49 protein-coding genes are annotated in these 50,636 nt (G+C 67.8%); 30 read left to right on the top strand and 19 right to left on the bottom strand.

Translation table 11 applies throughout. The features are described 5' to 3' along the window. Nucleotides 1–2,705, top strand: a 2,705-nt coding sequence (locus Q0326_RS13290) for a TonB-dependent receptor (RefSeq protein ID WP_298691246.1), incomplete at its 5' end; no start/stop codon positions are given. Between the two features lie 82 nt (nucleotides 2,706–2,787). On the opposite strand, the gene Q0326_RS13285 is transcribed toward Q0326_RS13290, so the two are convergent. Then, nucleotides 2,788–3,813: a hypothetical protein gene (locus Q0326_RS13285; RefSeq protein WP_298691244.1), complete on the bottom strand. Its 1,026-nt coding sequence runs from the start codon at nucleotides 3,811–3,813 to the stop codon at nucleotides 2,788–2,790. Nucleotides 3,814–3,954: 141 nt separating this feature from the next. Here Q0326_RS13285 and Q0326_RS13280 point away from each other — a divergent pair, with 141 nt between their 5' ends. From Q0326_RS13280 to Q0326_RS13270, 3 genes are all read left to right on the top strand, one after another. Then, nucleotides 3,955–5,238, top strand: a complete 1,284-nt coding sequence (locus Q0326_RS13280) for an aspartyl/asparaginyl beta-hydroxylase domain-containing protein (RefSeq protein WP_298691242.1) — start codon at nucleotides 3,955–3,957, stop codon at nucleotides 5,236–5,238. Nucleotides 5,239–5,311: 73 nt separating this feature from the next. Beyond that, nucleotides 5,312–5,557, top strand: coding sequence for a hypothetical protein (locus Q0326_RS13275; protein WP_298691240.1), 246 nt, complete (start codon nucleotides 5,312–5,314; stop codon nucleotides 5,555–5,557). A 493-nt stretch (nucleotides 5,558–6,050) separates the two neighbouring features. Further along, on the top strand, nucleotides 6,051–8,999 hold the full coding sequence (locus Q0326_RS13270) for a TonB-dependent receptor (protein WP_298691238.1): 2,949 nt from the start codon (nucleotides 6,051–6,053) through the stop codon (nucleotides 8,997–8,999). 58 nt (nucleotides 9,000–9,057) lie between these two features. Here Q0326_RS13270 and clpB read toward each other — a convergent pair whose 3' ends face one another. Together clpB and Q0326_RS13260 are read right to left on the bottom strand one after the other, a co-directional pair. Beyond that, a complete protein-coding gene (gene clpB / locus Q0326_RS13265; RefSeq protein WP_298691236.1) occupies nucleotides 9,058–11,637 on the bottom strand; it encodes an ATP-dependent chaperone ClpB in 2,580 nt (859 codons plus the stop codon). 78 nt (nucleotides 11,638–11,715) lie between these two features. After that, on the bottom strand, nucleotides 11,716–12,765 hold the full coding sequence (locus Q0326_RS13260) for a hypothetical protein (protein ID WP_298691234.1): 1,050 nt from the start codon (nucleotides 12,763–12,765) through the stop codon (nucleotides 11,716–11,718). A gap of 103 nt (nucleotides 12,766–12,868) precedes the next feature. Between Q0326_RS13260 and Q0326_RS13255 the strand changes: the two genes are divergently transcribed. Continuing rightward, nucleotides 12,869–13,837, top strand: coding sequence for a TauD/TfdA family dioxygenase (locus Q0326_RS13255; protein WP_298691232.1), 969 nt, complete (start codon nucleotides 12,869–12,871; stop codon nucleotides 13,835–13,837). A 6-nt stretch (nucleotides 13,838–13,843) separates the two neighbouring features. On the opposite strand, the gene Q0326_RS13250 is transcribed toward Q0326_RS13255, so the two are convergent. Further along, on the bottom strand, nucleotides 13,844–14,386 hold the full coding sequence (locus Q0326_RS13250) for a DUF1003 domain-containing protein (protein ID WP_298691230.1): 543 nt from the start codon (nucleotides 14,384–14,386) through the stop codon (nucleotides 13,844–13,846). Nucleotides 14,387–14,688: 302 nt separating this feature from the next. On the opposite strand from Q0326_RS13250, the gene Q0326_RS13245 reads away from it, so the two are divergent. Continuing rightward, a complete protein-coding gene (locus Q0326_RS13245; protein WP_298691228.1) occupies nucleotides 14,689–17,517 on the top strand; it encodes a pitrilysin family protein in 2,829 nt (942 codons plus the stop codon). A gap of 37 nt (nucleotides 17,518–17,554) precedes the next feature. Beyond that, nucleotides 17,555–17,860: a hypothetical protein gene (locus tag Q0326_RS13240; RefSeq protein ID WP_298691226.1), complete on the top strand. Its 306-nt coding sequence runs from the start codon at nucleotides 17,555–17,557 to the stop codon at nucleotides 17,858–17,860. Between the two features lie 153 nt (nucleotides 17,861–18,013). Here the strand turns inward: Q0326_RS13240 and Q0326_RS13235 are convergent, their stop codons facing one another. The 5 genes from Q0326_RS13235 to Q0326_RS13215 form a co-directional block, all read right to left on the bottom strand. After that, nucleotides 18,014–19,078: a 5-(carboxyamino)imidazole ribonucleotide synthase gene (locus Q0326_RS13235; RefSeq protein ID WP_298691224.1), complete on the bottom strand. Its 1,065-nt coding sequence runs from the start codon at nucleotides 19,076–19,078 to the stop codon at nucleotides 18,014–18,016. Beyond that, nucleotides 19,075–19,560, bottom strand: coding sequence for a 5-(carboxyamino)imidazole ribonucleotide mutase (gene purE, locus Q0326_RS13230; protein WP_298691221.1), 486 nt, complete (start codon nucleotides 19,558–19,560; stop codon nucleotides 19,075–19,077). Before purE ends, Q0326_RS13235 begins: the two co-directional genes overlap by 4 nt. A 225-nt stretch (nucleotides 19,561–19,785) precedes the next feature. After that, nucleotides 19,786–20,472, bottom strand: coding sequence for a 2,3-diphosphoglycerate-dependent phosphoglycerate mutase (gene gpmA, locus Q0326_RS13225; protein ID WP_298691219.1), 687 nt, complete (start codon nucleotides 20,470–20,472; stop codon nucleotides 19,786–19,788). 145 nt (nucleotides 20,473–20,617) lie between these two features. Then, entirely contained in the window at nucleotides 20,618–21,739 is a 1,122-nt protein-coding gene (locus Q0326_RS13220) for a M14-type cytosolic carboxypeptidase (RefSeq protein ID WP_298691217.1), read from the bottom strand. Continuing rightward, nucleotides 21,736–22,377 (bottom strand): DUF4136 domain-containing protein, encoded by a 642-nt coding sequence (locus tag Q0326_RS13215; RefSeq protein WP_298691215.1) that lies wholly within the window; start codon nucleotides 22,375–22,377, stop codon nucleotides 21,736–21,738. The genes Q0326_RS13220 and Q0326_RS13215 overlap by 4 nt, the downstream gene beginning before the upstream one ends. Nucleotides 22,378–22,597: 220 nt before the next feature. Here Q0326_RS13215 and ykgO point away from each other — a divergent pair, with 220 nt between their 5' ends. After that, nucleotides 22,598–22,723: a type B 50S ribosomal protein L36 gene (gene ykgO / locus Q0326_RS13210; protein WP_004210176.1), complete on the top strand. Its 126-nt coding sequence runs from the start codon at nucleotides 22,598–22,600 to the stop codon at nucleotides 22,721–22,723. Nucleotides 22,724–22,758: 35 nt separating this feature from the next. After that, nucleotides 22,759–23,388 (top strand): HAD family phosphatase, encoded by a 630-nt coding sequence (locus tag Q0326_RS13205; RefSeq protein WP_363304130.1) that lies wholly within the window; start codon nucleotides 22,759–22,761, stop codon nucleotides 23,386–23,388. A 168-nt stretch (nucleotides 23,389–23,556) separates the two neighbouring features. On the opposite strand, the gene pyk is transcribed toward Q0326_RS13205, so the two are convergent. Then, entirely contained in the window at nucleotides 23,557–25,032 is a 1,476-nt protein-coding gene (pyk, locus tag Q0326_RS13200) for a pyruvate kinase (RefSeq protein WP_298691256.1), read from the bottom strand. Between the two features lie 79 nt (nucleotides 25,033–25,111). Here pyk and Q0326_RS13195 point away from each other — a divergent pair, with 79 nt between their 5' ends. The 7 genes from Q0326_RS13195 (at nucleotide 25,112) to ruvB (ending at nucleotide 29,861) form a co-directional block, all read left to right on the top strand. After that, a complete protein-coding gene (locus Q0326_RS13195) occupies nucleotides 25,112–25,408 on the top strand; it encodes a DUF1244 domain-containing protein (protein WP_298691213.1) in 297 nt (98 codons plus the stop codon). A gap of 185 nt (nucleotides 25,409–25,593) precedes the next feature. Further along, nucleotides 25,594–25,836, top strand: coding sequence for a DUF2312 domain-containing protein (locus tag Q0326_RS13190; protein WP_298691211.1), 243 nt, complete (start codon nucleotides 25,594–25,596; stop codon nucleotides 25,834–25,836). 216 nt (nucleotides 25,837–26,052) lie between these two features. Further along, nucleotides 26,053–26,799, top strand: coding sequence for a YebC/PmpR family DNA-binding transcriptional regulator (locus tag Q0326_RS13185; RefSeq protein ID WP_298691209.1), 747 nt, complete (start codon nucleotides 26,053–26,055; stop codon nucleotides 26,797–26,799). Between the two features lie 124 nt (nucleotides 26,800–26,923). Next, on the top strand, nucleotides 26,924–27,421 hold the full coding sequence (ruvC, locus tag Q0326_RS13180) for a crossover junction endodeoxyribonuclease RuvC (protein WP_298691207.1): 498 nt from the start codon (nucleotides 26,924–26,926) through the stop codon (nucleotides 27,419–27,421). Continuing rightward, nucleotides 27,421–28,017 (top strand): Holliday junction branch migration protein RuvA, encoded by a 597-nt coding sequence (ruvA, locus tag Q0326_RS13175; protein ID WP_298691254.1) that lies wholly within the window; start codon nucleotides 27,421–27,423, stop codon nucleotides 28,015–28,017. The genes ruvC and ruvA overlap by 1 nt, the downstream gene beginning before the upstream one ends. 88 nt (nucleotides 28,018–28,105) lie before the next feature. Next, nucleotides 28,106–28,636 carry a homogentisate 1,2-dioxygenase gene (locus tag Q0326_RS13170; protein WP_298691205.1) on the top strand — a complete coding sequence of 177 codons (531 nt, stop codon included), beginning with the start codon at nucleotides 28,106–28,108 and terminating at the stop codon, nucleotides 28,634–28,636. 187 nt (nucleotides 28,637–28,823) lie between these two features. After that, nucleotides 28,824–29,861 carry a Holliday junction branch migration DNA helicase RuvB gene (ruvB, locus tag Q0326_RS13165; protein ID WP_298691202.1) on the top strand — a complete coding sequence of 346 codons (1,038 nt, stop codon included), beginning with the start codon at nucleotides 28,824–28,826 and terminating at the stop codon, nucleotides 29,859–29,861. A gap of 123 nt (nucleotides 29,862–29,984) precedes the next feature. On the opposite strand, the gene Q0326_RS13160 is transcribed toward ruvB, so the two are convergent. Together Q0326_RS13160 and Q0326_RS13155 are read right to left on the bottom strand one after the other, a co-directional pair. Next, nucleotides 29,985–30,197: a hypothetical protein gene (locus tag Q0326_RS13160; RefSeq protein ID WP_298691200.1), complete on the bottom strand. Its 213-nt coding sequence runs from the start codon at nucleotides 30,195–30,197 to the stop codon at nucleotides 29,985–29,987. 31 nt (nucleotides 30,198–30,228) lie between these two features. Continuing rightward, nucleotides 30,229–30,462 (bottom strand): hypothetical protein, encoded by a 234-nt coding sequence (locus Q0326_RS13155; RefSeq protein WP_298691198.1) that lies wholly within the window; start codon nucleotides 30,460–30,462, stop codon nucleotides 30,229–30,231. Nucleotides 30,463–30,600: 138 nt separating this feature from the next. Here Q0326_RS13155 and Q0326_RS13150 point away from each other — a divergent pair, with 138 nt between their 5' ends. The 6 genes from Q0326_RS13150 to pal all read left to right on the top strand — a co-directional run bounded on the left by Q0326_RS13150 (nucleotide 30,601) and on the right by pal (nucleotide 35,353). After that, nucleotides 30,601–31,077 carry a YbgC/FadM family acyl-CoA thioesterase gene (locus Q0326_RS13150; RefSeq protein ID WP_298691252.1) on the top strand — a complete coding sequence of 159 codons (477 nt, stop codon included), beginning with the start codon at nucleotides 30,601–30,603 and terminating at the stop codon, nucleotides 31,075–31,077. Further along, nucleotides 31,074–31,775, top strand: a complete 702-nt coding sequence (gene tolQ, locus Q0326_RS13145; protein ID WP_298691196.1) for a protein TolQ — start codon at nucleotides 31,074–31,076, stop codon at nucleotides 31,773–31,775. The genes Q0326_RS13150 and tolQ overlap by 4 nt, the downstream gene beginning before the upstream one ends. 124 nt (nucleotides 31,776–31,899) lie before the next feature. After that, a complete protein-coding gene (locus Q0326_RS13140; protein ID WP_298691194.1) occupies nucleotides 31,900–32,346 on the top strand; it encodes an ExbD/TolR family protein in 447 nt (148 codons plus the stop codon). A gap of 3 nt (nucleotides 32,347–32,349) precedes the next feature. After that, entirely contained in the window at nucleotides 32,350–33,342 is a 993-nt protein-coding gene (locus Q0326_RS13135; RefSeq protein WP_298691192.1) for a cell envelope biogenesis protein TolA, read from the top strand. Nucleotides 33,343–33,353: 11 nt separating this feature from the next. Beyond that, entirely contained in the window at nucleotides 33,354–34,715 is a 1,362-nt protein-coding gene (tolB, locus tag Q0326_RS13130) for a Tol-Pal system beta propeller repeat protein TolB (RefSeq protein ID WP_298691190.1), read from the top strand. A 113-nt stretch (nucleotides 34,716–34,828) separates the two neighbouring features. Then, on the top strand, nucleotides 34,829–35,353 hold the full coding sequence (gene pal, locus Q0326_RS13125) for a peptidoglycan-associated lipoprotein Pal (protein WP_298691188.1): 525 nt from the start codon (nucleotides 34,829–34,831) through the stop codon (nucleotides 35,351–35,353). 42 nt (nucleotides 35,354–35,395) lie between these two features. On the opposite strand, the gene Q0326_RS13120 is transcribed toward pal, so the two are convergent. Continuing rightward, nucleotides 35,396–36,286 carry a S1/P1 nuclease gene (locus Q0326_RS13120; RefSeq protein WP_298691186.1) on the bottom strand — a complete coding sequence of 297 codons (891 nt, stop codon included), beginning with the start codon at nucleotides 36,284–36,286 and terminating at the stop codon, nucleotides 35,396–35,398. Nucleotides 36,287–36,411: 125 nt separating this feature from the next. After that, nucleotides 36,412–37,332 carry an isoaspartyl peptidase/L-asparaginase gene (locus Q0326_RS13115; RefSeq protein WP_298691184.1) on the bottom strand — a complete coding sequence of 307 codons (921 nt, stop codon included), beginning with the start codon at nucleotides 37,330–37,332 and terminating at the stop codon, nucleotides 36,412–36,414. Between the two features lie 198 nt (nucleotides 37,333–37,530). Here Q0326_RS13115 and ispG point away from each other — a divergent pair, with 198 nt between their 5' ends. The 3 genes from ispG to Q0326_RS13100 all read left to right on the top strand — a co-directional run bounded on the left by ispG (nucleotide 37,531) and on the right by Q0326_RS13100 (nucleotide 40,000). After that, nucleotides 37,531–38,658: a flavodoxin-dependent (E)-4-hydroxy-3-methylbut-2-enyl-diphosphate synthase gene (ispG, locus tag Q0326_RS13110; RefSeq protein ID WP_298691182.1), complete on the top strand. Its 1,128-nt coding sequence runs from the start codon at nucleotides 37,531–37,533 to the stop codon at nucleotides 38,656–38,658. Beyond that, nucleotides 38,655–38,993: a hypothetical protein gene (locus tag Q0326_RS13105; RefSeq protein ID WP_298691180.1), complete on the top strand. Its 339-nt coding sequence runs from the start codon at nucleotides 38,655–38,657 to the stop codon at nucleotides 38,991–38,993. The genes ispG and Q0326_RS13105 overlap by 4 nt, the downstream gene beginning before the upstream one ends. A gap of 512 nt (nucleotides 38,994–39,505) precedes the next feature. Then, nucleotides 39,506–40,000, top strand: coding sequence for a GNAT family N-acetyltransferase (locus Q0326_RS13100; RefSeq protein ID WP_298691178.1), 495 nt, complete (start codon nucleotides 39,506–39,508; stop codon nucleotides 39,998–40,000). Here the strand turns inward: Q0326_RS13100 and Q0326_RS13095 are convergent. The 3 genes from Q0326_RS13095 to ppa all read right to left on the bottom strand — a co-directional run bounded on the left by Q0326_RS13095 (nucleotide 39,997) and on the right by ppa (nucleotide 43,387). Next, nucleotides 39,997–40,659, bottom strand: a complete 663-nt coding sequence (locus tag Q0326_RS13095; protein ID WP_298691176.1) for a DUF1345 domain-containing protein — start codon at nucleotides 40,657–40,659, stop codon at nucleotides 39,997–39,999. The genes Q0326_RS13100 and Q0326_RS13095 overlap by 4 nt on opposite strands. Nucleotides 40,660–40,780: 121 nt before the next feature. Next, nucleotides 40,781–42,727 carry a peptidase M61 gene (locus Q0326_RS13090; RefSeq protein ID WP_298691174.1) on the bottom strand — a complete coding sequence of 649 codons (1,947 nt, stop codon included), beginning with the start codon at nucleotides 42,725–42,727 and terminating at the stop codon, nucleotides 40,781–40,783. A gap of 90 nt (nucleotides 42,728–42,817) precedes the next feature. Continuing rightward, nucleotides 42,818–43,387: an inorganic diphosphatase gene (gene ppa, locus Q0326_RS13085; protein WP_298691172.1), complete on the bottom strand. Its 570-nt coding sequence runs from the start codon at nucleotides 43,385–43,387 to the stop codon at nucleotides 42,818–42,820. Nucleotides 43,388–43,489: 102 nt separating this feature from the next. Here ppa and hisS point away from each other — a divergent pair, with 102 nt between their 5' ends. From hisS to Q0326_RS13065, 4 genes are all read left to right on the top strand, one after another. Then, nucleotides 43,490–44,746, top strand: a complete 1,257-nt coding sequence (hisS, locus tag Q0326_RS13080; RefSeq protein ID WP_298691170.1) for a histidine--tRNA ligase — start codon at nucleotides 43,490–43,492, stop codon at nucleotides 44,744–44,746. Then, a complete protein-coding gene (gene prfA / locus Q0326_RS13075) occupies nucleotides 44,743–45,822 on the top strand; it encodes a peptide chain release factor 1 (RefSeq protein WP_298691168.1) in 1,080 nt (359 codons plus the stop codon). Before hisS ends, prfA begins: the two co-directional genes overlap by 4 nt. Then, complete coding sequence (gene prmC / locus Q0326_RS13070; RefSeq protein WP_298691167.1) at nucleotides 45,812–46,735, top strand: peptide chain release factor N(5)-glutamine methyltransferase; 924 nt, start codon at nucleotides 45,812–45,814, stop codon at nucleotides 46,733–46,735. The genes prfA and prmC overlap by 11 nt, the downstream gene beginning before the upstream one ends. A 175-nt stretch (nucleotides 46,736–46,910) precedes the next feature. Next, nucleotides 46,911–47,960, top strand: a complete 1,050-nt coding sequence (locus Q0326_RS13065) for a DUF4167 domain-containing protein (protein ID WP_363304117.1) — start codon at nucleotides 46,911–46,913, stop codon at nucleotides 47,958–47,960. Nucleotides 47,961–48,031: 71 nt separating this feature from the next. On the opposite strand, the gene Q0326_RS13060 is transcribed toward Q0326_RS13065, so the two are convergent. After that, nucleotides 48,032–48,322 carry a hypothetical protein gene (locus Q0326_RS13060; RefSeq protein ID WP_298691165.1) on the bottom strand — a complete coding sequence of 97 codons (291 nt, stop codon included), beginning with the start codon at nucleotides 48,320–48,322 and terminating at the stop codon, nucleotides 48,032–48,034. Nucleotides 48,323–48,399: 77 nt separating this feature from the next. Between Q0326_RS13060 and Q0326_RS13055 the strand changes: the two genes are divergently transcribed. After that, nucleotides 48,400–48,828, top strand: coding sequence for a CBS domain-containing protein (locus Q0326_RS13055; RefSeq protein ID WP_298691162.1), 429 nt, complete (start codon nucleotides 48,400–48,402; stop codon nucleotides 48,826–48,828). A gap of 4 nt (nucleotides 48,829–48,832) precedes the next feature. On the opposite strand, the gene Q0326_RS13050 is transcribed toward Q0326_RS13055, so the two are convergent. Then, nucleotides 48,833–50,251 carry a lipopolysaccharide biosynthesis protein gene (locus tag Q0326_RS13050; protein ID WP_298691248.1) on the bottom strand — a complete coding sequence of 473 codons (1,419 nt, stop codon included), beginning with the start codon at nucleotides 50,249–50,251 and terminating at the stop codon, nucleotides 48,833–48,835. Nucleotides 50,252–50,636: the final 385 nt, after the last annotated feature.

Raw genomic sequence — 50,636 nt, 5'->3', positions numbered from 1 at the left:
ACCTCCGCAACCTCGGTGAGCAGCGCAACCTCGTCCTGCTCGACGGCCAGCGGATCACCCCCGCCGACATCACCGGCGTCGTCGATCTGAACAACATCCCGCTCGCCCTGATCGAGCGCGTCGACGTACTGACCGGCGGTGCCGCGACCACCTACGGCGCCGATGCCGTGTCGGGCGTCGTCAACTTCGTCACGCGCACCGACTTCTCGGGCATCGAGATGAACAGCTCGGAGCAGATCAACCAGCAGGGTGATGGCAACACCTTCCGCACCGACATCACGATCGGCGGCAATTTCGACGAGGGCAAGGGCAACGCCGTGCTTAGCGTCGGCTACCAGAAGTCCGATCCGGTCACGCAGGGCGATCGCAGCTATTCGGCGGTCCAGCTAGAGTCGTTCACGGGCGGCGCCAGTGGGTCGAACACCACCGTCCCCGGCCGTTTCACCCGTCCTGGCCAGCCCGTGCAGCAGATCAACCCGACCACGGGCGCGCTGGTGCCGACGTTCCAGAAGTTCAACTTCAACCCGTACAACCTGTTCCAGACGCCGTTCAAGCGCTTCAACATCTTCGGCGAAGCGCATTACGACGCCAGCGATCATGTCACCTTCTACACGCGTGGCATGTTCTCGAAGAACACGGTCGACACGGTGCTCGCGCCGGGCGGCGCGTTCGGGGTGCCGATCGCGATCAACTACAACAATCCCTATCTACCGCTTGCCGCTGCTGTTCAGTTTGCCCAGGCAAATGGCCTGATCAACGCTGATGGGACGGACAATGGTTTCGCGGCCGCTCGCGCTGCCACGGGCCCAACGATCGTGAATGCAGCTGGTCAAACCGTCACCAACCCTGCCTACAAGACTTTCACGACGACGGTCAGCCGACGCACGCCGGAACTCGGCAATCGCGCCGCGACCAACACGACGACGCTTTTCGACTACAAGGCCGGCGCGAAGTTCAACATCTTCAACTCGATGACGCTCGATGTCGGCGGCAACTACGGCCAGAGCGAGAACAACTCGGTCACGACGGGCAATCTGCGCGCCTCGCGCCTCGTGAACGCGGCGCTTGCCAGCAGCACCACGGCCTGCGACGGCACCGATACGAGCTGCGTTCCCGTTGATCTTTTCGGGCCTAACGGCAGCATCACGGCCGCTCAGGCTGCCTATCTCGCCGGTCCTACCGAGGTCACCGAAAAGACCTCGCTGGTTCAGGCGCATGCGCTGCTTACCGGCGACTTCGGCGTCTCCTCGCCGCTCGCCAGCAACCCGATTAGCTTCGCGGTCGGCGGCGAGTATCGCAAGTACACGGCGTCGCAGGTCTCTGACGTTCTCTCGCAGACCCCCGGCGAAATCAGCGGCAGCGGCGGCGCAGCGCCGAACATCCACGGTGCCTATGAGGTGACCGAAGGGTACGGCGAATTGTCCGTCCCGCTTGTCAACGATAAGCCCTTCGCGCACAGCCTCAGCGCCGAAGGCGGCGTCCGCTATTCACACTACAAGATCGATACCGCGGGATCGCCGACGTTCAACACGACGACCTACAAGGGTGCAGGCACCTGGGAGCCCGTGCAAGGGGTCACGTTGCGCGGCAACTACCAGCACGCCGTCCGTGCGCCCAGCATCGCCGAGCTGTTCTCACCGGTCGTAACGTCGCTCACCAACCTCGGTGCCGATCCCTGCGCGACGCTCACTTCGGCGGGCGCGACTATCCCCGGCGCCACGGCCCCGACCGGCGCGCTCCGGGATGTGTGTATCGCTCAGGGTGCCACCGCGGCGACGGTTAACCTGATCCAGTTCGATCCGCAGATTAACTCGACCGGCGGCGGCAACATCAACCTGAAGCCTGAAAAGTCGAACTCGTTCACCGCGGGTGTTGTGCTGACCCCGGCAATGTACGTGCCGGGCCTGTCGTTCACGGTCGATTACTTCAAAATCAAGATCACCGATGCGATCACCAGCCCGACGCCGGGCGATGCGATCGCGGCCTGCTTCAACGGCGCCAGCACCACCAACGGCGGTGCCGGACTTCCCGCAGGCGCGGCAACGTCGGCAGCCTGTACGGGTATTCGCCGCGACCCCGTCACCGGTGCTCTCTTCGGTGATAGCGCCACCGTTCCGGGCATTCCGCTGACGCTTTCGAACCTCGGTACGCTCAAGACCGACGGTATCGACGTGACCGCCAACTACCGCCATGATTTCGGGTTGGCGAAGCTCAACCTGAGCTTCAACGGCACTTGGACCAACACGAACAAGTTCCAGGCGACGCCTGGTGGCTTGAACCGCGAGTGCGTGGGCTACTTCTCGGTGAACTGCGCCTCGCCGCAACCCGAGTTTGTGTGGAACACGCGAGCGACGGTGACGGTCAAACAGGTCGACTTCTCGGTCCTGTGGCGCCATCTGTCGAAGCTCAAGCAGGAGCCGGCCGATATCGCTATCGATGGCCCCGCCTTCAGCGGCACCGACGGGTTGGGCGACAATGTCAACTTCGGCAAGATCAAGGCCTTCAACTACTTCGATCTGTCGATGCGCACGATTGTCGGCGACAATCTGGAGCTGACCTTCACCGTGGCGAACCTCGCCAACAAGAAGCCGCCGATCGTTGGCACGGACATCGGTTCGACGCTTTACAACAGCGGCAACACCTATCCGTCGCTGTACGACGCCGAGGGCCGTCGCTTCCTCGTCGGGGCGCAGGTCAAGTTCTGATCGAACGGCGCGCGGACCCTGTCCGCATCAATCGGGGCGGCCTTCGGGCCGCCCCTTTTTTTGTCCGCAGCAGATGCGGGAGTCAGATCAGCGGATGCGCCAGCGTGAACGCGATGCCGACGCGCTGCGCGACGGTCTCCGCCCAGATCGCCACTTTCTCAATCTCGTCGGCATGCGCGTCGGCCGCCGCGATCTGCGCGTCTCGGCGATCTGCGGCGGCGAACGGCACGGCGTCCTTTGAATGTCGAGCGAAGGCGCCGTCGGCGATGATCCGCGACACAAGATCCAGCCGACCTCCCCAGCCGAACAGCGCGAACACCGCGCGGAGCGCCTCCTCGGGCGACGCGAGCATGGTCTCGCTGTCCAGCGAGCGGACTCGGGTCCCGCCGTGGCGCGCCAACATGCGGGCGAACAGCGCATGCTGCGCAAGCCAGCCGACCGCGGCGATCTGCAGATCGGTGAGCTTGATGTGGTCGGCCGCCGCGATGCCGAGATCGATCAGCCGATCCTGCAGCAGCCCGACGAACAGGTCGCGGACCCAAAGCCGTCCCCACAGGCCCTTCTTCGCAATCGAGCCGAGATAGGCGCGAAGCGGGGTGTACATCAGCACCGCGCGCGAGTCGGGACGCATCGCGAGCATCGCGTTGCTGATTCCGGCGACGATGTTCGATGGTTTGATGACGACCGCTTCGTCCGCAGCGAACGGACGCGCCAGCAGGGTGAGCGCGCTATCCAACACGGCGGCGACATCGCCGTCCTTGCCACCCCGGCGTCGCCAGCCGACGAGGTCGTTGAGCACCACCGGTTCCTTGAGCGCGATCGCGAGCCCTGGCCGATCGAGCGCCCGGGCCAGCAACGTCGAGCAACAGAAAGCGGAATGGAAGATATAGTGGATTGGCGCCGTGTGCGGCGCGGCGGCGATCACCTGCGCGCGGGTTGCAACATGAAGCGGGGGCGTGTCGGGCAGGAACTCGTCGGTGAGGAACGTCGCGCCGGATTGCGCGGCACGTGGCACCTCGACGAAATGAAAGCTGTCCAGAACCGGATCGTAACGGTGGGCGAGCCAGCCGGAGCCTTGCAGGACCGACGATGAATCGATCGCGCTCATCGGGCGATCCGCGCGGGGACATAGTGCATGGCTGCAGCTTTACGACGGAACCGAGCGACAAGGAAACCGCGCCGAGGCCCTGACGAGGGCCGATTGTTCGGCGACCCCGCGCTCGATATAGCGGCGGCGTGAGGGAGCATGATGACGAAAAGCGAAGCCGAACAGATGTTTCATGCCGGCGCGGTCGCGCAACGCGGCGGGCGGCTGACCGACGCGCAGGCGGCGTTTGAGCGCGTGATCGCCGCGCTTCCCGATCATGCGGGCGCGCTCAACGCGCTGGGCATGGTCGCGCTCGCGCAAAGCCGTCACGCCGATGCCGAGACCTTCTTCGTCCGCGCCGCCGTCGCTGATCCGAACGCGCCCGATCTCCATCTGAACGTCGCAAAGGCCCGCCGTCTGCAGGGCGACGATCCGGGCGAGCGGCAGAGCCTTGAGGCAGCCCTGACCATCGACCAGCGCCATTTTATGGCACTGCTGCGGCTTGCCGAGCTGCACGAGCGCCGCGAAGAGCATATCGCGGCCGCGCAGCGCTGGAACGGGGTCGTCGCGCTGGTCGAGATGGCGTCACCGCCGATGCCCGAGCTCGATGCGATCGCCGCGCGCGGCCGGGCCTATCTTGCCCGACGCCAGGCGGCGTTGAGCGATGCGCTTGATGCGGGATTGGCGTCCGCGCGCGCGGCGACCTCGGCCGATGATCGGCGCCGGTTCGAAGCCTGCATGGACCATGTCGTCGGGCGGCGCCGGCGGATCTATGTCAACGAGTGCGAGGGCCTGCACTATCCCTTCCTCCCCGCCGACGAGTTCTTCGAGCGCAAACATTTTCCCTGGATAGCCGAGTTCGAGGCTCAGACGGATATCATCACCGCCGAGCTGCAATCGTTGCTCGCAGCCGGAGATGACGGATTCGAGCCGTATGTCCGGATGGATCCGGGCACGCCCGAGAACAAGTGGACGCCGCTCGATCATTCCCTGGCATGGGGGTCGATGCATCTGTGGCGGCACGGCGAACGCGACGAGCAAGCCTGTGCGCGCGCACCGCGCACCGCGGAGATCGTGTCGCGGTTGCCCCTCGCCGACATCCCCGGGCGGACGCCGACGGTGTTCTTCTCGCTGCTCAAGCCCCGCACGCATCTGCCTGCGCATAGCGGGGTGAGCAATATGCGGGCGACGGTGCACCTACCGCTGATCGTGCCCGAAGGCTGCCGCTTCCGGGTCGGCGGAGAAACGCGACCGTGGCGCGTGGGCGAGGCGTGGGCGTTCGACGACACGATCGAGCATGAGGCGTGGAACGACAGCGACGCCCTGCGCGCGATCCTGATCGTCGATGTCTGGAACCCGCATTTGACCGCGACGGAGCGGTCCTTGCTCCGCGCCTTCTTTGCGACCGTCGGCTCGGACAGTCCTCTCGCCATCGTCGGCGATTGACGAATGCGCGCGCGTATGCGGAAATGCGGACCAGGCGCCCTGTTGGGCTGAAACCGTGCCCGGGAGTTTCCAGATGATACGTATCTTGTCCGCCATTGCCCTGCTTTCGATAGCGACCCCCGCATTGGCCGATAGCGCGGTCAAGGCGCCTGCCGATCCCAATAAGGTGCGCTGCAAGCGGGAGACCGTCACCGGCTCGCTCGTTGCGTCCGCCAAGGTCTGCCACACCGAAGCCGAATGGCATGAAATGGCAGTACGCGCGCGCGAAGACACGATTCGGATGCAGGGCGTCCAGAATAGCAACAAGGGCGGAAACTAAGCCTCTACAGCGCCGACCGCCGGCCGGCGCACCGCCTGTTTCATGCTAAAGAGGTCGCCGTTCGGGATCGGACGGCGGCCTTCGCTTGATTGTGGTTTGCGGCCGGGGCGCGTGGTGCGCCTGCGGAAGTGACCGGCAACTCACGTCCCGGATCAGCGACCAGCGCCGTGGCGGACCCATGCGCATTTCCGGTCTGCAACACTACATCCGCTTGTTGCTGCGGCCGTCACGCACCGCGCAAAGATATTGCCGGTCTGTCGTAAAAGACGGCGTGTCGGACATGTTTGTGACTTACAGCCGCAAGTGTTGCTTAGAAGAAATGAATATGTTGCCGACATGTGACAATAGAGACCGCAAAAGCCTTGGTCATCGGGTCGGAGTTGCGGTCATACCATAGCTCGCCCTATCATTACCCCATCGAGCGAACTCGCCGAATACGGCAGTTTGCAAGGCAAACAGTCGATCAGCTGAATTGCGTAGGGGTTTTGAACATATGAAGCGTATCAAGCGGAGCCTGCTCGGCTCGACGATCGTCGCCGGCATGGCCGTCCTTGCGATGCCAGCGGTTGCGCAGACCGCCAACCCGGGCAAGCTGGAGCCAACATCGGGCAGCACGGATTCACCCGCGGTCGCCGACACCGCCGCCCAGCCTGCCAAGGACAATGGCGAGATCGTCGTCACCGGCTCGCTGTTCCGCCGCAAGGATCTCGAGACCCCGTCGCCGGTCACGCAGCTGACCGCGCAGGACCTCAGCCGTCGTGGCATCACGACGGTTACCGACGCGCTGCAGACGCTGGCCGCCAACAACGGCAGCAACCTGCCAACGGCCTTTTCCGCCAACGGCGCCTTTGCATCGGGCGCGTCGGGCGTGTCGCTGCGCGGTCTCAGCACCAATTCGACGCTGGTGCTGTTCGACGGTCTGCGCGCCGCCGATTATCCGCTCGCCGATGACGGCGTGCGCAGCTTCGTCGACATCAACACCATCCCAGACGCGATCGTCGATCGCATCGAAGTGCTCAAGGACGGCGCCTCGTCGACCTACGGCGCCGATGCCGTCGCGGGCGTGGTCAACGTCATCGTCAAGAAGCAGATCCAGGGCGTCTCGGGTTCGGCCGAGGGCGGCATCTCCCAGCGCGGCGATGCGGGCCATCAGCGTGTCACGCTCACCGCCGGCTATGGCGACCTCGCCTCGCAGGGCTTCAACGTCTACGTCAGCGGCGAGTATCAGCATGACTCGATGCTCTACAACCACGATCGGGGCTATCCGTACAACACGCTCGATCTGAGCCGGCAGAACTTCAACGGCGTGCCCGGCGCGGACAATAATCCGGGTGCCAATGGCGTCATCGCCTCGGCACCGACCACCAGCGCGGTGGTGACCCCGGCGACCGAGACGACGGCGGGCAACATCTTCACCGGCCAGGCGATCAACGGCTCGCTGCCGCAGGTGCTCAGCCCGGCCGGTTGCGGCACCGGCACGATCGAGCATTCGAGCGCGGCCGGCGGCAGCTATTGCGAGCAGAACACCGTCAATCAATATGGTGTGCTCCAGCCGCAGCAGACCCGCGCCGGCGTGACCGCGCGCGGCACGGTGCAGCTCAGCGACACGGTCCAGGCCTATCTGATGGGCACCTATTATCAGGATCGCGTCTATTTCACCTCCGGCCCGAACGGCACCGGCTCGAGCCAGCCGACCACCGTCCGCGGCATTGTGCTGCCCGCGACGCTCGCCAATGGCGCGACCAATCCGCAGGATCCGTTCGCCAACATCATCGATGCCGCGACCGGCCAGCGCGAGTCGGCGCTGCTCAACTATAATTTCGGCGACATCCCCAGCAGCACGACCGACATGTCGCGCACCTACCGCGTCGCGGGCGGCATCAACGGAACCCTCGGCAGCAGCTGGAAGTGGAGCGTCGAGGGCACCTACATGCGCACGGTGCTCGACCAGAAGTTCACCGGGCTGCTCAACTATGACGCGCTGCAGAGCGCGATCGTCAACGGCACCTATAACTTCATCGATCCGACGCAGAACAGCGCGGCCGAGCGTAGCGCGCTATCGCCCGAGCTCGATGCGCGCTCGACCTCGACTCTCTGGCAGGTCCAGGGCACGCTCTCGCGCGATCTGTTCGAGCTGCCCGGCGGTATGGTCCAGCTCGGCGTCAGCGGCCAGGTCCGCTACGAGGGGATCGACGATCCCGTCCAGGATCCGACCGGCGCTGCAGGCGACTATTCGCCCTATACGACGGTCGGCGTGAACCTCTTCTCGGCGGTCGGCCATCGCTATAATGAATCGGGTGCGTTCGAGCTCTCGGCGCCGATCCTCAAGCAGCTCGAGGTCGACGCGTCGGGCCGCTACGATCATTATTCGGAAGGCTTCAGCCACTTCTCGCCCAAGGTCGGCGTCAAGTTCACGCCCATCGACCAGCTGATCTTGCGCGGCACCTTCTCGAAGGGCTTCCGCGCGCCGAGCATCCCCGAATCGTCGGGCCAGGTGATCGGCTACGTCAATACCACGCCGACCGACGCTGCCGACAGCGGCATCGTCACCGCGCACGGCAACGACGCCTATGTGAAGCAATATTCGCTCGGCGAGTTCAACACGGGCAATCCCAACCTCAAGCCCGAACTCTCGACCAGCTTCACCGGCGGCGCGATCATCAAGCCGACGCATTGGCTGTCGCTGTCGGCCGATTATTATCACATCAAGAAGAGCCACGTCATCGTCGAGGGCAGCGAGACGGCGACGGCAATCGAGAATTATTATGCGGGCACGGCGCTGCCGGCCGGTTACTCGATCGTCGCCAACCCGATCGATCCGGCGCATCCCGATGCGCTGCCCACGATCGAGACGGTCAATGCGAGCTTCGTCAACGCCGCCTCGGAAGTGACCAGCGGCATCGATTTCAACGCCAATGCCGTCTTCCACGTGAACGACGATCTGACGCTGTCGACCAATGTCGACGTCACCAAGGTGTTCAAGCTCAACCTGCGCAACACCGACGGCACCGTCGAGCATTTCGTCGGGACCGAAGGGCCCTATGCCAACACCTCGGACTCGGGCACGCCGCGCTGGCGCGGGACGTGGTCGACCACGGCGGCCTACAAGAAGTGGACCGTCACCGGCACGATGTATTACACCAGCGGCTATGCCGGCTATGCCGACGACTATGCGGGTCTCGGCTGCGAGAACGCGATCGCGGTCGCATCCGACGGGTCGACGCCGGAGCAGTGCCACGTCAAGAAGTTCATCGATGTCGATGCGACGGTCAATTATCAGGTCACCGACAAGTTCAGCATCTACACCAACGTGATCAACCTGTTCGACGCACGCGCGCCGTTCGATCCGAACACCTATGGTGGCGTGAACTACAACCCCGCCTTCGCAGAAGCGGGTGTTGTCGGCCGCTTCTTCAAGGTCGGCGTCAACTTCAAGCTCTGACGCGAGAAAATCCGGTACAGACTGCAGGGCGGCTCCCACCGGAGCCGCCCTTTCTTTGTCACGCGACGCCGAGCTTCAGCGCGCCGTCGCCCTCGTCGACAGCAACGGTGGCACCGTCGGGCACCTCGCCGCGCAGCAGCATGTCGGCGAGCGGATCCTGCAGATAGCGCTGCACTGCCCGTTTCAGGGGCCGCGCACCGTAGACCGGATCATAGCCGACCCGCCCCAGCCACGCGCGCGCCGCATCGGTCAGATCGAGCACGATCTTGCGATCCGCCAGCAGCTTGCCGATCCGCGCCACCTGGATGTCGACGATCGGCGCCATGTGGCCCGCGCCGAGCCGGTGGAACAGGATGATCTCGTCCAGCCGGTTGAGAAATTCGGGCCGGAAATGCGCGCGCACGATCTCCATCACCTGGGGCTCGACGCTCGCCACCGGCTGGTCCTCGCCGAGCGAGGTGAGGAACTGCGAGCCCAAGTTGGAGGTCAGCACGATGATCGTGTTGGTGAAGTCGACCGTGCGGCCCTGGCTGTCGGTCAGCCGCCCGTCGTCGAGCACCTGCAACAGGATGTTGAACACATCGGGATGCGCCTTCTCGACCTCGTCGAACAGCACCACCTGATACGGTCGCCGCCGCACCGCCTCGGTCAGCGTGCCGCCCTCCTCATAGCCGACATAGCCCGGGGGGGCGCCGACCAGCCGCGCGACCGAATGCTTCTCCATATATTCGGACATGTCGATGCGGACCATCGCGCTGTCGTCGTCGAACAGATAGCCGGCGAGCGCGCGGGTCAGCTCGGTCTTGCCGACCCCCGTCGGCCCGAGGAACAGGAAGGAGCCGAGCGGCCGGTTGGGATCCTGCAGGCCGGCGCGCGACCGGCGCACCGCGCGTGACACCGCCTCGACCGCCTGCGCCTGGCCGATCACGCGCTTGCCGATCGTCTCTTCCATCCGGAGCAGCTTCTCGCGCTCGCCCGCCAGCATCCGCTCCATCGGTATGCCGGTCCAGCGCGCGACGATCCCGGCGATGTCCTCGCTGGTCACCTCCTCGCGCAGCATCGCGGATTGCGACGCGTCGGCGGCCTCGGCGAGCCGGCGCTCGAGCCCGGGGATGACGCCGTAGGAGAGCTCGCCCGCCCTGGCGAGATCGCCCGCGCGCTGCGCCTGCTCAAGCTGGAGCCGCGCCGCGTCGAGCTGTTCGGTGAGCTTGGCGCCGGCCTGGATCTTTTCCTTCTCGCTTTGCCAGCGGGTGGTGAGCGCGTCGGACTCCTCCTCGAGCCGGGCAAGCTCGCCTTCGAGCGTCGTGAGCCGATCGCGCGACGGCTGGTCCTGCTCGCGCTTGAGCGCCTCGCGTTCGATCTTGAGCTGGATGATCCGCCGGTCGAGGGTCTCGATCTCCTCGGGCTTGGACTCGACCTCCATGCGCAGCCGCGACGCGGCCTCGTCCATCAGGTCGATCGCCTTGTCGGGGAGGAAGCGGTCGGTGATGTAGCGATTGGAGAGCGTCGCCGCGGCCACGATCGCGCCGTCGGTGATCCGCACGCCGTGGTGCAGCTCGTACTTCTCCTTCAGGCCGCGCAGGATCGAGATCGTGTCCTCGACCGTCGGCTCGCCAACGAAGACGGGCTGGAAGCGCCGCTGCAGCGCGGGGTCCTTCTCGACATATTTGCGATATTCGTCGAGCGTGGTGGCACCGATGCAGTGCAGCTCGCCGCGAGCGAGCGCGGGCTTCAAAAGATTGCCCGCGTCCATCGCACCCTCGGACTTGCCCGCGCCGATCAGCGTGTGCATCTCGTCGATGAACAGCACGATCTGGCCGTCGGCGCCCTTGACCTCGTCGAGCACGCCCTTGAGCCGCTCCTCGAACTCGCCGCGATATTTGGCGCCGGCGATGAGCGAGCCCATGTCGAGCGCCATCAGCTTGCGGTCCTTGAGCGTGTCGGGGACGTCGCCATTGGCGATGCGCAGGGCGAGCCCTTCGGCGATCGCGGTCTTGCCGACGCCGGGGTCGCCGATCAGCACCGGGTTGTTCTTGGTGCGTCGCGCCAGAATCTGGATGGTGCGGCGGATCTCCTCGTCGCGACCGATCACCGGGTCGAGTTTTCCGCTGCGCGCCGCCTCGGTCAGGTCGCGCGCGAATTTTTTGAGCGCGTCGTAGCGGTCTTCGGCCGACGCGGTGTCGGCGGTGCGGCCGCCGCGCAGATCGACGATCGCGGCGTTGATCCCCTCGGGCGTGACCCCGGCGGCGGCGAGCGCCTTGCCCGCGATGGTCCTCGTCGACAGCGCACAGGCGAGCAGCAGCCGCTCGACGGTGACGTAGGAATCGCCCGCCTTCTTGGCGACCTGCTCGGCGGTATCGAGCAGGCGGACGAGATCATTGTCGAGCTGGGGCGTCTGCTGCGCACCGCCGCCCGACACCTGCGGGATTTTCCCGAGCGCGGCATCTGTGTCCCGCAAGGCGATCCTGGCGTCGCCGCCGGCCTTGGCGATCAGGCCAGATGCCATGCCTTCGCTGTCTTCGAGCAGGGCCTTGAGCAGATGCTCGGGGGCGATGCGCTGGTGGTTCATGCGGATCGCAACAGTCTGCGCGGACTGGAGAAAGCCTTTCGCGCGATCGGTGAATTTTTCGAGGTCCATCAAATGCTCCCCTTGGAAACGGTCCGCCGCGATATGGTGTGGCTTATATGCAACACAAGAGCCAGGCGAGCGGTCGGCTCACCCGATCAACATCGTGCCCGCGCCGAGCAAAGGCCGCGCCAGCCGCTCCGGGAACGGAAAATCCTGGCGCCGCTCGTCGATCCACCGTCGCGCGCGATCGAGGTCGGGCCGCAGGATCCGGGCGAGCTGCGTCTCGCGGTCGCGGCGGACATTGTTATCGAACGCTTGGCCGGGCTGTTTGGCGTGTGACGCGAATAGGGGCCCAGACACGGTCTCATCGATCGCATCGGCTGCCATCGTGACACCCAGATGATCGGCCGCCGCCTCCAACACCGGTGGCGGCGTCTCGAACAGGGTGATCGCCGCCAGCGAGCGGAGCGAGGGATGACGCGCCAGCGCCGCGTCGTAGATGCGCATCTGCGCAAGCCACAGAGCCGCCGCGCGCTCGACCACGTCGGCCCCTGCGATCGGGCCCGCCCAAGCCGTGATTGCCGGCGCGATCTCGTGGGTGACGCGCATCACCCAGTCGCGATGCGCATCGCTGCGCAGGATCGCCAGCAGATAGGGTTCGAGCGGATGATGAAGCAGAATGCCCGGCGCGGCCGGATCGAGCGCCATGAGCGGAAGGAGGATCATGTTCACCGGCACATTGGCCTTAACGAGCGTCGGCGCGTCCGAGCGATAGCGCCGCCCCGCCAGCGCAACCGCCAACCGCAGGCGCTCCCGCCAGGACGCGGACTCGACCGCCTGCGGGATCACGGCAGCCTCGACGCCCAATTGGCGCAGCGGCAATGGCTCGCGCAGCACCAACGAACTGTCGCGCCGGTCCAAGGCGCGCGCCAGCAAGGTCGACCCGCAGTGCGCGATATGAAAGATCCAGCCGATACGGGGCAGAGGATCGCCGCTCGCGGCCCGGTGGGCGGCGAGCGCCTGCGTGGGCATCGACCGTATCTCGGCCGCCTCCAGCGCGATGCGATCGTCGAGAAATAACGAGCGGTGATAGACGTCGCGGTCGACCGGAAGGAACAGCGCCTCCTCCGCCTCGAAGGCGAAGAAATACTGGTCGGGTGTGGCGAACAGCGCGTCGGCGGTCAGCGGCACGGTCACGCAGCGGAGCGGTCGGAAAGAGCCATCGGCTCGGTATAGGCGCGGGTTTCGCCTTCGGCTATGAGCAGAAGGCGATGCCGAACGACGCGAACCGAGCGGCCTGATGGCTGATATATCCCTGCCCGGCGCGGGCCGTCCCTATGTGCTCGTAACCGCGCGGGGCGAGGCCGATGTGCTCGATCTCGATCCCGCTACAGTCGCCGCCTTGTACCGGCGCCACGGCGCGCTGCTTCTGCGTGGGTTCACCACCGATTTCGCGGCTTTCCGCGGTTTCGCGGACCAGTTCTGCGCGAGTTCGGTACTCAACGAAAGCCCGGACCGCCAATTGCTCGACGAGGCCGCCAACATCCAGTCGGTCAATGGCGGCAGCGCCGCCTTTCCGCTTCATCCCGAACTCTCGCGCGAGCCATGGAAGCCCGACGTCTGTTTCTTCGCCTGCTTCCAGGCGCCGCGCACGCAGGGGGCGACGACGATCTGCGACGGTATCGAGCTGGTTCGTCACCTGCCCGAGGCGGTGCGGGCGGGGCTGACCCGGCGGCGGCTGCTTTACATCCAACGCGCAGCGCCCGAAGTGCTGCTCTATTGGCTGGGCACGGCCACTCCCGACGACGCCTTGCTCGCATCCCCGCCGCCGCCATGCCCCTATGTCTTCCGGCGCACGTCCGACGGCATCGTCCGCGCCTTCTCCCGGCCCGCGCTGCATAAGCCGATGTTCGCGGATGCGGCGGCGTTCGGCAATTTCCTGCTGTTCTCGACCTTCTTCAACGGCATCCCGACCTATCCGCTGCTCGACGACGGGCAACCCGTGCCCGAACCCTGGCTGTGGGCAATCAAGGATGTCGGCGATCGGCTGAGCGCGGGGATCGTGTGGCAGACGGGCGACCTGCTGATGCTCGACAACAGCCGCTTCATGCACGGCCGCACCGCGATCCTCGATCCCGACGAACGCCGGATTGCCTCCTTCTTCGGCTATCTCCGCTTTGCGGTCCCCGATGCGGAGGAGGTGCCCGACGCGCCGTGGCGCAAGGCCGCCTTCCGGCCGCCACAGCCGGCCCGCCGTACGGACGCCTGATCCAGGCTAGACGATATCGTCGATCGGCCCACGGATCGCGATCCCCGTCGCTTCCTCGCGCGCCAGGCGGGCGACGAGCAGGTCGATCTTCTCGTGCAGCCGCATGATCTCGAGTTCGGCGCGCAGATTGACCTCATAATCATGGCTGGCCGCCACCCGATCGCGATCGCCCGCGCGATTCTGGCTCATCATGATGATGGGTGCCTGCAGCGCCGCGATCATCGACAGCATCAGGTTGAGGAAGATGTAGGGATAGGGATCGAACGCCTTGTTCCAATGCGACAGCACATCCGAATTGAGCACCATCCAGGCGACCAGGATGGTCAGCGAGGTGAAGATGAAACCCCACGAGCCGCCGACCGCCGCGACCTTGTCGGCGAGCCGGTCCCAGAAGGTCGAGGTCGCCTCCTCGATGTCGGCGGCGTCGCGGCTGATCGGGCGACGCGCCTCGAAGCTCGCAAGGACGTTGCGCTCCTCGGGATCGAGCGTGTGCGGTTCCTTGGCGAGATAGCGGCGGGCGAGATCGGGCAGCGAGGGGCGCTTGGCCATCGGGAGTCTCCGTCAAGGGTTTGGGTGCAGGAGTGGCGCAATGCGGCGGCGTCGCCAAGCCGTCGCGGGCCCGCCTCGGCTATCCTTTCTGCTTCTTCATCCCGGACCCTTCGACAGGCTCAGGACAGGCTTGATCCAAAATCCATGGACGCAGCACCCGATGGTCAAACGCAGCGTTTATGGATTCCCGCCTTCGCGGGAATGACGGTTCGAGCTTAGAGCTGCGTCACTCCTAATCGTTGCCGTCGCGCGCCGCGGCCCTATGCTGGCGCATCTGCCGTTCCCCACAAGGTGCGATCTCGATGCGTTTCTCTCTGCCTATTCTGTTGCTCGCCTCCGTCGCGCTCGCACCGCTCTCCGCCGCCCCGAAGCTGAGCGCCAAGCCGGCGCCGCTCGCCGAACTCGCCGCCCAGGTGAAGCTACCTTACCAAGAATTCACGCTCGCCAATGGCCTCCGCGTGATCGTTTCGACCGATCGCAAGGCGCCCGTCGTCGCGGTGTCGGTCTGGTATCATGCCGGCTCGAAGGACGAGCCCGCCGGCAAGACCGGCTTCGCCCACCTGTTCGAGCATCTGATGTTCAACGGATCGGAGAATGCGCCGGGCGACTATTTCAAGCCGCTCGAGAGCGTGGGGGCGACCGATTATAACGGTACCACCAGCTTCGATCGCACCAACTTCTTCGAGACCGTTCCGACCCCGGCGTTGCCGCTCGCGCTGTTCATGGAGAGCGACCGCATGGGTCATCTGCTCGGCGCGGTCGGCCAGCCGACGCTCGACCGCCAGCGCGGCGTCGTCCAGAACGAGAAGCGCCAGGACGACAACCAGCCCTACGGCCTCGTCCAATATGCCGAGCAACAGGCTCTGTTTCCCGAGGGCAATCCCTATCATCACACCACGATCGGCTCGATGGCCGATCTCGACGCCGCCAGCCTCGGCGACGTCCGCGCCTGGTTCCGGGGTCATTATGGCCCCAACAATGCGGTGCTGGTGCTTGCCGGCGACATCGACGTCGCGACCGCGCGGCTCTTGGTGGACAAATATTTCGGCGACATCGCGCGCGGCCCGCAGCCCGCGCCGACGCTTGCCGCGGTGCCGACGCTGGCGGCGCGCAAGGACGAGCTGCTCCACGACCAGGTCGCGACGACGCGGCTGTACCGCGAATGGGCGATCCCGGGCTGGAGCGATCCGGCGAGCGTGCCGCTCGACATCGCCGCGAGCATCCTCGGCGGCCTCGCCAGCTCGCGGCTCGACAATGTCCTGGTGCGCAAGGAGGGCGTCGCGGTCTCGGTCAGCGCGGGCGTCGGCCCGCTCGAGCGCGTCGGCGAGTTCGAGGTGACCGTCGACGTCAAGCCGGGGGTCGATCCGGCGCTGGTCGGCCGGCAGCTCGACGCGCTGATCGCCGACTTCGTCGCGCACGGCCCGACCGCCGACGAGATCCACCGCGCGGTGACGCAGGAGATTGCCGGCCGGCTGTTCGGGCTCGAGAGGGTCGGCGGTTTTTCGGGCCGCGCGGCGCTGCTCGCGCAGGGGGCGGTGTTCGCGAACGATCCCGGCTTCTACGAGAAGCAGCTCGCCCAATATGCCGCGGCGACCCCGGCCTCGGTCAAGGCGGCGCTGCAGATTTGGCTGACGCGGCCGGTCTATGCGCTCACCGTCGCGCCGGGCAAGCGCGCGCCCTATGAGGAGGCCAAGGCGCACCAGGCCGATCTCAAGCCGGTGCCGGCGGCTGAGGCGGTCGCCGCCAGCGGTGCCGCGCCGGTAGCCGGCCCGAAGCGCGTGCCGCCCGCGGTCGGCCAGATCGTCGACCTGACCTATCCGGCCATCACCCGCGACCGGCTGTCGAACGGCATCACGCTCGTCTATGCGCAGCGCCCCGGCCTGCCGCTCAGCCGCTTCGCGCTGACCTTCGACGCGGGCTTCTCTGCCGATCCCAAGACCGCGCTCGGCACCGAATCGCTGGTGCTCAACCTGCTCGACGAGGGCACGACGACGCGCTCGTCCGCCGACATCGCCGCCGCGCAGGAGGAGCTCGGCTCGAAGATCGCAGCGGGCGGGTCGATGGACCGCGCCGAGGTCGACCTCGCGACGCTGACCGCCAACCTCTCGCCGGCGCTCGATCTGCTCGCCGACGTGATGCTTCACCCCACTTTCGCCGAGATCGCGCGCGTCAAAACCGAGCAGTTGACGGCGATCCAGGCCGAGATCAGCGATCCGCAGGGGCTTGCGGCGCGCAGCTTGCCCCCGCTGATCTACGGACGCGGCCACCCCTATGCGGTGCCGGGCAGCGGCAATGGCGATCCCGCCGCGGTCGCGAAACTGACCAGGGCCGATCTGGTCGCGTTCAAGGATCGCTGGCTGCAGCCTGCCGATACCGCGATCTTCATCGTCTCCGATCAGCCGCTTGCCGTGCTCAAGCCGATGCTCGAACAGCGTTTCGGCAGCTGGAAGCCGGCCGCGCCCGTCGGGGTCAAGCCGGCCGAGCCGACCGTGCCCGCACCGCGTCCGCGGATCGTGCTGCTCGATCGCGGCGCCTCGCCGCAGTCGGTGGTGCAGGCGGGCGAGGTGCTCGACGCGCGTGGCACCGACGAGCTGCTGCCGCTGATCGCCGCCAATGACGCGCTCGGCGGCAGCTTCCTGTCGCGGATCAACATGGACATCCGCGAGACCAAGGCGTGGTCCTACGGCGTCCAGTCGGGGATTGCGCGCTATGCCGGCCGCATCCCCTATCAGGTCGCGGCGCCCGTGCAGACCGACAAGACCGGCCCCGCGATCCAGGCGATGCTCGCCGACATGACGGCATTCCTGACCACCCAGCCGCTGACCCAGGACGAACGCGACCGCACCGTCCAGCGCAGCATCCGCCAGCTTCCCGGCCAGTTCGAGGATGGCGCGGCGCTGCTCGACGCGATGCAGCGCAACGATCTGCTCAAGCGGCCCGACGATTATTATGCGCACATCGCGGACAAGTATCGGGCGCTCACCGTCGACCAGCTCAACGCCGCGGCGCGGGCCAATATCCGGCCGAACCAGCTTGTGTGGGTGGTGGTCGGCGATGCCGCGAGCGTGAAGCCGCAGCTCGATACGCTCGGGCTGCCTGTCGAGGTGGTCAAGGCGCCGGCGGGCCAGTAAGGCACGACGAACCAACGACTAAGGAAAGGATCGCGTCATGGCAGCAATCGATGGGCAGTGGGACAGCGTGGCGCAGTCGCCGATGGGCGAGCAGGTCTCGGTGCTGACGCTGACCAGCAGGCCCGACGGCAGTTTCGCGGGCACCAACAGCGGTGCGCTGGGCTCGCTCGACATCAGTGACGGCCAGCAGGTCGGCGATCAGGTCAGCTTCAAGATGGAGCTCAAAGTGCCTTTCCCGATGACGCTCACGGTCGAGGCGCAACTCGCCGGCGACGTCATGGAAGGCACGATCGACACCGGCGCGTTCGGCAAATTCCCGGTCAAGGCGACGCGCAAGGCGTAAGGATCCGACAAAGCTCCCTCTCCCCGGCGGGGAGAGGGTGGGGTGAGGGAGAGCGACGCGTCAGCGTCGCGTCCCACCCCCGAGGTCGGTCACCCTCACCCAACCCTCTCCCTCAAGGGAGAGGGCTGTGCGGCATCGCTAATCGTCGCGCGGCTATCGCCGCACTCGCGTCACATGCCCCATCTTGCGCCCCGGGCGCACGGTCTTGCCGTAGAGGTGGAGATGCGCGTCGGGCTCGGCGAGGATCGCGGGCCAGCGGTCGGCGGCATCGCCGATCAGATTGTCCATCGCCACCGCCGCGCCGGTCAGCCCGGTCGCGCCGAGCGGCAGCCCGCAGATCGCGCGAATATGGTTCTCGAACTGCGAGGTGACCGCGCCCTCGATTGTCCAATGCCCCGAATTGTGCACGCGCGGCGCCATTTCGTTGAAGATCGGGCCGTCGGCGCCGGCGAACCATTCGACCGCGAGCACCCCGACATAATCGAGCGCATCGGCCAGTCGCCGCGTGTGGGCGATCGCGTCCGCCGCCTGCGCCGCAACGAGGCCCGACGGCGGCACCGTCGAGTTCGCCAATATGCCGTCGTGATGAATGTTGGTGACCGGATCCCAGGCGATGCAGCGGCCGTCGGCGGCGCGCGCGAGCAGCACCGAATATTCGACGTCGAACGGAACGAACCCCTCGAGCACCGCGGGCTGGCCGCCGATCGCCTCCCAGGCGCCGGCCGCATCATCGATGCTGTGCAGGCGCGCCTGGCCCTTGCCGTCATAGCCGAAGCGCCGCGTCTTGAGGATCGCGGGGGTGCCGATGCCGTCCAGCGCGTCCTGCAGCGCCTCCAGCGACGACACCGCGCTCCAGCGCGCGGTCGGCAGGCCGTGGCGGCCCGCAAAGCCCTTTTCGAGCGCGCGATCCTGCGCGATGCGCAGCGCTTCCAGCGAGGGATGGAAGGGCCGCACGCCCTCGCTCGCGGCGAGCGCGGCGACGGGCAGATTCTCGAACTCGTAGGTGACGACGTCGCAGGCGGCGGCGAAGCGCGCCAGCGCCGCGGCATCGTCATAGCCGCCCTGCGTCGCGGCGGCGGCGACTTCGGTCGCGGGGCCGGCCGCCTCGGGCGCGTAGATATGGCAGCGGTAGCCGAGATTGGCGGCGGCGATCGCGAGCATTCGGCCAAGCTGGCCGCCACCGATGATGCCGATCGTCGAGCCGGGCGGAAGCGTCATTCGGGCGCTTCGTCCACGCTTTGCGTCTGGGCGGCGCGCCAGTCGGCGAGGCGTTCGGCGAGCGCCGGATCGGACGTGGCGAGGATGGCGGCGGCGAGCAACGCGGCGTTGACCGCCCCCGCCTTGCCGATCGCGAGCGTGCCGACCGGGATGCCGGCGGGCATCTGGACGATCGACAACAGGCTGTCCATGCCGGAAAGCGCCTTCGATTCGACGGGGACGCCGAGCACCGGCAGCGCGGTCATCGCGGCGCACATCCCGGGCAGATGGGCGGCGCCGCCGGCGCCCGCGATCACCACTTTGAGGCCGCGCGCCGCGGCGCCCTTGGCAAAGGCGTAGAGCCGGTCCGGCGTGCGGTGCGCGGAGACGACCTTGGCCTCGTGCGGCACGCCGAGCGCCGCCAGCGTCTCGGCGGCGTGACGCATCGTCTCCCAGTCGGAGCGGCTGCCCATGATGATGCCGATAAGGGGCTGGTCTGTCATCGCGCTGCAACGCCCGGGAAAAAGGAAGCGGTGGGCTTAGCGGGGGGGCGTCGGCGAGGCAATCTTTACCATGCGCGCCCCGTGGCGATGTGTGCCCGTCCGTCACCCCACCCGTTCGCACGGAGCGACGTCGAAGCGCGGGCGGCAAGCGCAGCGCCTGCGGCATGTCCTTCGACGTCGCTCAGGACGAACGGAGGTGGGTCTGCGGTGAGATATGAGGTGGGGTTACCGCTCGCTCAGATAATAGCGGTCGGTGGGCACCAGCGCATCGTCGAGTTCGTAGACGATCGGCTGGCCGGTCGGGATTTCGAGGCTGACGATCTCGTCGTCGGGGATGCCCGACAGATGCTTGACCAGCGCACGCAGCGAATTGCCGTGCGCCGAGATCACCACACGCGCACCGGCCTTGAGCACTGGTGCGATCGCCTGCTCCCAATAAGGCAGCACGCGCGCGATCGTGTCCTTGAGGCTTTCGGTCTGCGGGATCGCGATGCCGGCATAGCGTCGGTCCTGCGACAGGTCGAAGGCGGAGCCCGCCTCGAGCACCGGCGGCGGCGTGTCGAAGCTGCGCCGCCAGATCTTGACCTGCGCGTCGCCATGCTTGGCCGCGGTCTCGGCCTTGTCGAGCCCGGTCAGCCCGCCATAGTGGCGCTCGTTGAGATGCCAGTCCTTCTCGACCGGCAGCCACAGCCGCCCCATCTCCTCGAGCGCGAGGTTGAGCGTCTTGATCGCGCGGGTCTGCACGCTGGTGAAGCAGCGGTCGAAGTCGAAGCCCTTCTCGGCGAGCAGCCGACCCGCCGCCCTGGCCTCCTCGATGCCCTTGTCGGTGAGGTTGACGTCCCACCAGCCGGTGAAGCGATTCTCGAGGTTCCAGGCGGACTGGCCGTGGCGGATCAGGACGAGGCGGGGCATGGGTTCTCCGGCTGGTTTGGGTGCATCAGAAGCCCGTCCTTGCGAGCAGCGAAGCGGCGAAGCAATCCAGGCCGGCGCCTGCGGCTCCGGATCGCGGCCCCCGGGGGCAGGCCCGGGGTCGCAAGGACGGGTTGGTTTGGACGGGTCAGAGTTCCTCGATGATGTCGTGCAACGCCCCTAGGCAATCGCGCCCCAGCCGCATCGAGCGCTCGGGCGACCAGCCAAATTCGGCGTCGGGCAAATCGTCATTGTCCTTGAACGGCATCTCCAGCGTCATCGCGACGCAGCCGAAGCGCTCGGCGAGCTGATTGGTCGACATCGCCAGATTGGCGCGGCCCTTGGGCGTGGTGCCATAGCCCTTGGCCTTCTGGAAATCAGGCGTGCGCGCGACCAGCGCGTCCTGGTAGCGCGCGTACAGGGCGGATTGCCTCTCGCTCAGCGAGGGAATGCCCTCGAACCCGGCGAGGAACACCGCGGCGATCGCCTCGTCGCCATGCACGTCCATCGCGAAGTCGACTCCGGACGCGTCCATTGCGTTGCGGACGCACAGCACCTCGGGCGAGCGGTCCGCGGTCGGTTGGTGCCATTCGCGGTTGAGGTTCACGCCGACGGCATTGGTGCGCAAATGGCCGCGGAAACTGCCGTCGGGGTTCATGTTGGGGACGATGTGGAAGGTCGCCTTGTGGCGCAGCGATCGCGCAATCGGGTCGGCGGCGTCGGTCAGCGCCTCGAGTGCGCCTTCCATCCACCATTCCGCCATCGATTCGCCGGGATGCTGGCGCGCATAGAGCCAGACCTGCTTCGGCCCGTCGCCGAGCGTAAGACAATCCATCTCGCGGCCGTCGAGCGTCTGCCCGAGCGAGGCGAGCCCGACGCCCGGCCGCGCGGCGATCCGCGCGACGCAATCATCGTGCCGCTCCATCGAGTATGGCGCGAAATAGGCGAACCACACGGCGTCGCCCTTCGCTTCGTGCGTGAAGCGGAGCACGCCGTCGGCATAGTGGCTGTCGGCGACGCGGCGCCAGGTCACCCGATCCTCGGACCAGCAGGGGCGGTAATTCTCCCAGCCGCCGGGAAAGGCGGATCCGCCGGCATTGGCGATCGCATAGCTGACGGCCCGCCCCCGCACGCCGAGCGCGCGGAAGTGGAACCATTGGTAGAAATCCGACTCCCGGTCGCGCACGATCTCGAGCGTGACCTGGGTGTCGGCGATGGCGGTCGGGCGGATATTGCCGCTGTCGAAGGCGGCGGAAATGAGAATCGTCATTTCACCGTGATAGTGCGGCCGGATTCGCCGGGGAAGCCCGCGAACAGCGCATGGGCGAGCTTGGCTGCGGCGGCCTGCGGCGAGGCGTCGGGCGCCTGGCCGCGGGCCTCGGTCATCGCGCGGCCTTCCCAGATCGAGCTGCCGTCCGAGCGGCGCTTGATCTGCACCCTCATCCGCGTGCCGACGAGGAAGCGCTCCTGACGACCGCCGAGCGGGACGGTCGTGCCGACGTCGCCGCCGAGCGCCGTGTGGCGACCGACGAAGCCGCCGCCACCGACACCGACGCTGAGCGACGCGCCATGCGGGCGCATATCCGGCCGCGCGCCGCGATCGACCGAGACGCTGACAACCAGCTCGGACGAGGCAACGTCGGGTGCGCGCGTGAACCCGAGATGGGTCAGCTCGCCCGCTACGACATCGTTATAGGTCGAGAGCTCGAGGCTGTCGGCCATCGGTGCGCCGGGGCCCGCCATCGGTGCGGTCTCGACGGTGAAGCTGCCCGGCGCGATCGGCTGCGGCAGATGGAAGCGAGTCACCTGGACGGGCTGGGTCGTGTTGCAGCCGGCGAGTGCGAGCGCCGCGCCGAGCGCGAGGCCGGCGGGAGCGAGACGGAGAGCGGAGCGGCGCGACATGACCATGATAAGCCTCATTCGAAAGGTGGCGCAGGGGCGCGCGAGCGGAAGTCGATTCAGGACCGTAACGCCCCGACGCGAATTTCGCTTCATCCGTCGCACCTTTCATGGGCTTGAACAAAGTGTTTTCGTGGCCAGCGGACTTGACTCGGCTGTCCTGCTCTCATAGGCGGGCGCCTCGTTTTTCCAGGCGTAGAGCCGCAGAAAGAGAAGCAGGGCGCGCCCCATGAAAATCCGTAATTCGCTCAAGTCGCTCAAGGGTCGTCACCGCGACAACCGCGTGATCCGTCGCCGTGGCCGCACCTATGTGATCAACAAGACCAACCGTCGCTTCAAGGCCCGCCAGGGCTGATCCCGGTGGCCGCCGCATCGCCGGCGGCCCCGACGATCCCGGACGGGGCGCATCGCGACCGTCCGGTCAGCGTGGTGTTCGACGTCGGCAACGTGCTTGTCGACTGGAACCCGCGCGCCTTCTTCGCGCAGCACATCACCGATCCGGCGCGGCTCGACCACTTCCTCGGCGCGGTGGCGACGCTCGACTGGCATCTCCAGCATGATGCCGGGCGCCCGTTCGCCGAGACCTCGGCCGAACTGATCGCCGAGCATCCCGAAGAGGCCGACAATATCCGCCTGTGGGGCGCGCGCTTCGACGAGCAGATCGGCGCGGTACTGCCCGGCATGGCGGCGATCGTCGCCGCGCTCGCCGCGCGCGGCGTGCCGCTCTATGCGCTCACCAACTTCAGCCACGAATTCTGGCCGCCGTTCCGGGCGCGCGAAGCGGCTTTGTTTGCGCCGTTTCGCGACGTGCTCGTCTCGGGCGAGGTCAAACTGATCAAGCCCGATCCCGCGATCTACGCGCTGGCGCTCGACCGCTTCGGGCTGGCGCCGGGCGAGGCGCTGTTCGTCGACGACCGTGTCGACAATGTCGAGGCAGCGGAGAGGGGCGGGTTCGTCGGGCACCGCTTTACGGGTGCAGAGGCGCTGCGGAGCGTGCTGGAAGGATATCGGCTGCTTTAGCGCGCCTGAGCCGACACTCGTCATGCCGGACCTGATCCGGCATCCAGGGCTACCGGCGGTGCGGCGTGAAGCTCTGGATCCCGGATCACGTCCGGGATGACGATGGTTTCTCGGACGTCGTCCCCTCCCGTTCCCCGGCCTTCGCCGGGGAACGGCGCCGTCGACCGCCTATTCCTCGCCCGCCTTATAGTCCTTCAGCTCGTTCCCGGTCAGCCGCACGACGTGGAGCACGTTGGTCGCGCCCGGCGTGCCGAACGGGACGCCCGCCATCAGCACCACCTTGTCGCCGCCGGTCGCGACCTGCGCGCGCAGCGCCATGCGCTTCGACTTGCCGACCATCTCCTCGAAATCGGCGACGTCGCGGGTGTGGACCGCATGCGCGCCCCACAGCAGCCCCAGCCGCCGCGCGGTGCGCTGGTCGGGGGTCAGCACCAGCAGCGGCACGCCCGGCCGCTCGCGCGCCACCCGACGCGCGGTCGAGCCCGAGGTGGTGAAGCAGATGATCGTCGTCGCCGACACCGTCTCGGCGATGTGCGTCGCGGCGGCGGCCAGCGCATCGGCGGTGGTCGCGTCTGGATGCGTCTCGGTGAAGTGGATGCGCGCCTTGTAGGCGGGGTCGCTCTCCACCGAACAGGCGATGCGGTCCATCATCGCGACCGCCTCCTCGGGCCAGTCGCCGGCAGCCGATTCGGCGGACAGCATGATCGCGTCGGCGCCGTCGTAGATCGCGGTCGCGACATCGGAGACCTCGGCGCGGGTCGGCGAGGGCGACTTGATCATCGATTCGAGCATCTGGGTCGCGACCACCACCGGCCGGCCCAGCCGCCGCGCGGTCTCGACGATCCGCTTCTGCAGCGGCGGCACCTGCTCGGGCGGCAGTTCGACGCCGAGATCGCCACGTGCGACCATCACCGCGTCGCTGAGCTCGACGATCTCCTCCAGCCGGTCGATCGCGGCGGGCTTCTCGATCTTGGAGAGCAAGGCGGCACGACCGCGAATAAGCGCGCGCGCTTCGGCGACGTCGTCGGGGCGCTGGACGAAGCTGAGCGCGATCCAGTCGACGCCCTGGTCGAGCGCGAAGGTAAGGTCCCGGCGGTCCTTTTCGGTGAGCGCGGGCAGCGGCACCACCACGTCGGGGACGTTGACGCCCTTGTGGTTGGACAGCACGCCGCCGACCTCGACCCGCGTCACGACCTCGGCCGCGGCCACCGACTGGACGCGCAGCACCAGCTTGCCGTCGTCGAGGAGCAGCCTGGTGCCGGCCTCGAGCGCCTCGAAGATCTCCTTGTGCGGCAGGCAGACGCGCTGGTCGTCGCCCGGCGTCGGGTCGCGGTCGAGCCGGAAGACGTCGCCGGTCCTGAGCGTCACCAGCCCGTCGGCGAAGGTGCCGACGCGCAGCTTGGGGCCCTGCAGGTCGGCGAGGATCGTGGTCGGCCGGCCGAACTGCGCCTCGAGCCCGCGGATCGTCGCGATCGCGATCGCGTGATCCTTATGTGCGCCGTGGCTCATATTGACGCGGAAGGCGTCGGCGCCGGCCTTGAACAGCGTCGCGATCATCTCGGGCGAGCGGCTCGCCGGGCCCAGCGTGGCGAGCACGCGGACCTTGCGTTTGCGGGGCGCGAAGGCGCTCGTGCTGGTCTGCATCGTCGGGAAATCCTTGTAGCGCTGGCGAGCGATGCCCATACGCCACCCCAGCATCAGATCAACCCGGAGAGAGGATGTCATGCAGCTCGAGGACATCGACGATCGTATAGCCGCGGCGGTCTATCGCCGGCTGGTCGCGCATCTGCGCCACCGGTCGGACGCGGAAAATATCGACCTGATGGGGCTCGCCGGCTTCTGCCGCAATTGCCTGGGCGACTGGACCGCGGAGGCGTCGCAGGGGACGATCAGCAAGGATCAGGGTCGCGAGGCGGTCTACGGCATGCCCTATGCGGAGTGGAAGCAGACGCACCAGAGCAGCGCGACGCCCGAGCAGCTCGCGCGCATGGCGGAGAGCATGACGCGCAACCCGGTATAAGCGGCAGGCCGTTCCCCGGCGAAAGCCGGGGCCCAGGCCCCAGGTCAGTATCTCAACGCCGCGTCCACCTCGCGCTCCGGGCCTGGGCCCCGGCGTCCGCCGGGGAACAGTTGCGCGCCACCTCTTGAGCCCGGCAATGCGCTCCTCTATCCCGCCGCCTCACACCGAATCGGGAGCGGGGACTTATGAGTGACGGCAACGTCGCAGCCGACCAGCTGCGGCTCTTCATCGAGCGGATCGAACGGCTCGAGGAAGAGAAGAAGGGCATGCAGGACGACATCAAGGACGTCTATCTCGAGGCCAAGTCGACCGGCTACGACCCCAAGACGATGAAGACCATCGTGCGCCTGCGCAAGATGGAGAAGAACGACCGCGACGAGGCCGAAGCGCTGCTCGACACCTACAAGGCGGCGCTCGGACTGAGCTGAGGCGTAGGGAGGCTGCCTGTTCCCCGGCGAAGGCCGGGGCCCAGGCCCCGCGCGCGTGGCGGGCGCGGCGTTCGATGAAAGATCTGGGCCTGGGCCCCGGCCTGCGCCGGGGAACCGCTCGGTGTATCGCGGTATCGCCAAAATCCCGCAGGCTTGATCCGGCCCCCCGCCGCGGCCTAGAGACGCGCATCACCAAGATCAGGACGAGATGCGGCAATGGCCGGCCATTCCAAGTTCAAGAACATCATGCACCGCAAGGGTGCGCAGGATAAGAAGCGGTCCGCCGCCTTCTCCAAGCTCAGCCGCGAGATCACCGTGGCGGCCCGCGGGGGCCTGCCCGATCCCGACATGAATGCGCGGCTGCGCTCGGCGATCCTCGCGGCGCGCGCGCAGTCGATGCCCAACGACAATATCAAGCGCGCGATCGAGAAGGCGTCGGGCGGCGAGGGCGAGAATTATGAGGAGGTCCGCTACGAGGGTTTCGGCCCCGGCGGCGTCTCGCTGATCATCGAGTCGCTCACCGACAACCGCAACCGCACCGCCACCAACGTCCGCACCGCGGTCTCGAAGAATGGCGGCAATCTCGGCGCCAGCGGATCGGTCAGCCATGCCTTCGACCGCATGGGGCTGATCAATTATCCGGCCAAGGCGGGCGACGCCGACACCGTGTTCGAGGCTGCGCTCGAAGCGGGCGCCGAGGACGTGTCGTCTAGCGAGGACGGTCACGAGATCTGGACCGCGATCGAGGGCCTGCACGGCGTCGCCAAGGCGCTCGAGCCGGTGCTCGGCGACGCCGAGGGCATCAAGCTCGCCTGGCGCCCGCAGACGCAGGTCACGCTCGAGACCGTCGAGGACGCGGCGCTGCTGATGAAGCTGATCGACACGCTCGACGAGGATGACGACGTGCAGACCGTCTGGGCGAATTACGACGTCTCCGACGAGATCATGGAGCAGATCGGCTGAACCGGCTCGGTACTCTCCTCCGTTCGTCCCGAGCGAAGTCGAGGGACATGCGGCGGGCGCGGCGCTTGCATCCCGTACCTCGACTGCGCTCGGCACGAACGGGGTTCTCAAATCGCACCGCGTCATGCTGATCCTCGGCCTCGATCCCGGTCTCGGGACCACCGGCTGGGGGCTGATCGCCGCCGACGGCAACCGCTTGAGCCATGTCGCCAACGGCCAGATCCGCACCGAGGTGTCGATGCCGCTCGCGCGCCGGCTGGCGCTGCTCCACGGCGCGATCGTCGAGGTGATCCGCGGCCATCGGCCGGAGGGCGCCGCGGTCGAGGAGGTGCTCGGCAACAGCAACGCGCAGTCGACGCTCAAGCTCGGCCAGGCGCGGGGCATGGCGTTGCTCGCGGCGGCGCAGGCCGAGCTGGTGATCGGCGAATATCACCCTTCGGTGGTCAAGAAGGCGGTGGTCGGCACCGGCGGTGCGGACAAGAAGCAGGTGCAGGCGATGATCCAGCGGCTGCTCCCCGGCGTCAAGCTGACCGGCGCCGATGCCGCCGACGCGCTCGCGGTCGCGATCACCCACGCGCATCATCTCACCAGCCAGCGCGCGATGCTGCGGCGCGCCTCATGATGATCGCCAGGCTTACCGGCATCCTCGCCGAGGCGGGGGCGGATCATGCGGTGATCGACGTCGGCGGGGTCGGCTATCTCGTCCAGCTGTCGGGCCGCACCTTGCAGGCGATCGGGGGCATCGGCGGCGACGTCAAGCTGCTCACCGACATGCAGGTGCGCGAGGATGCGATCACCTTGTTCGGCTTCGGCTCGGCCGCGGAACGCGACTGGTTCCGGCTGCTGACCAGCGTGCAGGGCGTCGGCGGCCGGGTCGCGCTCGCGATCCTGACCGTGCTCGCCCCCGACGAGGTGTCACGCGCGGTCGCGTCGGGCGACAAGGCGATGATCGCGCGCGCGAGCGGCGTCGGGCCTAAATTGGCGCTGCGCATCGTCACCGAGCTCAAGGACAAGGCCGGCCCCGCGCTCGGGCCCGTCGTCAGCGGTGCGGCGCCCGCGGGCGGTGCGGTCCAGGACGCGCTGTCGGCGCTCGCCAATCTCGGTTTCCGCCCCGCCGAGGCCTCGGCCGCGGTCGGCGCCGCGTCGGACGAGCTCGGCGAGGGCGCGACGCTCGACGGCCTCGTCCGGCTCGCGCTGCGCAAGGCGTCGAAGGCATAGCCCCCCGCGATTGCCGCGCATGCGGGACGCGGTTACGCTCGTGCAAACGGAGGGTGGGATGATGACGGCGCTACGGACGATTTCGGGCATGGCTCTGGCACTGGCTGCGATGCCGGCCGCGATCGCACAGGCGCCCATGGCGATGCCGGCCATGCCGGCGCCGGGCGCAGGCCGTCCGGTCATCGTCCCGCCCTGCGCGCCGCCGGCCGAGTTCGCGCATTGGGGGCAGCGTCACGCCGTCGCCGCGGCGACTCGGATCGGCGGCGAGCACGTGCCCGAGCTGGTGCTCGACGACAGCGTCGACCTCGCGCTGGCGCCGATCGGATCGCTCGTCCTTGCGGTGCCGCTCGGCAAGCCGATGCAGCCGGGCGACCATGGCGGCATCGTCCGTTTCCGCGCGACGATGACCGGCACCTACCGGATCGCGCTCGGCGGCCGCGCCTGGATCGACGTCGCGCGCGGGCCGGCGCCGGTGGCCTCGGTCGCGCATGCGATGGGGCCGGCCTGCGCGGGGATCGCCAAGCTGGTCGACTTTCAGCTGGTCCCCGGCGACTATACGATCCAGCTCTCGGCCGCCGCCGATCCCGCCGTGCGGATCGCGATCGCACGGCTGCCGTAAGGCCGCATCACCTATCATCGTCATCCCGGACTTGATCCGGGATCCATAAACGCAGCGTTCGAGCAAGACGCGCAGCGTTTATGGATTCCCGCCTGCGCGGGAATGACGGATTCTGTATATCCGCCTATCCGCGCTCCCCGTCAGCAACTAGCGCCCATCAAACGGAACGGCTAGGCAACATCGACGCATGACCGAGCCCGCCCAACCCCCCGACCGCCTGATCGCCGCCGCCCGCGCGCCCGAGGATATCGACGCCGCGCTGCGCCCCAAGACGCTCGACGATTTCGTCGGCCAGAAGGCGGCGCGCGAGAATCTGCGCGTGTTCATCGGCGCCGCCAAGGCGCGCGGCGAGGCGATGGACCATGTCCTGTTCTTCGGGCCGCCCGGGCTCGGTAAGACCACGCTCGCGCAGATCGTCGCGCGCGAGCTCGGAGTCGGCTTTCGCGCCACGTCGGGGCCGGTGATCGCGAAATCGGGCGATCTCGCCGCGCTGCTCACCAATCTCGAGGAGGGCGACGTGCTCTTCATCGACGAGATCCACCGGCTCCAGCCCGCGGTGGAAGAGGTGCTCTATCCCGCGATGGAGGACCGCGTGCTCGATCTGATGATCGGCGAGGGGCCGTCGGCGCGCTCGGTGCGGATCGAGCTGCCGCGCTTCACGCTGGTCGGCGCCACCACCCGCCAGGGGCTGCTCACCACCCCGCTGCGCGATCGCTTCGGCATCCCGATCCGGCTGCAATTCTACAGCGTCGACGAGCTCGAACATGTCGTCGCGCGCGCGGCCCGGCTGCTGGCGATGGACCTTGCGAAGGACGGCGCCACCGAGATCGCCAGGCGCGCGCGGGGCACGCCGCGAATCGCGGGCCGGCTGCTGCGCCGCGTGCGCGACTTCGCGCACATGGCGGGCGACGTCGTCGTCGACCGGCAGGTGGCGGACGCCGCGCTGACCCGGCTCGAGGTCGACGCGCTCGGGCTCGACGCGATGGATCGCCGCTATCTGCTGATGATCGCCGACGTCTATCGCGGCGGCCCGGTCGGCGTCGAGACGCTGGCGGCGGGCCTTTCCGAGCCGCGCGACACGGTCGAGGAGGTGATCGAACCCTATCTGATCCAGCTCGGGCTGATCGCGCGGACCGCGCGCGGCCGCTGCCTCACCGGGCGGGCGTGGACGCATCTGGGGCTTCCGCAGCCCGCGGGCAGCCAGGACGGATTGTTCGATACGTGAGCTCCCTCTCCCCAGCGGGGAGAGGGTCGGGGTGAGGGGGAGCGCCGCGTGAGCGGCCGGTGGCAGCCACGAGCGTCGACCACCCTCACCCAACCCTCTCCCTCAAGGGGGAGGGCTTGATTGCTAATATCTGTGCCGGTCGCTGTGCGAGATCAGCAGCAGGTCGAGCAGCAGCGCCACCGCGATCATCCCGGCCAGCACGATCAGCGCGGTGCCGACAAACCCCTCCGAGAGGCCGAGGATGGAGATCGAGCCCACCCCCACGATCACCCCGAACGCCGCCAGTGCGGCGACCAGCGGTATGCAGATCGGCAGGTGCTGGGGGCGAACCGGCATGTACCGCTCAGATCGTGACGTCTGTCATCGGCTAAGCCCTTCGCGTCACCGTCCGCGCCGCCCAGATGCCGAAGCCGACGCCGCACAGCGCATAGGCGCCGGTCAGTGCCAGCGACGCCATCAACCAGTCGCGGTGGCCCGACAGGCCCGCCATGACGTTGAGCCCGGGCAGCGTCCCGGCCCCGATCCACAGCGGGATCGACCAGAGCATCACACGCTTTCGCGCCGCCGTGGCAGCGCTCTCGTTCGGCATCGTCTCGATCATGACGCGTCTCCGATTCGCCGATCCGCGGCGGTCGCAACGCGGGTCGGCATGCGGATCATCTCATGGAAGCCGCCGGATGCCAATCTCTGGCATCAAGCCGGGTTGCGCCAGGCCCCCAAAGCGTTATCCCCCGCGGGGATGGTAAATGACGTGCTCGATCGCCCGGCGAGCGGCCGCATCGCCGATGGCGAGCATCGCTTCCCGTTGCGCGTCTATTTCGAGGACACCGATCTGTCGGGCGTCGTCTATCACGCCAATTATCTGCGCTTCATGGAGCGCGCGCGGTCCGACATGCTGCAGGGCGCAGGAATCGACCAGCGCGCCGCGCACGAGGACGGCACCGGCACCTATGCGATCGCCAATCTCGCGATCCGCTACCGTGCGCCGGCACGGCTCAACGACGATCTGCTGGTGCTGAGCAGCGTGCTGGATACCAAGGCCGCGTCCTGCGTCATTCACCAGAGAGTCATGCGCGGCGCGGTTCTTCTGGCCGACGCGGAGATTGTCGCGGCCTTTCTGTCGCCGGAGGGGCGGCCGCGGCGGCAGCCGTCCGCATGGCTCGATGCGTTTCGCCGGCTGCAAGGCCCGGCACAGAGGGGAAGAACGACCGAATGACTCCGCAAATCGCGACCCCGATTGTCGCCGGCGCCGCGACGATGTCCCCGCTCGCGCTGTTCCTGCAGGCCGATATCGTCGTCAAGATCGTGATGGTGGGCCTGCTCGCCGCCTCAGTGTGGACCTGGGCGATCATCATCGGTCACGGCACGCGGCTGAAACGCATCGCGGCCAAGTCGGCGAAGTTCGAGCGCGACTTCTGGGCCGCCGAGGACATCGACAATTTCTACACCACGCACCGCAACAACACCTTGCCCTCGGCCAAGGTGCTGGGCGCGGGCGTCACCGAATGGCGGCGCTCGACCGCGGGCAAGAAGATCGACCGCGACGGCACGCGCGCCCGGCTGGCGACCACCATGGGCGCCGCCACCGCCGCCGAGGTCGACCGGCTGTCGGACCGGTTGAACATCCTCGCGACGATCGGCTCGGTCGGGCCGTTCGTGGGGCTGTTCGGCACGGTGTGGGGGATCATGCGCAGCTTCACCTCGATCGCGGCGCAGCAGAACACCTCGCTCGGCGTCGTGGCCCCGGGGATCGCGGAAGCGCTGTTCGCGACCGCGCTCGGGCTGTTCGCCGCGATCCCGGCGGTGATCGCCTACAATCGGCTCAGCCACGGCATCAACAAGCTCGAGGCGCGTCTCCATCGCTTCGCCGACGGTTTTCATGCCACGCTCAGCCGCGAGCTCGAGGACGAGTGATGCAGGTCGAGGCGATGTCGGCATATCCCGTTCCCCGGCGGACGCCGGGGCCCAGGCCCCAGCGGGCGGCGTTCGCGTCACCTGGGCCCCGGCCTACGCCGGGGAACGGGAAGGGTGAGCGCTGATGTCGATGGGTCCCACACCCTCGGGCGGTCGCGGCAGCCGGCGGGCGCCGATGGCGGAGATCAACGTCACGCCGCTGGTCGACGTCATGCTGGTGCTGTTGATCATCTTCATGATCACCGCGCCGCTGCTGATGACCGGCGTGCCGATCAACCTGCCCGACAGCCGCGCCAAGGCGCTCGAAAGCCCCAAGAAGCCGATCCAGATCTCGATCGACGCGCAGGGCCAGATCTTCGTCGACGACGATGCGGTGAGTTCGGTCGAGCTGCCCGACCGGCTGACCGCGATCGCCGCCAAGCAGACCCCGGGCGACGAACCACAGGTTATCTTCCTGCGCGCCGACCGTGCGCTCGATTATGGCGCGGTCGACAAGCTGCTCGGCGAGCTCAACCGCGCCGGGCTCAACAAGGTCTCGCTTGTCTCGACCGCGGCGGCCGAGCCCAAATAGCCCATGGATCGCGCCGAACGGATCGGGATTGGCGTCGCGCTGGTCGGCCATGCCGCGCTGTTCGCGCTGCTGTCGCTGAGCCTGTTTTCGGCGCGGGTGCCCAAGCCGCCTGTCGCCCAGACGATGGACGTGCAGCTGGTCAAGGATGTCGGGCCGACCTCGTCCGCCCCCAAGGTGGCGCAGGAGGCCCCGGCGCCGTCGGAGGCCCCCGAACAGGACCTGCCCGACGACACCACGCCGCCGCCGCCCGCGCCCGCGCCAGAGCCCAAGCCGACCCCCGCGCCGCCGAAGCCCGTGCCGACGCCGCCCAAGGCGAAGCCCACGCCGCCCAAGCCCGAACCCAAGCCGCAGCCCGAACCCAAGCCGGCCCCGGTCAAACCCGAGCCGAAGCCTGAGAAGCCCAAGCCCGAGAAGCCCAAGCCGGAAAAGCCCGCCCCCGAAAAACCGGCACCCGAGAAGCCGAGCAAGGCCGCGCCCGAAAAGCCCAGCAAGGCGGCGCCCGCCAAGCCGAGCAAGGCGACCGGCCTGTCCTCGGACTTCCTCAAGGATCTGCCGCAGGACAAGCCCGGCCCCGCCAAGCCCAAGGGCTCGCGGCTCGGCAGTGATTTCCTGAAAGGCCTGTCGCCCGACAAGAGCCCGGGCAAGGCGACCGCGCCGCATGCGTCCGCCGTCTCGGCGCGCTCGATGTCGGGGCTGGTCGGGCTGATCGCGGCGCGGGTGAAGCCGTGCTACAACCCGCCCGCGGGCGGGGCCGATGCGGGCTCGATCGTGACGACGCTGAGCATCCGGATGAACAAGGATGGCACCGTCGCCTCGGTCACCCCCGGCGCGCAATCGGGTGTCACCGGATCGAACAGCGCCTATGCCAAGCAGATGGCCGACGCCGCGCGCCGCGCGGTGCTGCGCTGCTCGCCGATCACGGGACTGCCGCCCGAACTCTATGACGGCGGCTGGGACGATTTCGATTTCCGGTTCAAGCCGGACCAGATGCAATGAGGAGACACGCCATGAAGGCCCGCCTGATCGCCGCCGCGCTCACCCTGCTCGGCTCGACCGCAGCCCTCGCGCAGGTGCCCGCGACGCAAGCCGCGCCGGGTGCCGGCCCGCAGCCCGGCCAGCGCCTCGTCGTCGACATCACCGGCGGCATCTCGCAGCCGATGCCGATCGCGATCCCGACGATGCCGACCCCGGTGGTTGCGCACAGCGCCGCGGGGCAGACCGACGCGCTTGGCGTCCAGGTCGCGCAGATCGTGCTCAACGACCTCAAGGGCTCGGGGCTGTTCAAGCCGGTCGCCGCCGATCATGCCGTCGCCTTCCCGCAGGTCACCGCGCCCGATTACGGCTATTGGACGACCACCGGCGCCTCCGCGCTCGTGCAGGGCTTCGTCCAGGCCAATGGCGACGGCACGCTGACCGTCGGCTGCTATCTCTACGACGTCTCGGCCAAGCAGGAGCTGGCGCGGCAGGGCTTCGTCGTCTCGCCCGCGCAGTGGCGCCGCGCGGCGCATAAATGCGCCGACACCGTCTATACGCGCGTCACCGGCGAGGGCCCCTATTTCGATAGCCGCGTCGCCTATGTCTCCGAGACCGGCCCCAAGAACCGCCGCGTCAAGCGGTTGGCGATCATGGACCAGGACGGCGCCAACCATCATTTCCTCACCAACGGCCAGTCGCTGGTGCTGACCCCGCGCTTCGCGCCGGGGCAGCAGGAGATCGTCTATATGGCGTTCACCAACAACCGCCCGCGCATCTACACCTATGACGTCGGCTCGGGCCGGCAGAAGCTGGTCGTCGACGCGCCCAACATGACGCTGTCGCCGCGCTTCTCGCCCAATGGCCAGTCGATCGTCTATTCGATGTCGGTCGGCGGCAACACGCAGATCTATCGCGTCTCGGCGAGCGGCGGCACGCCGACGCGGTTGACCAACGCCCCCGGCATCAACACCGCGCCCTGCTATTCGCCCGACGGCACCAAGATCGTGTTCGAGAGCGATCGCTCGGGCGGCCAGCAACTCTATGTGATGGATTCGGACGGCGGCAACCAGCACCGCATCAGCTTCGGCGGCGGCCGCCATGCGACGCCGGTGTGGAGCCCGCGCGGCGACCTCATCGCCTTCACCAAGATCGGCGGCGGCTTCAACGTCGGCGTGATGGCGCCCGACGGATCGGGCGAGCGCACGCTGACCCACGGCTGGCAGGACGAGGGCCCGACCTGGTCGCCCAACGGCCGCGTGATCATGTATTTCCGCACCGGCCAGGGTTCGGGCAAGGCCGATCTCTGGTCGGTCGACCTGACCGGCGTCAACGAGCGCCGGATCCCTACTCCGCTCGACGGATCCGATCCTGCCTGGTCGCCGTTGCTGCCATGAGGCGTGGCGTCAGGACGATGGCCTGAGGGGGCGGGGTTGACCGCCCACGAAACGAACCTAAGCCTTTGGCGTGAACCGACGGGCGCAGCCAGGGCGCCCCAGAGGAGAAGATGATGACTGCTAGAACCGCTACGGTCCTGTCCGTCGCCGCGATGGTCGCGCTGGCCGGCTGCGCGCACAAGCCCAAGCAGCTGCCGCCGCCGCCGCCCGAATCGTCGGTGCCGAGCAGCGGCGATACCGGCGCGCCCTCGGGTAATGTCGGCGGCAGCATCGTGCCGGGCTCGCGCGCGGACTTCCTCCAGCAGGTCGGCACCGACACGGTGCATTTCGACACCGACAAGTCGGACGTCAACAGCGAGGGCCAGGGCATTCTCGCGTCGCAGGCGCGCTGGCTGGTCGCGCACCGCAACGTCCGCGTGACGCTCGAGGGCCATTGCGACGAGCGCGGCACCCGCGAATATAATCTCGCGCTCGGCGATCGCCGCGCCACCTCGGCCAAGAACGTGCTCGTCGCCGCCGGCGTCTCGGCGGACCGGATCAGCACGATCAGCTACGGCAAGGAACGCCCGGTCGCGACCGGCTCGGACGAATCGAGCTGGGCGCAGAACCGTCGCGCCGTGACGGTGGTGCCGCAGTAGCCTTCTCAATCCTCCCCGAGCTCTGCTCGGGGAGGATGGTTCTCAATTATATTTCGGCTTCATCGCGACGCGCCCGGCGAAGTCGGCGTCGAGCATCTTCGCGAGCCTGAGCCCGCCCTTGAGCACCTGCGCGCGGACCACCGGGATCAGCGCCTCGATCTGCGCCTCGTCCATCCCCGCATCCGTCGGCGCGGTCGGCGGGCAGGCGGGGGCGTGGGTCGCGGCGGGATAGACGGTGTCGCGCGCAATCTGCCAGCTCTCGCGCGCCCAATCCTCGACGCTGCCCTGCGCCATCGCCGCGCGGCTCTCCGGCGTCGACCCCGCTAGCAGGCCCTTGGCGCCGCCGGGCGCGGCCGAGATCGCGCGGTCGGCGAGCAGCCCGTCCCACGCCGAGTGGAGATTGCTGTGCGGCATCGCGCCATAGCGGATCTTGAGCTTGTTGCCGCCTTGGTCGCCGGCGCGCTCGGACGCATGGAGCGGTTGGTGCAGGTCGCCGACGAAATGGACCAGGAAGGCCAGCGCCATCAGCCGTTCGCGCGGATTGAGGTGCGTGTCGGCGAGCAGCCGCTGGTTGCGCGCGATCTGGCTGATCACGCAATTGCCGCCCGCGCACGGCCCCTTGGGGTCGAACGGCTTGCACACGTCGACGTCGACGAAATGCCAATTATAGGCATAGCTGAACCGGTCGCCGAGCGTCTTGACGCAGTCCGGCCAGACCGAGGCCTGCTCGATCGTGCGCGCCGGGCAGGACGGCGTATCGAGCAGCCTCGACTGGCGGAGCAGCGCGTCGATCCCGGCGCGCGTCGCGGGCGTCGCCTCGAGATAGGCGATCGCAGCGACGGTCTGGTGGCCATATTCCCACCAGGCGGCGGCGGGCGAGGCCGCGGTGAACAGCGCGATCAGGGCGGCAAGCAACAGGCGGATACGGATCATACTGCTTCCTCGTTCCCCGGCGCGAGCCGGGGTTCCAGTTCCGGAGAGCGCGGGCCTGGACCCCGACCTGCGCCGGGGAACGGCTAAGTCGCCATGATGTACTTTGTACGACAATCGTGACGCGATCAGCCCTCGTCTCCAAAGATCGCCACCTCCGCCGCACGATCATGCCCCACCACAGCGCGATACATCCCCGGCGTGTTGAACGCGTGGACGGCGCGGCCGTCGGGCAGCACCGCGATGAAGCCGCCCTTGCCGCCGAGCGCGCCGAGCTCATCGATCATCGCGGCGGCCACCGTCTCCGGCGCCTCCGCCGTCAGCCGCAACCGTGCGGAGAATTCGTGGGCGAAGGCGAGGCGGATAAAATGCTCGCCCGAGCCCGTGCAGCTGATCGCCGCCGCGCGGTCGTCGGCATAGGTGCCCGCGCCGATCAGCGGCGAATCGCCGATCCGGCCCCAGCGCTTGGCGGTGAGCCCGCCGGTCGAGGTCGCGGCGGCGACATGGCCGTCGACGTCGACCGCGACCGCGCCGACCGTCCCGTATTTCATCCCCGAATCGAACGGGGCGTCGGGCCGCGCCTTGATCTCGTCGAGCTGGCGGCGGCGTTCGGGGATCGCGAACCAGGCCTGGTCCGCCTGCGGCTGGCCGTGTTCGGCCGAGAAGGCGTCGGCGCCCGCGCCCGAGAGCAGGACATGCGCGCTCTCGGTCATTACCGCGCGCGCGAGCGTCACTGGGTTGCGGGTCGCCGAGACGCTGGCGACCGCGCCGGCGTCACGCGTTTGTCCGTCCATGATCGCGGCGTCGCATTCGATCCGGCCGTCCCAAGTGAACACCGATCCGCGTCCGGCGTTGAAGGCGGCATCGTCCTCGAGCACGCGCACCGCCGCCTCGACTGCATCGAGGGCCGCGCCGCCGGTGCGCAGGACCGCCGCCCCGGCGTCGAGCGCCGCCGCCAGCCCGGCACGACCCGCCTGCTCGTCGGCCTCGCTCAGATGGCCGCGCCGCATCGCGCCTGCGCCGCCGTGGATCATCAACGTCCAACTCATCTCTTTGTCCTTCCGTCATCCCCGCGCCGGCGGGGATCCGTAAACGCGGCGTCCGCTCATCATCCGTGCGCATCCAGGGGCGTCGCGCGTATCGATTCCCGCCTGCGCGGGGAATGACGGGCTTGTAAGGTCGGCGGCGCTTACTTTTGTAACGCCGAGGGCCTATAGAGGGCGTCGTACACAACTGCGAGTATAACCATGTCCCTTCGTCCGTGGCGCGACATCACCCGCCGCCAGAGCCGCCAGATCATGGTCGGCAACGTCCCCGTCGGTGGCGACGCGCCGATCTCCGTGCAGACGATGACCAACACGCTGACCACCGACATCAAGGGCACGATCGACCAGATCCGCCGCTGCGAGGAGGCCGGGGTCGACATCATCCGCGTCTCCTGCCCCGACGAGGAATCGACCGCCGCGCTCAAGCAGATCGTCCGCGCCGCCAAGGTGCCGATCGTTGCGGACATTCATTTCCACTACAAGCGCGCGCTCGAGGCGGCGGACGCGGGCGCGGCTTGCCTGCGCATCAACCCGGGCAATATCGGCTCGTCGGCGCGTGTCCAGGAAGTGGTCAACGCCGCCAAGGCCAATGGCTGCGCGATCCGCATCGGCGTCAACGGCGGCAGCCTCGAGAAGGACCTGCTCGAGAAATATGGCGAGCCCTGCCCCGAGGCGCTGGTCGAGAGCGCGCTCGATCATATCAAGCTGCTCCAGGATGCCGATTTCCACGAATATAAGGTCGCGGTGAAGGCCTCCGACCTGTTCCTCGCGGTCGCCGCCTATCAGCAGCTCGCCGAGGTCGTCGACTGCCCGCTGCATCTCGGCATCACCGAGGCGGGCGGCCTGATCGGCGGCACGGTCAAGTCGGCGATCGGCATGGGCTCGCTGCTCTGGTTCGGGATCGGCGACACGATCCGCGTGTCGCTCTCGGCCGAGCCCGAGGAGGAGGTCCGCGTCGGCTACGAGATGCTGAAGGCGCTCGGCCTGCGGACCCGCGGCGTGCGCGTCGTGTCCTGTCCGTCCTGCGCGCGCCAGGGCTTCGACGTCATCCGTACCGTCGAGAAGCTCGAGGAGCGGCTCAAGCATATCTCGACGCCGCTCTCGCTGTCGGTGCTTGGCTGCGTCGTCAACGGCCCTGGCGAGGCGCGCGAGACCGACATCGGCGTCACCGGCGGCGGCAATGGCAAGCACATGATCTACCTCTCGGGGATCACCGATCACGTCATCCAGAATGAGGACATGGTCGATCATGTCGTCAAGCTGGTCGAGGCCAAGGCCGCCGAGATCGAGGCGCACAAGGCCTCCGCGGAGCTGCAGGCGGCCGAGTGATCGCGGCGCTGCTGATCGGGCTGGCGACGGCCGGGCCGGCGGCGGTCGGGCCGGTGGCGCCGGTCGAGGCCGACGGCCACCAGACGGTCTATCTCGGCTGGGACGCGCGGATCAAGGCGTGCAGCGCGCGCGTCGACGGGATCCCGACCGGCGACCCCGCCACCGACGCGGGCAAGACGGCGCTGCTCGGCGCGCTGTCGGACAGGCAGCGCGCGGTGCAGCTGCAAGGCCTGACCGGCATCCCCTATAGCTGTGTCGACACCGTCGTCTCTGCGATCCGACAGTCCGGCCGCGCGGTGAAGGTGGGCTTTCTGTCGGAGCCGTCGGCGCGGTAGGATTGTGGCGCGGATTGTCTGGACCTGGTGGATTGCGGACACTCTCTGATCCCGTCACCCCGGGCTTGACCCGGGGTCCCGCTTCTTCACCCCTTTGATCAAGAAGCTGGACCCCGGCTCAAGGCCGGGGTGACGATAAAATCCAATGTCCGCATATGGGGCGATAGCAGTCGTGTCTCTTCGTCATCCCCGACTTGATCCGGGATCCCGCTTCTTGCCTGGCGTCAGACAGCGCGACGCGGCTCAAGGCTGGAGGGACGACGCCGGAACGTCCGCAACAGGGCCGCGTAGCGGCACGTCGTTGCGGGGCGCGTAGCGCCGTGGCGATCCAGCGGCCGAACTGGGTTGCGCCCCCCGCGTCAAGCCCGAAGCCGCACCCACGAGCGTCAGGCACATCCCAAAGCCGCTTCCAAAATAGGATTTCGCCTGCCAGGGTCCTGATTCGTCCCCTCGGAGTCCGCGTTTTGCCTTCCACGCTGTCAACTTCGTCAACTTCGGCCGCGGCCGGTCCGATGACCGTCGCGATCCGCGCCGCGCAGCCCGGCGACGAGCCCGAGATCCTGCGCATGATCCGCGCGCTCGCCGATTTCGAGCGCGAGCCCGATGCCGTCGTCGCGACCGAGGCAATGCTGACCGACAACCTGTTCGGCGAAGGCGGCCACGTCCGCGCGCATCTCGCGACACGTGACGGCCGCGCGGTCGGGCTGGCGCTGTGGTTCCTCAACTACTCGACCTGGACGGGACGACCCGGCCTCTATCTCGAGGATCTGTTCGTCGATCCGGGCGAGCGCCGCTCGGGGGTCGCGCAGGCGCTGATGGTCGCGCTCGCCGAGGAGGCGATGGCACGCGGCTGCGCGCGGATGGACTGGGCGGTGCTCGACTGGAACGAGGAGGCGATGCGCTTCTACGAGCGGATCGGCGCGCGGCGCTCGGAGGGCTGGCAGCCGTGGCGGCTCGAGGGCGAGGCGATCGCGCGGTTGGCTCTGTCGGCGACGGTGGCGGGTTAGCCGCCGCCGAGCACGTTGATCGTGAACGCCAGCACGCCGATGTTGAACACGAAGGCGGCGAGGCAGTGGAAGATGGTGACGATCCGCATCCGCGTGTTGGTGGTGTCGACGTCGGAGGTCTGGAAGGTCATGCCGAGCGTGAAGCTGTAATAGATGAAGTCCCAATAATTGGGCTCGTCGGTCTTGGGGAAGCAGAGGCCCTGCTGGTCCTCCTCGGTGCCGTCGCCGTCGGTGTCGCCCTGGCTGTAGAACATGTGCGCATAATGGAGCGCATAGGCGGTGTTGGTGAACAGCCAGGACAGGACGAGCGTCCCGATGATCAGCGCGATCGCGCCGGGCTTGGGCGAACCCTTCTCGACCAGCTCGGAGCCGACCGAGACGAGGATGGCGAGCATCACCGCGGCGGTGACCACGAGCAGCAACGCGCGGTTGGCATCGTTGCGCGCGGCATGGTCTCGCATGCCCTGCGCGTGCGGCGTCTCGATCACGGGCTTCAGCGAGACCAGGAAGATGGCGGCGGCGATGTCGAAGCTCGCCATGATCCCGTGCCGCCAGCCGATCGACGGCATCAGGATTGCGCTGCCGACGATCAGGATCGCGAGGAAGACGAGGAAGCGCGCGGGCGCGACGCGGTTGCCGAGGCGGAGTGTGCTGGTCATGGCGCCAGCATAGCGGGCTCGCGCGCGATTGCCGCGGGAAATGTCACTCGGCGATGGCATCCGCGCGTCCCGCCATCGCTGTCCCCGGGTCGAGCCCGGGGTGCGATGACGGGCGCGTCGCTTACTTCTTTGGTTCGAGCAGCTTGTCGAGCCCGGTCTCGCCCTTGCCGACCTTGACCAGCGTCGGATAGCGCAGGCCGCCATTCCAGGTCACCGCGACGTCGCGGACCTGGTCGGACTGCTGGATCAGCAGGTGGATCGGCGTGGTGCCGCCCTTGGCGTCGGTGATCGCCGCCTTGAGCCCGTCGCTGTCATAATTGCGGCCGTTGACCGCGATCAGCTTCGAGCCGGGCGTGATCCCTGCGGTGAAGGCCGGGCCGCCCCACGACACGCCCGAGATGGCGCCGTCCTTGCCCATCGTCAGCCCGATCGAGTAGCTGAGATCGGTGCCCTTGCGGCGCTTCTCGTTGGACTTCCAATAGCTGCTCGCCTTGTCGGTATAGGTCAGCTTGTAGCCGCCGCGCGCGATCCAATCGAGCGTCGCGGCAGGCTTCACCTGGTTGATCCGCGTGTTGAGGAAGGTCGCCCAATCATAGGGCATCACTTTGTTGAGCGCCGCCACCACGTCGTCGAATGTGTAGGGCAGCACGCCCCAGTCGCGGTCGCGCACGCCGAAGAAGGTGCGCGCGAAATCGTCGAGCGACTTCTTGCCACCGGTCTTCTCGCGGATCAGCTGGTCGGCATCGAGCCAAACCAGCTTGCCGGCCTCGTAATAATCCTCGGACCATTGATAGTTGCGCCATGCCAGCGGGCGGCGCTGCGACATCGAGGGATCGTTGGTGGTGTCCTCGACCGTGCGCCACGCCTTGGCGGGCGAATTCTCATAATAGGCCGCGGTCGACGCCAGCGCGTCGAGCGTGTCCTGCTTGGAGACGAGGCCCGAGCGCGCCTGGAGGATATAGCCCCAATATTGGGTCTGCCCTTCATAGACCCACAGCAAGGTGTCCTGCATCGGGGTGCGGTAGTCGGGGGTCCACAGGTCGGCGGGGCGGCGATATTTGCCGTCCCAGCTGTGCGTGAACTCGTGCGGCAGCAGGTTGCGTGCCGCCGGGTTCGACTCCCAGTCGGTGAAATAGTCGGCGTCGGTGCCGTCCTCCGACGAGCGATGATGCTCGAGGCCCTCGCCGCCGAGCGTGTCGGACAGCGTCAGCAGGAAGTCATAATGGTCGTAATGCTGCGCGCCGAACACGCGCACCGCCTGCTGGACGAGGCGCTTGTGCGCATCGATCTGCTCGGGGGTGGCGACGAGCTGGTCGGGACGGTCGGCGGCGATGTCGAGATGGACGCCGGGGGCGAGCAGGTCGGACCGCATGTTGCGCCCCGCGATCGCGGGCGAATCGACCAGCGTCTCGTAATCGACCGTGGGATAGGTGACGTGGTCGCCCGACAGGCCGGGGGCGAGTGCGGTCGCGGACTTCCAGCCGGTCGGATAGGTGACGCTGACCGAGATGGGGATGTCGCGGACGAAATAGCCCGCCGGATAGAGCGAGACGCTGTCCCATTCGAGGCTGAGCATGTCGGGCGTGGTCAGGATGCGGCCCTGATTGCCTGCGGTCGGCGTCAGGAACTTGAAGCTCGCGCCCAGCGACTTGGTGCCGGCCGGGACATCGACATGGAAGGCGTAGACGTCAATCGTGTCGCGCACCCAGGGAATCTGCTTGCCGTCGGCAGTGATGACGAGTCCGTCGAGCTTGGAGATCGGGCCGGTCGGGCTGTGCGTGCCGGGCAGCCACTTCGGATAGAGCAGCGTCATCGGCCCGGTGGCGGCGACGGGAATCGTCTCCTGGACCTGATAGATGCCGCGCGCGACGTCGGTCGCATCGACCGCAAGCTGGATCGGGCCGCCCGGATAGGCGACGTCCTTGGGGGCGGGGATGGTGTCGGTGATGGTGACCGGCTGCGGCAGCGTGTTGGTCGCGGGCTGTTGCCATTGCGCGGCAGCGGCGGAGGCGCCGAGGATAAGCGCGAGCGGGGCGGCGCCGGCAAGCGCGCAGGCAAATCTGGTCATCGAGGGAGCGTCTCCATTACGGCTGGATGACGCCGATCATCGCGCGCCCGGACCGTATCGTCCAGAGCGCGCAACAATATTTCAGATATTTCAGAGCTTGGTGGCGCCTGCGTCGTCGCCGGTCTCGGCCTTGCGCTTGGCCGCCGCCTCGATCGCCTCAAGCACCACGGTGCGGGCCTCGTCGGCATCGCCCCACGAGCCGATCCGCACCCACTTGGTCTTTTCCAAATCTTTGTAATGCGTGAAGAAATGCTCGATCTGCTGCATCACGATCTCGGGCAGGTCGCCCTTCTCGCCGACGTCGTGATAATAAGGGAAGGTCTTGTCGTCGGGGACGGTGATCAGCTTCTCGTCGCCGCCGGCCTCGTCCTCGAGGCGCAGCACCGCGATCGGGCGCACGCGCACGACGCTGCCGGGGATGAAGGGCGAGCGCGCGATCACCAGCGCATCGAGCGGATCGCCATCGGGCGACAGCGTGTGCGGCACGAAGCCGTAATTCGCCGGGTAGCGCATCGGCGTGTGCAGGATGCGATCGACGAACAGCGCACCCGACTTCTTGTCGAACTCGTACTTCACCGGCTCGCCGCCGACGGGGACCTCGATGATGACGTTGAGTTCGTGGGGCGGATTCGCGCCGGTGGGGATGAGGTCGATGTTCATGGTTGGGCGGGATAGCGGGCGGTTTGCGGCCGCTCAAGCCGCAATGATGACGGTGCGAAGGATATTTTGTCTTCGCCTGTTTTACTCTAGGACGCCGCCTCCATGAGCCCAACCGAAACTCCCCAGCGCATCCGTGGCACGCAAGACCTGTTCGGCGAGGAGGCGCGTCGCCATGCCGCGGTGGTGGCCAGCTTCGAACGGGTCCGCGGTTTATATGGCTTTCAGCGCGTCGAAGTGCCGATCATCGAGCCGACCGCCGTGTTCTCGCGCTCGCTTGGCGAGACCACCGACGTCGTCTCGAAGGAGATGTATTCGTTCGACGATCGCGGCGGCGATTCGGTGACGCTGCGGCCCGAATTTACCGCAGGCATCGCCCGGGCGTATTTGGGCAATGGCTGGCAGCAGTTCGCGCCGCTCAAGCTGGCGACGCACGGCCCGCTGTTCCGTTACGAGCGCCCGCAGAAGGGCCGCTACCGCCAGTTCCACCAGATCGATGCCGAGGTGATCGGCACGGCGGAGCCGAGCGCCGACGTCGAACTGCTGGTGATGGCGGACCATCTGCTACGCGAATTAGGCGTCTCCGACGGGGTGACGCTGCAGCTCAACTCGCTCGGCGACACCGCGACGCGGGATGCGTGGCGTGCCGCGCTGGTCGCGCATTTCGAGGCGCATCGCGGCGACCTCTCGGAGGACAGTCTCGCGCGTCTCGACAAGAATCCGCTGCGCATCCTCGACAGCAAGGATCCGCAGGACCGCCCGATCGCCGACGCCGCGCCCGATATCGATGCGCATATGTCCGTCGAGGCGGGGGCGTTCTTCGCGGCGGTCACCCGCGGGCTCGACGCGGCGGGTGTTGCCTGGACGCGCAACGCGCGGCTGGTGCGCGGGCTCGATTATTATCGTCACACCGCATTCGAGTTCGTCACCGATCGGCTCGGCGCGCAGGGCACGGTGCTCGGCGGCGGGCGCTATGACGGCCTGATCGAGACGCTCGGCGGGCCGTCGACGCCGGCGGTCGGCTGGGCGGCGGGGATCGAGCGGCTGGCGATGCTGATCGACGCCCCCGCGGTGGCGCGCGCCGACGTCATCGTGGTTGCGGAGGACGATAGCGTCGTCACCGAAGCGATCGCCGCTACCCAAATATTCAGGAATGCAGGCTATGCCGCCGGCAATGTCATCACCGGGGCTCCGAAAAAGCGCTACGACAAGGCCGTCAAGGCGGACCCCCGCGCGCTCGTGTCGATCCGTCGGATCGACGGCCAGCCGGTCGAACGGTTGAAGATGCTCGGCGAGCACGCCCTGGGCTTCGAGGAGACGCTGACGGCACTTCGGTCTTCGGCACGCGTATCGGTCGCATGAGCTCGATCTCCGCCGCACGCATCGCCCAGATCGAAGCCCGCCGCGACGAGTTGCAGGCGACGATGGCGCGCGGCGATCTCGCAGCCGACCAGTTCGTCCAGCTCTCCAAGCATTATGCCGAGATCGAGCCGGTCGCGCGGGCGGCCGCCGAAGTGCGCCGGCTGCGCGCCGAGCTTGGCGTGCTTGCCGCGATGGTCGAGGACAGCGATCCCGACATCCGCGCGATGGCGGCCGAAGAGGTCGAGGCGATCAGGACGCACCTGCCCGAGGCCGAGCGCGGTCTGGCGCTCGCGCTGCTGCCGCGCGATGCCGCCGACGAACGCTCGGCGATCCTCGAGATTCGCGCCGGCACCGGCGGCGACGAGGCGGCGCTGTTCGCGGGCGATCTGTTCCGCATGTACCAGCGCTTCGCCGAGGCGCAGGGCTGGCGCGTCGAGATGATGTCCGCGAGCGCCGCCGAGATGGGGGGCTTCAAGGAGGTGGTCGCCTCGGTCTCAGGGCAGGGCGTGTTCGCGCGTCTCAAGTTCGAGAGCGGGGTCCACCGCGTCCAGCGCGTGCCCGTCACCGAAAGCGGCGGCCGTATTCACACCAGCGCGGCGACAGTCGCGGTCCTGCCCGAGGCCGAGGAGGTCGACGTCAAGATCGAGGACAAGGACCTCCGGATCGACGTCTATCGCTCGTCGGGTCCGGGCGGCCAGTCGGTCAACACCACGGACAGCGCGGTGCGGATCACGCATCTGCCCTCGGGGCTCGTCGTCATCCAGCAGGACGAGAAGAGCCAGCACAAGAACAAGGCCAAGGCGCTCAAGGTCTTGCGCGCTCGATTGTACGAACTCGAGCGCAGCCGCCTCGCCGATGCGCGGGCGGGTGCGCGTAAGTCGATGGTCGGGTCGGGCGACCGCTCCGAGCGGATCCGCACCTATAATTTCCCGCAGGGTCGGGTGACCGACCACCGCATTAACCTGACGCTCCACCGCCTGCCGGAGATCCTCCAAGGCCAGATGGACGAGCTGGTCGGCGCGCTGATCGCGGAAGACGAGGCCGGGCGTCTCGCGGCGCTGGACGATGTCGGCTGAGGGCAGCAGCCTGGCGGCGGCGATCGGTGCGGCCGCGGCGCGGCTCGCGACGACGTCCGAGACGCCGCGGCTCGATGCCGAGCTGCTGATGGCGCACGCGCTCGGCGAGACACGCGAGGCGATGCTGCTCGGTGGGCTGGACAGGCATTCTCCTCCGTTCGTGCCGAGCGGCGTCGAGGGAGATCGGGAGGGAGCGCTACCGGGAACGAGTGCCGCGACCTCGTCCGGTACGAACGGGATAGGGGGCGCATTTGACGCTCTCGTCGCTCGCCGCGCCGCCGGCGAACCGCTCGCCTACATCACCGGTACGCGCGCCTTCTGGACGATCGACCTTACCGTCGCGCCAGGCGTGCTGATTCCGCGGCCGGACAGCGAGACGCTGATCGAGGCCGCGGTCGCGCATTTCGCCGGAACGCCAGGTCCGCGCCGTATCCTCGATCTCGGCACCGGATCGGGCGCGCTGCTGCTCGCCGCGCTCAGCGAATGGCCGCTTGCCACCGGGGTGGGGATCGATCGCGCCGAGCCGGCGCTCGCCATCGCCCGCGCCAATGCCGAGGCCTTGGCGATGGCTGGCCGCGCGCAGATCATCGTCGGCGGCTGGCAGGGCACGGGCGAACGGTTCGATCTCATCCTGTGCAACCCGCCTTACATCGCCACCGCCGATCCGCTGCCCCGCGATGTCGTCGAGCATGAACCGCATGGCGCGCTGTTCGCGGGCAGCGATGGCCTCGACGACTATCATGCGCTCGCACCGCTGCTGCCGGCCCAACTCGCACCGGGTGGCGTCGCCTGCATCGAAATCGGGGCGACCCAGGGTCCGGCGGTCTCCGCGCTGCTGCAAGTCGAGGACTTGGTGGTGCAAATCCGCCACGATCTTGCCGGCCGTGACCGGTGCATCGTCGTCACCCACTGATTTGGCGCATATTCCGCTTGGATTTGTCGCACGGCCACACTACATCGAACAAAGGAACAGGGGCCTCACAGCATCGAAGCATCGGCTTTCGCGCTGCGGCTCCATGCCGAAACCGATGGCCTGCAGCCCCTGCGGGGTGGCAACGCGGGATGGTGCGCGGAGCTCGCGCGCCCGCTTGGCGACGCACAGGTCTTGGACGGCATCAGCGAATCGCCGGGAGGGCCCGGACGAGCGGCCGGAACGAGACCGGCAGGAGTGGTGCGTTTCAACCACCAGGAACGAGGACTCGGAAACGTTGATCAATAATCGGCAAAACGGCCGTCGCCGTGGCCGCGGCGGCACGCAAGTGCGGGGACCGAACACCAACGGTTCCGATCGAGGCAACCGGATCGACAATCGGGCGCGCGGCAATGCCGTCCAGCTCCACGAGAAATACCGCAATCTCGCGCGGGACGCCCAGACCCAGGGCGACCGGGTGATGACCGAATATTATCTCCAGTTCGCGGATCATTATTTCCGGGTGCTCGCCGAGACCCGCGCCCGCTTCGAGGAGCAGGGCCAAGGGCAAGGCCAGCAGCAGAACCAGAATCGTCAGAATCGCTACGATCTCAACGACTTCGACGATAATGGCGACAGCGACGAATATGGCGATGATGGCGAGCCCGTCCGCGCCGAGGCGCCGCAGCAGCAGGCGCTGCAACAACGCGATATGCGCGACGATCGCGAACATCGTTATCAGGGCGAGCAGCAGCAGCAGCGCGACGGCCGCGATCAGCGCCCGCCCCGCGAGCCGCAGCCGCAGCGCGAAGACCGCCAGCCCCGCGAGGAGCGCCAAGCGCGCGACGATCGCCCGCCGCGCGAAGAGCGTCGGCCGCGCGAGGATCGCCAGCCGCGCCGCGAATATCAGCCGCGCATCGAACAGGCCGCCGCCGTGCAGCCGGAGGCGTCCGCGCCGCGTCAGCCTGCGGCAGTCGTCGAGGCCCGTGAGCCCGAGTCGCAGACCGACGAAGCACCGCGTCCGCGTCGTGGTCGTCCACGGCGGCGTCCCGAGGCGGATACGGCAAGCGAGGAAGCACCGCAGCGGATCGAAGTCGATCGCCTGCCGCCTGCCTTCGCCGCACCCGAGCCCGAGGCCGCGAACGGCAATGACGAGGAGGCACCCGCGCCCCGCAAGCGTCGCACGCGTCGCCCTGCCGCCTCTGAGGACAGCACCGTCGCCGCTTGAGCGACGGCTTGTGTAAAGCGAGAAGGGGCGTCGCTTAAAACAGCGGCGCCCGTTCTTGCGTCTGGTGCCTCTCAGCCGCGTTGGTCGAACGGATCCTCGACCGCCTCGTCGTGGCCGCTGCCTGCGGACAGGAAGACGAGGCTCATCAGGCCCGTGCCGACCATCACCGTCAGGAACACGCCCAGCGAGCCCGCGATCACCATGTTGATCGGCACCGGCGCTCCGCCGAAGCGGAAATAGGCGAGCGTCACGCCCACGCAGCCGAGCGCGAGCAGCGTCATCCACCGCATGATCCGTCGGTAGCGCGCCCAGGCATGGGCGTTGGCGATCCGCGGCGTCGGCACGGGGTCGGGTCTCGGCATGGCTTCCCTTTGCGCCGCAGGCATGGGATCATCAAGCCTCCGGATCGCAGAGTCCGGATCTGCAAGAGGATGCCGACATGACGATCGCATCGATACTTCAGGCGAAGGGCGGGGACATCATCTCCGTCGGGCCCGACCGGCGGGTGAGCGAGGTGATCCAGCTGCTCGCCGAACGACGGATCGGCGCGGTGCCGGTGATCGGTGGTGGCACGGTCGAGGGCGTGTTTTCCGAGCGCGACGTGATCTACCGGCTAGCGACCGAAGGCGCGTCGGTGCTCGATCGCAAGGTGTCCGAGGTGATGACCGCGCCGGTGCTGACCGTCGAGCGCGACACCTCGATCCTGTCCGCGCTCGCGCTGATGACCAAACGCCGAATCCGGCATCTGCCCGTGGTCGAGAATGGCGCGGTCGTCGGGGTCGTATCGATCGGCGATCTGGTCAAGCTGCGGATCGACCGGATCGAAGCGGAAGCCGACGCGATGCGGAACTATATCGCGGGGAACTGAACGATCAGCAGACCGACGGCGCGCGCCGACCGCGCATCATCGCCAAAGTCTGCCGCGCAATCGGTCGCGCGAACAGCGCGACGAAGCCCGCATAGGCGATGATGCCGACCGGGATCAGCGATCCCAGCCGGGCGAGGGGCGCCATAGGCGGCAATGTCCGATCGACGCCATAGACGATCGCGCCCATCGCCAAGGCCGCGGCGAGCGGCGGCAGGACCGCGCGCGCCAACTGGCTCCAGCGCAGGCCGATCACGGGCAGCGACAGGCTGCTCGAGATCAGCACCAGCATCGGCATCACGATCACCCACGCCCAGGCCATGCCGAGCGGGCCGTGTCGGACCCCGATCGCAAAGCCGATGGGCAGCAGCAACGCCCCCGCCGCCGACGAGATCGCTCCGATTCTGGGACGCCCCAGCGCATTGGTCGCCGGCGGATACAGGACATGCAGCGTGACGAACGGCATCGCGAACGCGAGGATCCGGACCAGCGGGATCGCATCCGCCCATCGCGGGCCCATCGCCGTCAGCACCAGCGGCTCTGCGACCACCGCTAGCCCGACATAGCAGGGCAACGACAGCAGCATGATGATCGACAGCGCCTTGGCAAAGCTCCAGGCGACCGCGCCGCGATCGGCCTGCATCCGCGCATAGGCGGGAAAGGCGACCTCGTTGAGCGCAGGCACGAATTTGTTGACGAGGATCTGCGTCAGGAACAGCCCCTCCGAATACAGCCCGAGCATATGCGCGTCGAAGCGGCGGCCGGCGATGAACACGTCTGCTTGATTCTGAACGAACCACAGGATGTCGCTGACCAGCACGGTACCGCCGAAGCCCAGGATTGCGCCTGCGCCCGTCCAGCCGAACCGCGGGCGGATCCACCAGCGGCCAAGGACGCCGAGCAGCAGCGCACGTGTCGCGAACAGCGCGAGCGGCGCAAACACCAGCGTCCAAACCCCCAGCCCGGCGAGTGCGCAGATCGGCGCGGTGATCGCGCCCGCGGCGGCCGCGATCAGATTGGCACGGCCCTGCGTGCGGAAATCGATGGCGCGGCTGAGCAACGCCTGCGGCATGATGATGAACGGTGTTGTCAGATGCAGCAGGCATTGCACGCGCAGCATCGCCGCCAGCAGCGGCTGGTGAAAATATTCGGCCGCATAGGGCGCGGCGATGAACTGGCCGATCGCCATCGCTCCGTTCATCACGATCAGGAACCCGAACACCTGACCGGCGCGCTTCGGGTCGAGCGTCTCCGCCTGGACCAGCGACGCGGCGAAACTATAGCCGTTCAGGAGCTGCGCGAGCGCGATCACGACCTGCGTCATCGCAAACAGCCCATAGTCGCCAGGGGTCAGCAGCCGCAGCACCAGGAACGTCGACGACCACATCACCACCTGTCCGACGATCTGGCTCCCGGACCGCCAGATGACCGCCGACCGAATACGGGCGGTCGCGGACGGTTCGTTGTCCTTCTCCGTCGATGACTCGCGGAAAACGCCCTCGTCGTGACTCGCGGACAGCTGATTTTCGATCGCCGACATGCCCGACCACTGCCTGACAGGCGTTAAGAAACCCACAGTTTTCGGGCGTTTCGCCGATGACCGCAACAAAAGTGCAAAGAGCGGTTGACGGCGCCGTCGACCTCTCATAGATAGCCCCTCGTCAACGGCGCTTCGCCAATCGGTGCAGCGCGGTTTACCGCAACATCGGAACCGGTCCCACCCACCTTGCAAGAGGGGGAGGAATTGGCGCCGGTGCGGTTCATTCTCATTGTTGGTATAGATGAAGGGACATGTGGGCGGCGGCTCCGGT

The sequence above is a fragment of the uncultured Sphingomonas sp. genome (assembly GCF_937859915.1).
Lineage (GTDB): Bacteria > Pseudomonadota > Alphaproteobacteria > Sphingomonadales > Sphingomonadaceae > Solisphingomonas.
This window is presented reverse-complemented; position numbering and strand designations above follow the sequence as displayed.

Coding starts and splice junctions, on each gene's coding strand:
- Q0326_RS13280 (WP_298691242.1), top strand. CDS start 3,955: ATGACGAAAAGCGAAGCCGAACAGATGTTTCATGCCGGCGCGGTCGCG.
- ruvA (WP_298691254.1), top strand. CDS start 27,421: ATGATCGCCAGGCTTACCGGCATCCTCGCCGAGGCGGGGGCGGATCAT.
- Q0326_RS13195 (WP_298691213.1), top strand. CDS start 25,112: ATGCAGCTCGAGGACATCGACGATCGTATAGCCGCGGCGGTCTATCGC.
- Q0326_RS13160 (WP_298691200.1), bottom strand. CDS start 30,197: ATGCCGGTTCGCCCCCAGCACCTGCCGATCTGCATACCGCTGGTCGCC.
- ykgO (WP_004210176.1), top strand. CDS start 22,598: ATGAAAATCCGTAATTCGCTCAAGTCGCTCAAGGGTCGTCACCGCGAC.
- Q0326_RS13140 (WP_298691194.1), top strand. CDS start 31,900: ATGTCGATGGGTCCCACACCCTCGGGCGGTCGCGGCAGCCGGCGGGCG.
- Q0326_RS13235 (WP_298691224.1), bottom strand. CDS start 19,078: ATGACGCTTCCGCCCGGCTCGACGATCGGCATCATCGGTGGCGGCCAG.
- purE (WP_298691221.1), bottom strand. CDS start 19,560: ATGACAGACCAGCCCCTTATCGGCATCATCATGGGCAGCCGCTCCGAC.
- prmC (WP_298691167.1), top strand. CDS start 45,812: ATGTCGGCTGAGGGCAGCAGCCTGGCGGCGGCGATCGGTGCGGCCGCG.
- Q0326_RS13100 (WP_298691178.1), top strand. CDS start 39,506: ATGACCGTCGCGATCCGCGCCGCGCAGCCCGGCGACGAGCCCGAGATC.
- tolQ (WP_298691196.1), top strand. CDS start 31,074: ATGACTCCGCAAATCGCGACCCCGATTGTCGCCGGCGCCGCGACGATG.
- Q0326_RS13185 (WP_298691209.1), top strand. CDS start 26,053: ATGGCCGGCCATTCCAAGTTCAAGAACATCATGCACCGCAAGGGTGCG.
- Q0326_RS13245 (WP_298691228.1), top strand. CDS start 14,689: ATGCGTTTCTCTCTGCCTATTCTGTTGCTCGCCTCCGTCGCGCTCGCA.
- hisS (WP_298691170.1), top strand. CDS start 43,490: ATGAGCCCAACCGAAACTCCCCAGCGCATCCGTGGCACGCAAGACCTG.
- tolB (WP_298691190.1), top strand. CDS start 33,354: ATGAAGGCCCGCCTGATCGCCGCCGCGCTCACCCTGCTCGGCTCGACC.
- Q0326_RS13220 (WP_298691217.1), bottom strand. CDS start 21,739: ATGACGATTCTCATTTCCGCCGCCTTCGACAGCGGCAATATCCGCCCG.
- Q0326_RS13120 (WP_298691186.1), bottom strand. CDS start 36,286: ATGATCCGTATCCGCCTGTTGCTTGCCGCCCTGATCGCGCTGTTCACC.
- Q0326_RS13150 (WP_298691252.1), top strand. CDS start 30,601: ATGGTAAATGACGTGCTCGATCGCCCGGCGAGCGGCCGCATCGCCGAT.
- Q0326_RS13215 (WP_298691215.1), bottom strand. CDS start 22,377: ATGGTCATGTCGCGCCGCTCCGCTCTCCGTCTCGCTCCCGCCGGCCTC.
- Q0326_RS13135 (WP_298691192.1), top strand. CDS start 32,350: ATGGATCGCGCCGAACGGATCGGGATTGGCGTCGCGCTGGTCGGCCAT.
- Q0326_RS13255 (WP_298691232.1), top strand. CDS start 12,869: ATGGCTGATATATCCCTGCCCGGCGCGGGCCGTCCCTATGTGCTCGTA.
- Q0326_RS13055 (WP_298691162.1), top strand. CDS start 48,400: ATGACGATCGCATCGATACTTCAGGCGAAGGGCGGGGACATCATCTCC.
- ruvC (WP_298691207.1), top strand. CDS start 26,924: ATGCTGATCCTCGGCCTCGATCCCGGTCTCGGGACCACCGGCTGGGGG.
- ispG (WP_298691182.1), top strand. CDS start 37,531: ATGTCCCTTCGTCCGTGGCGCGACATCACCCGCCGCCAGAGCCGCCAG.
- Q0326_RS13090 (WP_298691174.1), bottom strand. CDS start 42,727: ATGACCAGATTTGCCTGCGCGCTTGCCGGCGCCGCCCCGCTCGCGCTT.
- Q0326_RS13285 (WP_298691244.1), bottom strand. CDS start 3,813: ATGAGCGCGATCGATTCATCGTCGGTCCTGCAAGGCTCCGGCTGGCTC.
- ppa (WP_298691172.1), bottom strand. CDS start 43,387: ATGAACATCGACCTCATCCCCACCGGCGCGAATCCGCCCCACGAACTC.
- Q0326_RS13250 (WP_298691230.1), bottom strand. CDS start 14,386: ATGGCCAAGCGCCCCTCGCTGCCCGATCTCGCCCGCCGCTATCTCGCC.
- gpmA (WP_298691219.1), bottom strand. CDS start 20,472: ATGCCCCGCCTCGTCCTGATCCGCCACGGCCAGTCCGCCTGGAACCTC.
- Q0326_RS13115 (WP_298691184.1), bottom strand. CDS start 37,332: ATGAGTTGGACGTTGATGATCCACGGCGGCGCAGGCGCGATGCGGCGC.
- Q0326_RS13270 (WP_298691238.1), top strand. CDS start 6,051: ATGAAGCGTATCAAGCGGAGCCTGCTCGGCTCGACGATCGTCGCCGGC.
- Q0326_RS13060 (WP_298691165.1), bottom strand. CDS start 48,322: ATGCCGAGACCCGACCCCGTGCCGACGCCGCGGATCGCCAACGCCCAT.
- Q0326_RS13275 (WP_298691240.1), top strand. CDS start 5,312: ATGATACGTATCTTGTCCGCCATTGCCCTGCTTTCGATAGCGACCCCC.
- clpB (WP_298691236.1), bottom strand. CDS start 11,637: ATGGACCTCGAAAAATTCACCGATCGCGCGAAAGGCTTTCTCCAGTCC.
- Q0326_RS13240 (WP_298691226.1), top strand. CDS start 17,555: ATGGCAGCAATCGATGGGCAGTGGGACAGCGTGGCGCAGTCGCCGATG.
- Q0326_RS13155 (WP_298691198.1), bottom strand. CDS start 30,462: ATGATCGAGACGATGCCGAACGAGAGCGCTGCCACGGCGGCGCGAAAG.
- prfA (WP_298691168.1), top strand. CDS start 44,743: ATGAGCTCGATCTCCGCCGCACGCATCGCCCAGATCGAAGCCCGCCGC.
- Q0326_RS13095 (WP_298691176.1), bottom strand. CDS start 40,659: ATGACCAGCACACTCCGCCTCGGCAACCGCGTCGCGCCCGCGCGCTTC.
- pal (WP_298691188.1), top strand. CDS start 34,829: ATGACTGCTAGAACCGCTACGGTCCTGTCCGTCGCCGCGATGGTCGCG.
- Q0326_RS13170 (WP_298691205.1), top strand. CDS start 28,106: ATGGCTCTGGCACTGGCTGCGATGCCGGCCGCGATCGCACAGGCGCCC.
- Q0326_RS13190 (WP_298691211.1), top strand. CDS start 25,594: ATGAGTGACGGCAACGTCGCAGCCGACCAGCTGCGGCTCTTCATCGAG.
- pyk (WP_298691256.1), bottom strand. CDS start 25,032: ATGCAGACCAGCACGAGCGCCTTCGCGCCCCGCAAACGCAAGGTCCGC.
- ruvB (WP_298691202.1), top strand. CDS start 28,824: ATGACCGAGCCCGCCCAACCCCCCGACCGCCTGATCGCCGCCGCCCGC.